The sequence below is a fragment of the Comamonas sp. genome, assembly GCF_009360615.1.
Classification (GTDB): Bacteria; Pseudomonadota; Gammaproteobacteria; order Burkholderiales; family Burkholderiaceae_C; genus Comamonas.
Window position 1 is genome coordinate 1 of sequence record NZ_SPEY01000025.1, and the last position, 56622, is coordinate 56622.

Consider the following 56622-nt stretch of genomic DNA (forward strand, 5'->3'; position numbering starts at 1 on the left):
ATCAAGTATTACTGGGCAAGCCATAGCCGTCGCTGGTGGCGAAGTCATGTGACCCGGATTTTTGGAGGCAGACATGAGCGAATATGCAATCGATCCAGCCCTGCAAGCTGGCAATCACAAGCTGCTGGCGGGCTATCGGGCCACGCATTTCCAGTGGCAGGTGCAGGATGGCGTGGCAACCATCACTCTCAATCGTCCGGAGCGCAAGAATCCGCTGACGTTTGATTCCTATGCCGAGCTGCGCGACCTGTTTCACCAGCTCAAGTGGGCGCAGGATGTGAAGGCCGTGGTGCTGGTCGGCGCCGGCGGCAACTTCTGCTCGGGTGGCGATGTGCATGAAATCATCGGTCCGCTGGTCGCGCTCAAGGCCCCCGAGCTTTTGATGTTCACCCGCATGACGGGCGAGCTGGTCAAGACCATGCGTGCCTGCCCTCAGCCCATCATTGCTGCAATCGATGGCGTATGTGCGGGGGCTGGGGCCATCATGGCCATGGCCTCGGACATGCGCCTGGGCACTGCGCGCAGCAAGACCGCATTCCTGTTCAACCGCGTGGGGCTGGCGGGTTGCGACATGGGCGCCTGCGCCATGCTGCCGCGCATCATCGGTCAGGGGCGTGCGAGCGAGCTGCTCTATACGGGACGCAGCCTGGGTGGCGAGGAGGGCGAGCGCTGGGGTTTCTTCAACCGTCTGAGCGAACCTGAGAGCGTGCTGGCCGAGGCGCAGAAGCTGGCCGCCGATCTGGCTGCCGGTCCCAGCTTTGCCAACGGCATTACCAAGACCATGCTGCACCAGGAATGGGCCATGACCATAGAGCAGGCCATCGAAGCCGAAGCCCAGGCCCAGGCCCTGTGCATGCTGACCGGGGATTTCTCGCGTGCCTATCACGCGTTCGTGGCCAAGCAAAAGCCGGTCTTTGAAGGAAACTGATATGGCGGACACCAGCTATCTGAAGTGGCCTTTCTTTGAAGCCCATCACGCCCGTCTGGCGCAATCGCTGGATGCCTGGGCCCGGCAGAACATCACGCAAGCCCACGGCCCCGACGTGGATGCCGAATGCCGGCAACTGGTCAAGTCCCTGGGCGAGGCCGGCTGGCTGCGGCATGCGGTTGCGGGAGAGGTCCATGGCGGCGCAGGAGAGCAGATCGACACCAGAGCCATCTGCCTGATCCGGGAGACGCTGGCGCGTCACAGCGGTCTGGCCGACTTTGCGTTTGCCATGCAGGGTCTGGGCTCGGGGGCGATCTCCCTGGCGGGTAGCGACGAGCAGAAACAGCGCTATCTGAGCCGGGTGGCCAGGGGGGAGGCGATTTCGGCCTTTGCACTGTCCGAGCCCGATGCCGGCTCGGACGTGGCTGCCATGGCCTGCGAGGCCAGACTCGAAGGTGATCACTATGTGATCAACGGCGAGAAGACCTGGATCTCCAACGGCGGCATCGCCGACTTCTATGTTGTTTTTGTGCGCACCGGCGAGGCTCCGGGGTCGCGTGGCCTGTCGGCGCTGATTGTGGATGCCGACACACCGGGCTTTGAAGTGGCCGAGCGCATCGACGTCATCGCACCGCACCCGTTGGCGCGCCTGAAGTTCTCCAACTGCCGCGTGTCTGCAGCGCAGCGCGTGGGCGCGGCCGGCGAAGGCTTCAAGGTCGCCATGCGCACGCTCGATGTATTCCGAACCTCGGTGGCTGCCGCATCGCTGGGCTTTGCGCGCCGTGCCATGGACGAGGCCTTGCAGCGTGCCACCAGCCGCAGGATGTTCGGCGGGGTGCTGGCCGACTTCCAGCTCACCCAGGCCAAGCTGGCGCAGATGGCCACGCAGATCGACAGCGCAGCGCTGCTGACCTACCGCGCAGCCTGGCTGCGCGACCAGGGCGAGAGCGTGACGCGCGAAGCGGCCATGGCCAAGATGACGGCGACGGAAAACGCCCAGCAGGTGATCGATGCCGCCGTGCAGATCTGGGGCGGTCTGGGCGTGGTCAGCGAGCAGCCCGTGGAGCGGCTCTACAGGGAGATCCGGGCCCTGCGCATCTACGAAGGTGCGACCGAGGTGCAGCAGCTCATCATCGGGCGCGACCTCATCAAAAACCATTGCTGAAAGCAGCATCCGCCTGTCTGGGTCGGAAGGAGTGTGAGCCATGTCGTACACCGCGCATATCGATACCTTTGCCGCTGACAATCTGCCGCCCGCCGAGCTGCAGCCCGAATTCCTCTTCGAGCTGCCCGAGCTGCAGTTCCCGCAGCGCCTGAACTGCGCCATGGAGCTGCTCGACAGGCATGTGGCGCAAGGGCGGGGCGATCGCCTGTGCATTCAGGCCGAGGGAGTGCGCTGGACCTATGCCGAGCTGCAGGGCCAAGCCAACCGCATTGCCAACGTGCTGACCCGGCAGCTTGGCCTGGTGCCCGGCAACCGCGTCCTGTTGTGCGCGCCCAATAATCCGATGATGGTGGCCTGCTGGTTTGGTGTCGTCAAGGCTGGCGGGATCGCGGTGGCGGCCATGCCGCTGCTGCGCGCCAAGGAGCTGTCGGCGATTGTCGAGATTGCGCAGATCAGCCATGCGCTGTGCGACGAGGCCTTGCGCAGCGAGGTGCAGGGGGCTCAGGAAAAAGCCGAGCGGCTGCAGAAGGTTCTGTTCTTCAACGGCCAAGGCGATGCTGCGGATGCACTGGAGCCGCTCATGCGGGCGGCGTCCGCCAGCTTCACGGCCGTGGATACTGCGGCCACGGACACCTGTCTGCTGGGCTTTACCTCGGGCACCACGGGCGTGCCCAAGGCCACCATGCATTTCCATCGCGACGTGATGGCGGTCTGCGCCTGCTGGCCTGTGCACATGCTGCGCGCCAACGCCGACGATGTGTTCATCGGCAGCCCGCCCCTGGCATTCACGTTCGGGCTGGGCGGACAGGTGCTGTTTCCCATGTCCATCGGTGCCAGCATGGCCTTGCTGGAGAAGGCCGGCCCCGCGCAGCTCGTGGACGGCATTGAAAGATTCGGCGCCACCGTGGTGTTCACCGCGCCGACCTCCTATCGCGTGATGGCCCAGCAGGGCGAGCGTGTTCGCCGCACCCGGTTGCGCAAATGCGTGTCGGCAGGCGAGGCTTTGACCGCCTCCACGCGGGCGCTGTGGAAGGATGCGACCGGCATCGAGATCATCGACGGCATTGGCTCCACCGAGATGCTGCACATCTTCATCTCGCACCGTGAAGAGGATGCGCGACCCGGTGCCACCGGCAAGGCCGTTCCCGGCTACCGTGCCAAGGTGGTGGACGAAGAGGGCCGGGAGGTCGCGCCGGGGACCGTGGGCAAGCTGGCCGTGCAGGGCCCGACGGGTTGCCGCTATCTCAACGACAGCCGTCAGGCCCAGTATGTGAGCCAGGGCTGGAATCTGACGGGCGATGCCTATCTGATGGATGCGGATGGCTATTTTGTCTATCAGGCGCGTACCGACGACATGATCATCTCCTCCGGCTACAACATTGCCTCGCCCGAAGTCGAGGAGGCCCTGATGCAGCACGCTGCCGTGGCCGAATGCGCGGTGATCGGCGTGGCCGACAGCGAGCGTGGCCAGATCGTCAAGGCCTTCGTGGTGCTGCGCGCCGGCCATGTGGCCAGCGATGCCCTGGTCATGGAGCTGCAGGACTTTGTGAAGCGCCAGGTCGCCCCCTACAAGTATCCACGGGCGGTGCAGTTCGTCGATCAGCTGCCGCGCACGGCCACAGGCAAGTTGCAGCGCTTTCGTCTGCATGAAGCCTGATGGATCTGTTTTTGAGCAGCCCGTGCCTGGGCGACGGGCGTTTCTGGCACTTTCCGTTGAAAGAGCAGCTTGGGTATGAATGAAGTGCCAATGGTTTCAGAACGCTTTGTGACGCAGGTGCCGATCCGTTTTGCGCACTGCGACCCGGCGGGCATCATCTTCTTTCCGCAGTACCTGGTGCTGTTCAACGGACTGGTGGAAGACTGGTTCAACAATGCACTTGGCCTGAGCTATGCGGACATGCTGCAAAAGGACAGGGTGGGCCTGCCCATCGTGCACCTGGAGTGCGATTTCCGCGCCATTACCCGCATGGGGGAAACCGTGGCCTTGGGCCTTTCGGTCGCCAGCCTGGGCAATCGTTCGCTCACACTCGACGTCGATTGCACCGGCCCAGAAGGACAACTGCGCGTGACGGCGCGCAAGGTGCTGGTCTTCACCAGTCTTCAGACCCATCAGGCGATTACCGCGCCATCACCGATTCGCCGCGCCATCGAACGCTGGCTGAGTTCATCCAATCCAACAGAAAACAGGAGTTGAACATGCAAGTACTGCTGCCGCCGGGCTGGCCCCGGCCCAAGGGATATGCGAATGGCGTGTCGGTGAGCGGCCGCCAGATCTATGTCGCAGGAATGATTGGCTGGGACGCCGAGGGGCGCTTTCATAGCGACGACCTCGCACAGCAGGCCAGACAGGCGCTGCAAAACATTGTCGAGGTGCTGCGGGCTGGTGGTGCCAGGCCAGAACATATCGTGCGCATGACCTGGTACATCACCGACAAGAAAGAGTACCTGGCGCAGCAGGTCGAGATCGGCAAGGCCTATCGAGAGCTGATCGGTTCATTCAGCGTGGCCATGACGGCCGTGCAGGTGGCGGCCCTGATCGAGGATCGAGCCAAGGTGGAGATCGAGGTCACGGCCGTGGTGCCCGAGTGACTTTGATTGGAAGGCTGCCAGTGCTTGCGCTCATTGAATTCCAGCCTCTCAAGGGCTTGACGTCGACAGGGCGCAGGCGCTGCGGGCTATGAAAGATGAGAGCTCCGCCATGGATGCCTGCGATCGATAGAGCCGGCCTGCCGCAAGCCTGGCGGCACCGGGCAAGGTCGGCGATGCAGCGACGGACACGTTCCGTGGCCCGTTGCCCCGGGGCAGGCGCGGAGCTGCCCGGGCGGGGTCCCGAGGAGGCGCTCAGAAGTCCAGCAGGCTCAGGCCCACGCTGAGTACCGTGCGCTTGTTGTTGTAGTCGACCAGGCTGTCGCCATAGCCGCTGAACAGTTGCACATGCAGGCGCAGATTGCTCTTGCCGCCGTTCCATCCTTCGCCCAGGGTGCGCAGCCACTCGATGCGTCCGGAACCCTTGCCCTGGCCCAGCGAGCCGCGTGCGGTCAGGCCCAGGTAGTTCTGCTCGTTGACGTTCCAGCCCAGCTTGACTTCACCGCGGCCAATGTAGTCCTGGATGCGGGGGTTGTCGTCTTCAAGCGCACTTTCCTTCATGCGTTGCCAGGCTTTCAGATGCAGCTGCCACCGGTTGCCCAGCTCGGCGCCGGTCATCAGATACCATCGGTTCCAGCTGCGCGACAGCGGGTTGCTCTGGCCGTTCGATTGGTGCGCGATGCCGATGCCCGAGTAGCGCCAACGCCAGCCGAGCGGCAGCTGGGCGTCCGTCGGGTAGACGTAGAAGACCTCGGGCTCGTGGTCGGTGGTGCGGAAGGGGCGCGAGATATCGCCGTTGAACAACTGCCAGTAGGACTGCTGGGTGTAACCGAACCACAGCGAATCCTTGCCCGACGAGGTGGGGCCGGTCAGCAGGCCGGAAGCAATCTTGGTGCGTGCCGAGAGCTGCAGTCGCATCTCGTGCTTCTGGTAAGGCTGCTCGGTCGCCAGGCCGCGGCTGGGCGAATAGGGTTGCTGATTGACCTCGTTGCCCACGACCACGGAGACCGACATCGGACGATAGCCACGGAAGTTGAAGGTGCCGCAGTCCGTGCCAGGCTCCAGCTCGTAGTAGCGCGAAACCTCGGTGTAGCGCGGGTCGCGGCAGCCGCCGTTGGTGGGCGAGAGGCCCAGGCCGCTGTCGGCTACTGCGACCGTGCTGGCGGGCAAGGTGCCGCTTGCCGACCCGGAGGTCGATGCCGCCTGTGCGCCTGCCGCTGGCGCGCTCCATCCTGTGGCAGGTGGAGCCGTGGCCGGGCGTTGCTGCAGCGCCCAGGCATCAAAGCAGGCCAGTCGGTCGGAGTTGCTGGTGGTGGCAGCGCATTGTTGCCAGCTTTCGGGGGGCGGCAATTCCGCGCTGCCTGCGGCGGCTGGCTTCAGGCCGCCGACCAGCGTCAGGCCTATGCTCAGGCTCAGGGGGAGCGGGGTGAATAAGCGGATACTCATGGGATCAATCGATGCGCAGGCAGCCTGCGGTTGGCAAGGCCCAGCCCTGTTCAGGGCCGGGCCTTGCGCATGATGAACGCGCGTGGCGGAGCATTTTCGCCCTCCTGGTAATTGCCGTGAATTTCTGTACCGCAGCTGCCATCGACCACCTCGCCCAGCCAGGTTCCGGTGATGCGTGAGCCGTCTGCGCTTTCTTCGAGCGTGACCGTGCCCTCGTTCACGTCGCCTACCATGGGATGGCTGCTGCCCGGGCGGCTGATGCGGCCCTTGACATTGCCTTCCCAGTCCGGATGCGGGCCCAGCACCATGCGGGCGGTTTCCTCGCCGCCGGCCACGGAGGCTGTCCACTCCCCTTGCAGCTGCCGGTCGCTCATCTGCCAATCTGGCGGGCAGGTGCTGGCCGATCTCGAGTCGATCTGGGCAAACGCGTTGAAGCAAAAAGCGCTTGCTGCGATGAAAATAAGAGTTCTTGAAGTCATCTCGGGTCTTCAGTGAGCGGCGCCCGGCGCCGCCTGGTTCTTGCGTGCGGCAAATTCCTCGCGCAGCTTGCGCAGCTTCTCGCGCGGGTCTTCCCTGGCCGTGGCCGCATCGAGGCCCATCTCCTTGATGAAACGGCTGGGCTGGCAGGCCACCATTTCGCGGCCTTTTTTGCGGCGCTTGGTCCAGCTCACGGCCAGCGTGCGCTGGGCACGGGTGATGCCCACATACATCAGGCGGCGCTCTTCCTGCAGCCGCGCTGCCGTTTCATCGCTGACCTTTTGCTGTTTGCCGTCGTCATCGTCGAGCTTGAACGGCAGCATGCCCTCGGTCACGCCGACCTGCATGACATGGGGCCATTCCAGTCCCTTGGAGGCATGCAGTGTGGAGAGCACGACCATGTCCTGCTCCTTCTCCCGCTCGCTGATGGTGGAGAGCAGGGCGATGTTCTGCGAGACCTCCAGCAGGCTCTTGACCTCGGTCTGGGTGCCGGTGCCGGCACCTGCGGCATCTTCGATCTGGCCGCCGGCACGCTGGGCCATCCAGTCGCAGAACTCCAGCACATTGCTCCAGCGCGCGGCGGCGACGGATTCGCTGTCTTCGCTGTCATAGAGATACTGTTCGTAGCCAATTTCCTGGAGCCAGTCGATCAGAAAGCTGCGCGAGGCTTCAAAGCCCAGGGTGTGGCGGGCGCGGTATTCCAGGTCGTTGATGTAGCGGCCGAATTCCAGCAGGCTTTCGAAGGCCTTGCGCGGCAGCGCCTCCGGGAGCATCGCATTGAACAGCGAGCCGAACATGCTGAGCTTGTGCGCAGCGGAGAACTCCCCGAGCTTGCCCAGCGTGGTGTGACCGATGCCGCGCCTGGGCGTGCCGATGGAGCGCAGAAAGGCCGGATCGTCGTCGTTGTTGATCCAGAGGCGGAACCAGGCGCAGAGGTCCTTGATCTCGGCGCGGTCGAAAAAGCTGGTACCGCCGGAGACCTTGTAGGGGATGTTGGCCTTGCGCAGGGCCTTTTCGAAAGGCTTGGCCTGGTGGTTGGCGCGATAGAGGATGGCAAAGTCCTTCCACGCGGGCTGCGGGTTCAGGGTGGCGCGCAGACTCTGGATGCGGGCCACGGCACGCTCGGCCTCGTGTTCTTCGGTATCGCAGTCGACGATGCGCACGGGTTCGCCCTCGCCGAGCTCCGAAAACAGCGTCTTGGGAAACAGCTTGGGGTTGGGTCCGATCACATTGTTGGCGGCGCGCAAGATGGCGCTGGTGGAGCGGTAGTTCTGCTCCAGTTTGATGACCTTGAGCTGCGGAAAGTCCACGGGCAGCTTTCTGAGATTGTCCAGCGTGGCACCGCGCCAGCCGTAGATCGACTGATCGTCGTCTCCTACGGCCGTGAAGTGGGCGCGCTCGCCCACCAGGAATTTCAGCAGCTCGTATTGCGTGGCATTGGTGTCCTGGTACTCGTCCACCAGCACGTGGCCCAGCAGGCGTTGCCATTTCTCACGCACTTCGGGGTGGCCGCGCAGCAGGCGCATGGGCATGCCGATCAAGTCGTCGAAGTCCACGCTCTGGTAGGCGGTCAGCCGCTCTTCATAGCGCTGCATGATGAGAGCGATGCTGCGCTCGTTGTCATCCTGTGCCATGGCCAGGGCCTTGCGGCTGTCCCAGCCCTGGTTCTTCCAGCCGCTGATGGTCCATTGCCACTGGCGGGCCGTCGCCACATCGGTGGTGCCACCCGCGCAGTCCTTGAGGATGCCGGTGACGTCGTCGGTATCCAGAATGCTGAACTGGGGCTTGAGCCCCAGAATGTGGCCGTCCTCGCGCACCATGCGCACGCCCAGCGAGTGGAAGGTACAGATCAGCACGTCCTTGGCCTGGCGGCCTATCAGGCCTGCGGCGCGCTCGCGCATTTCGGCGGCGGCCTTGTTGGTGAAGGTGATGGCGGCAATGCGGCGTGGTGCCAGACCGGTTTCGATCAGGCGGCCTATCTTGTGCGTAATCACGCGGGTCTTGCCCGAGCCGGCACCTGCCAGAACAAGGCATGGACCGTCGGTGTAATGCACGGCCTGGAGCTGAGCGAGGTTGAGACCAGCAGACATGACGCAGAGTGACCCATCATCAAAAACAAGGACTGGGAGCATACCGCTTCACTGTGAAGAACCCCGAGGACAGTCCTCACAACTGACAAAAAACAGGGATTCCGTGAGCGTTTCGCCTACACGTGTGCGTCTGGGTTGCCTGAATAATTAATGTAAGAAGGTGTTAGTTGTGTAGCGCGAAGATTGCATCAACTCCGGCCCTGATCCCGATAGCGCCAGCGAATTCTCGATGGCAGAAGGGATTCATTGCCTTTCCTCAACCGTCAGGGTGCTGTGCATGGCGAGAACCATCGGTGAAGTGAGCCTGGCCGCAGAGCTTTGCACGCCTGCCGTGCAGCAGCGCTTCGAGGCGCTTTTCGCCGTGGCGGCGCGGCAGTCACTTTCCGCATGGCGACAGGTTCCATGCCACGCGGCCGAAGTGCTGGTGATCGAAGGACTGGAGACCTTGCTTGCCGGAGCAGAGGCGAGAGCCCCTTGCGTGGTCTATCTCGGCGGCGAGCCGGCCATGCAGCCGCTGGGACGCTCTTCCCAGGGCTGGGCCGTACATCTGGACGCGGAATTCACCCTGTCCGACCTCATCGACATGCTCGATCGCGCAGCGGTCTTTCTCATGGACTGGAGAGCCAGGCACAGGACCGATGCGCCTCTGTCGCTGCAGCGTGCCCTTCAGGAGCTTCAGCAGCAGGGGGTGGACTGTCCGCACCGCTTTCAGATCAAGTCCTGGGTCGCCTTGCCTGGCAGCGCCAACAGCGCACAGAACCTGCGCGTGCTGGCGCTGCTCGCGCGCGGGCCGATCGACGCCAGATCGCTGGCGGAGCACGCCGGCATCGAGATGCCGCAGCTATCGACCCTGCTGTCCCTGCCTCAGCTTCAGCCCGTCCTGCGCTGCAGTCTGCCTGGCGCCGGGGAGCTGGCTGGCACTCGGAAATCAAGCACCGCCAGGCAGCCCGCCGCTTCGGTGACCCTGCAATGGGTCAGCAGACTGACGGGCTGGATCAGCCGGGGAGGACGCACATGACATCTTTCGTGCCCATGCAGCCCGGCAGGGGGCTGCTGAGGGTGAGTCTGCTGGGGCCGATGGGCATCGGCAAGACCACGGCGCTGCGCAGCCTGTGCGGGCAGTTCATGGCAGGCAGCGATGTGCGCAACCTGGACAGGGCGGCGCACGGCAAGGAGTTCACCACGGTCGGGGCGGAGTTCGGCGAGATCGATCTGGGTTCGGGCGAGCGGCTGCAACTGGTCGGCAGTCCCGGCCAGGACCGTTTCGATTTCGTGCGCCGCTGGGTGCTCTCGGCATCGGTGGGCGTGCTGCTGATGGTGGACGTCAACGATGCGGGCGCGGCGGATTACGCCAGCGAGATGCTGACCGGGATAGAGACGCTGGACCAGGCTCCTGTGGTGGTGATTCTCAGCTGTCGCAGCGCCAGCGTAGCAGGGCTGGAGGCATTCAGCTCGGCGCTGGTTGCCAAAGGCCATGGCATCACCCCGCTGGTCGACGCCGATCCCCGTGATCGCCAGCAGATGCTGGATGCCCTGAGCGTGCTGGCATCGCTGCTGTCCTTGCAAAGTCAGACCCTATGAATACCCACACCTCCCTCGTGATTCCGGCCCATGCGGTACAGGCAGGCCAGGAAATCCTGGCGCGCGTGGTTGCTCCGGTTCCAGGCGTCCACATTGCCTTGCTCTGTACCCCTGATGGCTTCGAGATTGCTGCGCTGCGCATTCGCAGCGAGTTGCCGACCGAGCGGCTGTCGGCCATGGCGGGCTCGCTGATGGCCATGGCCAGGGCCGTGGCCAACGAAATCGGTCACCGGGATTGCAGGCGCCTGACCTTCGAGACGGAGTCAGGCACGGTGGTCTTCCAGGCGGTGAATGGCACCTTTCCGGCCGTTCTCTGTCTGGTGGTCGATCAGAACGCCTTGCTGGGTCGCGCGCTCTGGGCGGCCGGCGAGGTTGCCACAGGGTACCTGCCGCCTTGACCGCAGGTGGGCAGGCGTTCTGAGTCCGAGCGAGTGCGCCTGCGGGCGCACGGGTTCCTTGTCTTGTTCTTTCAAAAAGGTGGATTTATGGCCTCTATCCAGGATTGTCTGAATGCTTTGATGACCACCGACGGCGCCGTCTGTGGCGCTCTGGTGGACAGCGCCAGCGGCATGCTGATGGGCAGCGCCGGAGGTGGCGTGGATATGGAGCTGGCTGCGGCCGGCAACACCGAGGTCGTGCGCGCCAAGGTCAAGACCATGCGCATGCTCAATCTCAACGACCAGATCGACGATATCCTGATCACCCTGGGCAAGCAATATCACATCATCCGTCCTGTGGCCGCCAATGACGGCGTGTTTTTCTACCTGGTGCTGGACAAGGCCCGCGCCAACCTGGCGCTGGCGCGCCGCAAGACTGCCGATGTGGAAAAGGAGCTCAAGCTCTGAGGTGCTGTCCTGGCACCTGTCCCCGGAGCCTGCCTTGCGCAGGCTTTGTTTTCGGGCAGGTCTGCACTGAAAAACTTTCATCGAAGGCCCCGAGAGGGGAACGGCGTGGCGCTGTCACAATTTGTCGGTGCTGTCCGTTTTACTCATCACCTTTCCCTTCTTTGCACTGGTGGCTTGCGGCTTTGCCGCCACCTGGCGCGGCATTCTGCCCCAGTCGGCGATTGCGGGCCTCAATGCGTTCGTACTGTACTTCGCGCTGCCCTGCATGTTGTACCGCTTCGGCGCGCAGACACCGATTCATCAGCTGCTCGACATCAACGTCTCTGTGGTCTATCTGGTCTGTGCGGCGGTGATGGTGGGCGTGACCGTGCTGTTGACGCGCCGACGCCTGGGCTGGAGCGATGCCGCGTTCGGCGCCCTGGTGGCCGCATTTCCCAACACCGGCTTCATGGGCGTGCCCATGCTGGCGGCACTGCTGGGCGCACACAGCGCCGGGCCGGTGATCGTGACCATGGCCATCGACATGGTCGTCACCACCTCGGCCTGCATTGCGCTGTCCCGGCTCGATCCGGCGGGGGGGCAAGGCGTCTGGCCGGCGGTGCGCAATTCGCTCAGGGGCATGGCTGCCAATCCCATGCCCTGGTCGATTCTGCTGGGCGGTCTGGCGTCGGCCATGGGCTGGGTATTGCCCGGCCCCGTGGACAAGACCGTGGCCATGCTGGCCGCAGCGGCTTCGCCGGTGGCCCTGTTCACCATCGGGGCCGTGCTGGCGCGCTCGCAGATGAACAGCCACGAACGCGTGGCTGCGAGGGACTATGTGCCGATCGCACTGGCCAAGCTGGTCGTCCATCCGCTGCTGGTCTGGTCCGTCGGACTGGCGGCGATCGCCATGGGCTTACCGCTCCGGCACGAAACCCTGGTGGTGCTGGTGCTGCTGGCAGCCCTGCCTTCCGCCAGCAATGTCTCGCTGCTGACCGAGCGCTACGGCGCCCACAGCGGTCGCATCGCCAGAATCATTCTGGTCTCCACCAGTCTGGCTTTCCTGACCTTCTCTGCCGCTGTGGCCCTGATGACCTAGCGAAAACAAGAGCGGCTTGCGCAAGACCAGTCAGCGCAAGCCGCTGTTTCGGCTCAAAGCCGCCAATCAGGCACACCCCAACAAGGAGACACCGAGGAAGGGGCGTCCCGCACCTAGGGGGCCGTCCCCCTTCCGAAGGGAGAGGGGGACGGCGCGAAGCGCCTCAGGGGGCGTGTTCAATACTCCCAGAACATCCGCTGCAAATCCTTGGTGTTGGCGCCCTTGGTCAGCGCCAGCATGGTCAGCAGGCGTGCTTTTTCGGGGCGCATGTCGTGGGCGACCACCCAGTCGTACTTGTCGTCGGGTTGCTCGGCGTTGCGCAGCACAAAGCCGTACGGCACGCGTGCAGAACGCACGATGAGCACGCCCTTGCCACGTGCATCCTGCAGCGGCTTGACCATGCGGTCTGCGACCGAGCCATTGCCGGTGCCGGCATGGATGATGGCCTTTGCGCCGGCATCCACCAGGGCGTTCACGGCCGTGGGCTGGACGCTGCCATAGGCATAGACGATGTCTACCTGAGGCAGCTTGTCGATGTTGTCGATATTGAACTCGGAGTTCATGGTGTGGCGCTTGACGGGGGCGCGGAACCAGTAGTTCTTGCCCTCGACCACCATGCCCAGCGGACCCCACTGGCTCTTGAAGGCAGCGGTCTGGATGTTGATGTCCTTGTTCACATCGCGGGCGGTGTTGATCTCGTCATTCATGGTGACGAAGACGCCCTTGCCCCTGGCGTCCTTGGAGCCCGCCACACTGACGGCGTTGACCAGGTTCAGCGCGCCATCGGCGGACAGGGCCGTGCCCGGTCGCATGCTGCCGACCACGGCAATGGGCTTGTCGGTGTGCACGGTCAGGCTCAGGAAGTAGGCGGTCTCGGCCAGCGTGTCCGTGCCGTGCGTGATGACGATGCCATCCACATCCGACTGCTTGGACAGTTGCGAGACGCGCTTGGCCAGGGTCAGCAGGTTGTCGTTGGTGAAGCTCTCGGAAGCGATCTGGAACACCTGCTCGCCGCGCACGTTGGCGATCTGGGTCAGCTCGGGCAGGCCGGCCAGGAGCTTGTCCACAGGGACCTTGGCGGCCGTGTAGGTGGCGCTGTTGACGGTCGAGGCACCTGCACCCGCTATCGTGCCGCCCGTGGCCAGCACCACCACATTGGGCTTGGCCGTCTGAGCCTGGGCCGCCTGGGCGGCCGCCGGCGACGCATCCTGCGCCAGGGCTGCGCCGGGGGCGGAGAAAATGCCCAGAACGGCGATGGTGGCGGCCAGCAAGGACTGGCGGAAGACTTGTTTTTGCATGAAGTAGTGCTCCGTGATTGAATGAAACGGCCTCTTGTGGAGCCGAGCCTCACACCATGCAATAGCCATGCCGTTTTGCCCATTCGCGCAAATCCCGATGGATTTGCCAGGCAGCTGCGGTTTATATAAATTGATAGCTGTCAGCGCTTATGGGTAAAGGGTTGAAGACTTAAAACCCTTATGCTTCTGACGGCTTTAGATGCTGAGCGGATCCACATCCACCAGCCAGCGCACCAGCGGCCTGTGTTCAGGCAGACCGCGCAGCCAGTGCAGGTACTGTTGCCAGGCATTCAGAAAGCGCAGCAACGCGCTGCGGTTGCCGGCTTCCAGCAGCATCTGCGCACGCTCCACATTGGCCACGCGCTGCACCGCCATGGGGATGGGCGGATAGATGAATACCTCGTCCAGGTAAGGCAGGCGGGCCTCTCTGGCGACCTGGGTGGCGGCACTCAGAAAGGCCTGGGCGGCCTCCTGGGTGCGCGCATCGGCCCGGACGATGGCCTGGAAGGCGTAGGGCGGCATGCCGGCGTCCAGGCGTTCCTTGAGCTGCTGTCTGGCAAACGCCGGGTAGTCATGCTTGCGCAGTGCGGCATAGACGGCATTTTGAGGGTCGTGGGTCTGGATCCACATCTCCGGGTGGCTGCCCTGCGCCTTTACATATTGCGCATCCCGCCCGGCGCGTCCGGCGGCCTGCATCAGCAGGCAGAACAGCCGTTCCGGAGCGCGGTAGTCGCTGGAGTAGAGCGCGCTGTCGGGTTGTACGGCGGCCACCAGCGTGATGCGCCGAAAGTCATGGCCCTTGGCCACCATCTGGGTACCGACCAGCACATCCACATCGCCGGCATGTACCTGGGCCAGTTGCTCCTCGAGGCTGCCCTTGGCCTTGGTGGTGTCGGCGTCGATGCGCGCCACGCGGGCGGGATTGCCGTCGGGGCGCTGCACATTGCGCAGCAGTCGCTCCAGCTCTTCCTGCAGCTGCTCCGTGCCCTTGCCCAGGGGCAGGATGTCGGGGTTGCCGCAGCTGGGGCAGGCAAACGGCACACGCTGGGTAAAGCCGCAGTGGTGGCAGCGCAGCGTGCGGTCGGCCTTGTGAAAGACCTGGTGGGCGCTGCAGTGGGGGCAGTCGCTTTTCCAGCTGCAGTCGGCGCAGAACAGCACGGGAGCAAAGCCGCGGCGGTTGAGCAGTATCAGGCTTTGCTCGCCGCGCTTGATGCGCCCGGTAATGGCCTCGATCAGCGGTGGCGAGAACACGGCGCGCCTGGGTTGCTGGCCCATGTCTACCAGTCTCACCCTGGGCTGACCGGCTGCTCCTGTGCCGTCCACCCCGATGCGGCTGGGCATGTGCAGGCGCAGGTATCGGCCGACTCCGGGGTCGGAGGCATGCCAGCTCTCCAGCGATGGCGTGGCGCTGCCCAGAATGACCTTGGCCCCGGCATCGCGGCCGCGCCAGATGGCCAGATCGCGTGCCGAGTAGCGCGCGCCCTCCTGCTGCTTGTAGCTGGCATCGTGCTCTTCATCGACCACGATCAGTGCCAGCTGCGGCACGCTGGCAAAAATGGCCATGCGCGTACCGAGCACGATGCGGGCGCGTCCCGTGTGCGCGGCCAGCCAGCTCTTGAGCCGCTGCGGGTTGGTCATGCCGCTGTGCATGCTGACCACGGCCTCCTTGCCATACCGGGGGGCGAAACGGGCGATGAAGCGCTCTTCCAGCTGTGGCGTGAGATTGATCTCTGGCACCATCACCAGGGCTTGCGCCTCGGGTCTGGCATCCAGCATGGCTTGCACGGCGCGCAGATAGACCTCGGTCTTGCCGCTGCCGGTACTGCCATAGAGCAGGAACGGGCCGGGGTTTTGCGCAATCTGCCCGAAAACCGAGGACTGCTCGGTGCTGAGTGCGACCAAGGGCGTCTCGCCGTCGATGCCGTGCGGGCGAGCCACCGTCTCGGTGCACGCCGGTGCTGCCTCAGCGGCCTGCGACTTCTTGCGCCTTCCGGTCGGTGTCTTGGGCGGAGCCAGCCGCCGTGCCAACTGCTCGGGCGACATCTCCCGCAGCTGGGGAGGCAGTGCGGCGACGGCGATCTCGCCCAGGCTGCGCTGGTAATAGTAAGCGGCAAAGGCCACCAGTCGTCGCCAGGCCGGGTTCATCGGCGCTATGCCTTGCAGCAGCCCTGCAATGCTTCGCAGTTCCACCCCGTCGGGAATGGCGGCGGGGGCGCTGGGCGTGTCCCAGACCACGCCCAGCAATTCCCTTTTTCCCAGAGGAACACGTACCAGCGTGCCAGGCTCCAGCGATGTGGCGCTGCCGTAGCTCAACAGGTCACCTACGGCGCTATGGGCAGGTGTCTGGACGGCAACGTAAACGATATGGGACATGGGGTGGAGTGAGGGAAGGCGCTGCCGGGTCAGCAGTTCCTCAGAGCTATAGCAGATTTTGAGGCCTGCCAAGGCTTTGCGCTCTGTGGATAACTTTGTGAGGAAAAATATGCGCCAATGCTGCAGGCCGGTCCGGTTCATATCCGGAAGTCTTCAGGAACCCTGGAGGTTGGGGTAATTAATATATGGAAAACAAATACTTATAGGAGATCTTGGCGCTTCGGGAGGATCGGCCGGCAGGGATGTGCCGGCGGAGTCTGCTTCGCCAGATCTGTGCATAAATCAGGTGATGAGGCACTGTCAACCGAGAAGCTCCCTAAACTTAACTGCGCGCAAACCATGGTGCAAAGTCCTTAACTTCTCAAAAAAATAGCAGTAATGCAAGCAGCCGCGAGACCTGATGCCTCCTCGGATCATCCACATGTGGATAACTTCCTTCAATCGAGGTCGGCGCCAGTGAAAAAATAAAAAAGCGCCAAACACGGTTGGCGCCATATTTTGGGGTTTTTGCCGCTTATTGCTTATGAATCAATGACTTGCTACGATTCTTGTGGGTCGCGAGCCAAGGATTGTCGTCGAATAACCACTTGATCTGCTTGGGCGATACGGCCTCTTGGTGCGGCAGCAATGCCCAGGAAGGCGATTGCTGCCGCTGGTATCAGCCCTGCGCGCGCTGCAGGCGCGAGTGCGTGTGCACTGCCTCGACCAAGGCGGCCACATGTTCGGGCGGGGTGAACTGGCTGATGCCATGCCCCAGATTGAAGATGTGGGTGGGGCCTGTGGTGCCGGTGTCGGTATGCGGCTTGCCGAAACTGTCCAGAACGGCACGGGCCTGGGCGGCGACCTGTTCTGGCGCGGCAAACAGCACATTGGGGTCGATATTGCCCTGCAGCGCCTTGCCGGGGCCGCCGACCTCGCCGCCCACGATGGCACGAGCCTTGCCCAGATTGGCCGTCCAGTCCAGACCCAGTACTTCGCAGTCGATGTCCTTCATGTCGGCCAGCCAGATGCCCCCGCCCTTGGTGAAGACGATGCGGGGCACATCGGTGCCGTCCACACCGGTGCGCTTGAGCCGTGACAGCACGCGCCTGGTATAGGCCAGGCTGAACTCCTGGAAGGCGCCGTCGGCCAGCACACCGCCCCAGCTGTCGAAAATCATCACGGCCTGGGCGCCGGCATCGATCTGGGCGTTCAGGTAGGCGGCCACGCTGTCGGCGTTGACCTCCAGGATGCGGTGCATCAGGTCGGGGCGCGAGTACATCAGCGACTTGACGGTACGGTAGTCGTCGCTGCCCTTGCCCTCGGTCATGTAGCAGGCCAGTGTCCAGGGGCTGCCCGAGAAGCCGATCAGGGGCACTCGGCCCCTGAGCTCCTTGCGGATATTGGTGACCGCGTCAAACACATAGCGCAGCTTGTCCATGTCGGGTACGGCCAGCTCGGCCACGGCGGCTTCGTCGCGCACCACCTTGGCGAAGCGCGGGCCTTCGCCTTCGGCGAACGACAGTCCCAGGCCCATGGCGTCGGGCACGGTCAGGATGTCGCTGAACAGGATGGCGGCGTCCAGAGGGAAGCGATCCAGCGGCTGCAGGGTCACCTCGGTGGCGTAGTCCACGTTGGTCGCCAGACCCATGAAGCTGCCGGCCTTGGCACGGGTGGCCTTGTATTCAGGCAGGTAGCGTCCCGCCTGGCGCATCAGCCACAGGGGCGTGTAGTCAGTAGCCTGGCGACGGCATGCGCGCAGGAAGGTGTCATTGGTCAGGGGGGCGAAACTCATGCGCTGATTGTCGCCCACTCCGGCTTTCCCATTCACCACAATCCCGAGCAGCAATTCAGCTCTCTGTGCAGGGATGGCGGCTGCCACGACATGTCATGCAACCGTCATCCAAGTGTCGCGCCGGATTCATCTGCGTTTTCCACAATGACGGCACGCAGACACACCGCGTGGCACAGGCAGGCCGCCAACTGCGTCCAACACCGAGAGGAAAGCAGACATGAGGCATCCCGAGATTCTTGATGCGCTGAAGGGCCAGAGCATCGCGACGACACCGTCATCGGCTCCCTCGCTTTCCCATCGCCCCGCCAGTCCCGCACACGCTGCAGCGCCCGCCTTGCGCCTGCAGGTGCGCTGGGCCCGTCATCTGGACGAGGTCAGACAGGCTCAGCGCCTGCGCTACCAGATCTTTGCCGAGGAAATGGGGGCCGTGCTGCAGACGCCCGTGGCGGGTCACGACATCGACGCCTTTGACGACTTCTGCGAGCATCTGATGGTCTGCGATGAAGAACAGAACAAGGTGATTGGCACCTATCGCTTGCTGACCCCTGCCCAGGCCCGGCGTGCCGGCGGGCTGTACAGCGATCAGGAGTTCGATCTCTCGCCCATCAATGCCTGGCGTTCGCGGATGGTCGAGCTGGGGCGCAGCTGCGTGCATGCAGAGCATCGCCAGGGCGGAGTGATCCTCGCGCTCTGGGGCGCACTGGCCGAATTCATGCAGCGCAACCAGCTGGAGGCCATGGTGGGCTGCGCCAGCATTCCCATGCAGTACCCTGGTCTGGCCCATGGCGAAGGCCCGGCACGCATCTGGCAGCAGCTGCGCCAGAGCCATCTGGCAGAGTCCGAGTTGCAGGTGCGCCCGCGGGTGGCCTTGCCCGAGGAGCTGGCATGCATCAGCAATGTCTCGGCGGATGCGCTGAAGGTCGAGCCGCCGGCGCTGATCCAGGGCTACCTGCGTGCCGGCGCCAAGGTGCTGGGAGCTCCGGCCTGGGACAGTGACTTCAATACTGCCGATCTGCCCATCATGATGCGCATGCAGGACCTGCCTTCTCGCTATCGCCGGCTGTTCGGACGCATGAAGGCCTGAGGCGGGAGCAGGCAGCAAAAAGCCTGCGGCCGGTGTCGCAGGCTTTTTGCATGGCCGCGCTGGCTACGCGGCGTGGCTGGGCTCATCTTCCAGGCCTTCGGCAAACAGGCCCAGCGCCGTGACCATCAGGCCCAGCATGAGGAAGGCGTAGGCCGCAATGGACAGCACCAGGCTCATGCTGTAGCCCCACTGGAGAACCGAGCAGGCCCATTCCCAGGATACATAGACAGCGGAACACTGGTTGCTGGCAGGCATGTGCACATACCAGGTGACGGCGATCCACATCAGGACCAGCATCACCACCGTGGTGCGCAGCTTGTGCGAAGGTGTCTGGTCCATGTTCTTGAGCAGGACCAGCGGGATGGCTCCGCCCCAGACGAACATCATCAGCCAGCTGAAGGCCGGCACCTGCGCCAGGACCTGTTGCAGCCAGTGCATCTTGGGCATGCTGTTGATGCTGGCCAGGACGTCCCAGGCAAAGGGCAGGGCCAGGCCGGCGATGGCCAGGCTGGCCAGCGCCAGTGCACGCCACAGGCAAAGGCGTTTGTGAGACGGCTGGTGGATAAGGTTGGCATGCATGGCTCACCTCCTGTGCAGTTCAGGCTGTCCGCAGCAGTCAACGGGGCAAGGCTGGCAAAGGCTGGAAACTGCGGTTGCGCCTGGCTTGTGGGCAGTTCCAGTCTAGAGCGTTTGTCCGCTTTGTGCCATAGGTGCTGGGCTCCTGCTTGGAGTCGCGTTCCAGCGCGAATCGAAGCCAGACCAGAACCCGCCGGTTTGACAGGGCAAGGCCGGTGTGTGCCGAGTCGTAAAGTTGATTGCGCCAGGTTCATGAAACCCGCCGACTCTGGCTTCTGCCGGCCCCCGGGACTAAGCTTGGTCTGCTCGACTCGGGGCACTGGGCAAAGGAGTTCTTATGCTGAGCCAATCTGCTGTGACGACGATGCTGCCGGTCATGGATCTGGCGCGGGCTCGCGCTTTCTACGAGGAATGCCTGGGTCTGCAGCCCGGTGAGTTGCGACCCGACGGGAAATTTGTCTATCGGGTGGGCGGCAGCGCCCTGGCCCTGTTTCCCAGACCAGGCGGCACCAAGGCCGAGCACACGGCCATCAGCTTCCAGGTGTCCGATATCGCCGCGAGCATTCGGGAACTGAAAAACCGGGGCGTGGTGTTTGAAGACTATGACTTTCCCGATTTCAAGACCGTCGACCATGTCTGCGTGCTGGGGGCCGAGAAAGCCGCCTGGTTCAAGGACACGGAAGGCAATTACCTCTGCCTGCATGAGGATCTGCAACAGGCATGAGGGGGCGCAGCGCCCGGCACACAGGGGCGGCCTAGATCTGTTGGAGCGCGTCCAGCACTTCGCTCTTGGAGAGCAGCTCGCTCATCACCACCGGCGGCTTGCCGGGCAGGTAAAGCACATAGACGGGGACGCCGCTGCGTCCCAGTGATTGCAGTGCCTGGGTGATGGCCGGATCCTGGCGCGTCCAGTCGGCGCGCAGCAGCTGCACCTTGTGCTGCTCGAAAGCTGCCAGCACCTCGGCATTGCTCAGCGTGGTGCGCTTGTTGACCTGGCAGGTCACGCACCAGGCGGCCGTGAAGTCCACAAACACCGGCTGGCCCGAGGTCTGGGCAGACTGAACCTTGTCTGCCGACCAGGGTTGCCAGCGTTCGCCGGCCTGTGCCCTGACCTGATCCACAGGCTCGGCCTTGATCAGCGGCAGTGCGTAGCAGGCCACGCCAATGGCCAGCAGCAAGGCGATGGCACCGAGGCTCATGCGGCTCTTGCCGCGCAGGCCCAGGGCCCAGATCAGCGCGGCCAGCACCAGCAGCAGGGCCAGCAGTGCCGCGGCGGCATCCATGCCGCCCTGGTGGCCCAATACCCAGACCAGCCAGACCACAGTGGCAAACATGGGGAAGGCCATGGCGTGGCGGAAGGTCTGCATCCAGGGGCCGGGGCGGGGCAGCCAGCCCACGACGGCGGGCACGAAGCTGGCCAGCAGGTAGGGCAGGGCCATGCCCGTGCCGAGCGCTGCAAACACCGTCAGCGCCTGCGCCGCAGGCATATCGATGGCAAAGCCCAGCGAGGCCCCCATGAAGGGGGCCGTGCACGGCGAGGCAATGGCCACGGCCAGCACGCCGGAGAGAAAGGAGTCCAGAATCGGGTTGCGCGCCTGGGCGCTGGCAATGCGGCTGGGCAGCAGACTGCCGAACTCGAACAGCCCGGCCAGATTCAGTCCCAGCACGGTGAACAGCGCCGCCAGCAGCGAGACCACCACGGGCGACTGCAGCTGGAAGCCCCAGCCCAGCTGCTGGCCGGCTGCGCGCAGGCCCAGCAGCAGTGCGCCGAGTGCCACAAAGGACAGCACCACGCCCGCCGTGTAGGCCAGTCCCCCCAGTTTCCGGGCATGGCGGCTCTGGCCATGACCTGAAAACCCCAGTACCTTGATGGCCAGCACGGGAAACACGCAGGGCATGAGGTTGAGGATCAGGCCGCCGATCAGGCCGCCCAGCAGGGCCGCCCAGAGGCTGCCTGCACTGGCCGTATTGCCCGCAGGTACGGTCTGTGAAGCGGTCTTGTTGGCTTCCAGCGCTGCGGCCAGGGCCGGAGAAACGCCTGCGAGCGCGGGAGCGCGCCAGCGGCCCTGCACGGCCAGCTCGCTGCGCCAGCCAGCGCTTTCACCCCGCTCCAGCGCAGCGGTGCGCTCGGCGGTCGGGAGGGCCAGCACCACGGCCAGCTGCGTCGCGGTGTCGCCGCGCATATCGGACAGCGGCATGTTCTCGCCCACCCAGACATCGCCGTCCCAGCGCTGTGTCCAGTCCTTGCCCGACGCCGCCGCATGCTTGAAGGTGTCGGAATTCTCGGGATAGAACTCCAGTGTCTTGCCCCTGAGGCCGGCGGGCAGTCCGGGGATACGCAGCGTCACGCGGTCGTCGGGCAGGCTGGCACCTTCGACCTTGCCTTCCACCACAATGGCCTGTCCGCCCTGGCTCAGCGCCCATGGCTGGCCGGCCTGGGCCAGCGCAAAGGCCTGGCTGTGGGGGGCTGTGCTGCCCTGCACGGGAATCTTCAGGCGGAAGTTGCCTGATTCGGGAATGCATTCCACGCGGCAGACCAGCCACTCGGCCGTCAGTGCCACCTCCACCATGCCCGACGCCGGGGCCTTGAAGTCGGGGCTGACCTTGACGGGCACGGGCAGCAGCACCGTGTCCTCATAGCCATAGTTGACCAGGGGCCCTACGCGCAGTGCATGAGGCAGCGGCCAGGCGATGGGGCCAGCCTCCAGGCCCGGGGGCAGCTGCCACTGCAGCACCGTGGGCAGGCCCGAATCGCCGGCATTTTTCCAGTAGGTATGCCATTCGGGCTGGTGGGTGATCTTCAACCCCAGCCAGAAGACCTGCCCGGCGGCGATGCCCTCGGGGGCCTGGGCCACCAGCTCGGCCTGCACGCGCGGCGTCTGCACGGTGGCGCCACCCGAAGCCGCATTCTTGAGCAGGATCTGCGCGCCGGCACCGGTGGAGAAGGCACAGGCCCAGACGGCGAGCGCTAGCATCAGCCAGAGTGATAGACGCTGCGAGAGGCTGTGGGGTCCGGCGGTCGGGGAATGGGCTTGAGAAGACATGGCGGACGGTGGGAGTCTGTGGCGGTGTTTTGGTTCCCTGCGCGGGGGCGGCCGATTGGCAAAACCAATGCTTGCATAGGCGCATGGTATTGGACAGCCGGCGCAGGCGGACTCCATCATGGCCCGGCCGACAAGGCTCAAACAGCCCGCTAGCCGGTCGCAGGAGTCCGTTACCGGGCAATCACAGGAGACAAGCATTATGGTGAATACTTCGCGCCGCCGCTTTCTTGCCACCTCGGCGGCCTGTGCGGCCACCGCGCTGCCCTGGCATGCGGACGCTGCGCCCGGCTATCCGGACAAGTCGGTTCGGGTCATCGTGCCGTTTCCGGCCGGAGGCACCACGGACGTGGTGGCGAGGCTGGCCCTGCAAAAGCTCGGCGAAATCACGGGCCAGTCCTTTGTGGTGGACAACAAGGGGGGGCCAACGGTGTCATTGGCACCGAGCTGGCGGCCCGCGCCGCCCCCGACGGCTATACCCTGCTGCTGAACACCGCCGGAGCGCAGACCCTCAGCCCCGTGCTCTACAGGACCGGCTACGAGGCGCTGGCCAGCTTCGAGCCCATCAGTCATCTGTGCGATGTGGGCTTTGTGGTGATTGCGCGCAAGGACCTGCCCGTCAACAGCATGCAGGAGCTGATCGCCATGGCGAAGCAGGGCCGGCCGCTGAGCGCCTCCTCGGGCAGCAGCATGATCTCGCTGATCACCGAGCAGTTCAAGAAGGTGGTCGAGGTGCCCGGCATCGTCAATGCCCAGTACAAGGGCACGGGCGCGCAGATGCAGGCCGTGGTGGCGGGCGAGGTGGACTTCTCGTTCGATTCCTTCACCTCGGTGGAAATGATTCGCGCCGGCAAGGTCAAGGCCCTGGCCGTGCTGCTGCCCCAGCGTGCCCCGGCCTTTGTGCAGGTACCCACGCTGCGCGAGCTGGGCGTCATGGGCATGGACTTCAGCTCCTGGTCGGGTCTTCTGGCACCCAGGGGCACACCGCAGGAGATCGTGGGCTATCTGGCCCAGCAGATGGACAGGATCATGCAGATGCCGGATGTCCTGGCCAGGCTCGCCGGCTACAACTACCTGCCGCGACGCAGCACGCCCCAGGAGTTCGGGCGGCTTATTGCCGCCGACCACGAGCGCTGGAAGCGCGTCGTCAAGGAAACGGGCATCACCCTGGGTTAGCGCCGCGCGGTGCCACCCCTGCATCCGTGGCCAGGGTGGCCACATTGCTGGGCGGCTGGCCCCCCACTTCGGCCGGGATGGCGATGCGCTCGCAGGGGTCGGCCCGGGCCATCAGCGCATCGCTGTCCATGGGGTGCCGGGTTTCCTGCTCCTCGGCAGCTGGCGTTTGCTCCCGAGTCCCTGCGGGCTGTGCCGGGGGCTGGGCGGCGACCGGCAGCATGCGCGCCTTGCGCCAGTTGCCCCAGCGGTAGTAGGCCAGCATCATCAGCATGGAGCAGACGGAGCTGATGGGAAAGCTCCACCAGATGGCATCCACGCCCATCACGGGTTGCAGCCAGCGTGCCACGGGAACGCGTATCCCCCACATCGCAATTGCCAGAATGAGCACCGGTGCCACCACGGCCCCCGTGGAGCGCACCACGCCGGCCAGGACAAAGGTCACCCCGAAAAAGAGGAAGGAGCCGATGGCGATGTGGTTGAGGTGGCGGGCCACCTCCAGCGAGGGGCTGCCGCCGGGCAGAAACCAGCCCAGGACATGGCGGTCCAGAAGCACGATGAGCGCGATCAGGCTGCCGGTCAGCAGAAGATTGCCCAGCATGCCCGCATAGGCCGTGGCCCCAACGCGCCTCCAGAGCCCTGCGCCCACGTTCTGCGCGGCCATGGATGAACAGGCGGCACCTATGGCCATGGCCGGCATCTGCACATAGGTCCACAGCTGCAGCGCGGCGCTATAGGCGGATGCCGTCTGCACGCCGTGCTCGTTGACCATGGAGATCATGGCGATCATGGCCAGAGAGATCATCACGATCTGCACGCCCATGGGCAGGCCCTTGACCACCAGAGTGCGCACAATCGTCAGATCGGGCCTGAACAGCCCCATCTGCCGGCGACCGATCCACAAGGGATGGCGGCGCAGACGCAACCAGCCCAGCAGGGCCGCAAAGCTCACGCCATTGGCCACCAGCGTGGCGACCGCCGAGCCCTGGATACCCATGCGTGGCACGGGGCCCCAGCCAAAGATCAGCAGCGGGTTGAGGGCCATGTCCAGCACCACGACGACGAGCAGAAACCAGAACGGCGTTCGGGTGTCTCCCGCGCCGCGCAGGGCCGCCGTCACAAAGCTGAACATGAACAGCAGCGGAATGGCCAGGAAGATGATCTTGAGATAGGCCTCGGCCAGCGGCAAAGCCGCCTCGGGCGTGCTCATCCATTGCATGAGATGGCGCGACAGCGGCCAGCCGAGCACGGCGATCAGCAGCGAAACGACGCCAAAAAACGTCGCGCTGGTGCCAAGTACGCGTTTGGCCTGCGCGATGTTTTTCGCGCCCATGCTCTGGGCGATCAGGATATTGGTCGCCATGCTGATGCCGAACACCGCGCCGATCAGGGCGAACATCACATTGTTGGCATTGGCGGTGGCGGTCAGCGCCGCCTCGCCCAGGTGACCACCGACCCAGATGGCATTCACCGAGCCGTTGAGCGACTGCAGCACATTTCCGGCGAGGATCGGCAGCGCAAAGACCAGCAAGGTGCTGGCAATCGGGCCCTGGGTCAGGTCGCGGGTCTGGGGCTTGGAGTTGGCGGTGCGCGCACTCTGGCGCGGCCCGCTGGCGGAGGCTTCAGGCATCGGCCCATTGTGGGGCATGTCGGCTGGTTGCGGTTGACGGGCGGTGGCCCCGGAATCCTGGGCATATGGTGGTTTCGGGGCGCTGGCGCAGCTACGATGATGGCCATGAGCAATACCCAGACCACTCCCGCAAGCGCGCTTCCCCGCTGGCCGTCACGCTTCTGGGCCCAGGCCTCGGCCCATGACTTTGCCCAGGCCCAGAACAATGGCCTGGCCGCAGACACCGTGGCCGTGCTGCCCGTGGCGGCGGTGGAGCAGCATGGGCCGCATCTGCCGCTGTCGGTGGATGCCTGCCTGATAGAGGGCGTCATCGATGCCGCTCTGGCCCAACTGCCAGCCGAGCTGCCGGTGCTGTTTCTGCCGCCGCAGAACATCGGCTTTTCGGTCGAGCATACGAACTATGCGGGCACCTTGAGCCTGCAGCCGGCCACGCTGATTGCACTGTGGACGGAGCTGGGCGCCTGCGTGGCGCGCGCCGGCATCAGGAAGCTGCTGCTGCTCAACGGTCATGGCGGCCAGGTCAGCGTGATGGACATCGTTGCGCGCGAGCTGCGCATCCGGCATGGCCTGCTGGTCTACAGCGCCAGCTGGTTCGGGCTGGTGGACGATGCGGCCAACCAGCAGTTCTGCGCGCATGAGCATCGCTTCGGCATTCACGGCGGCGAAGTGGAGACCTCGATGCTGCTGCACCTGGCGCCCGAGACCGTGCATATGGAGCGTGCGCAGAACTTTGCCTCCAGCTCGGAGCTGCGGGCCGGCAAATACCACTTCATCGGCAATGGCCGCAGCGCCAAGCTGGGCTGGGCCATCGAGGACTACAACCCGGCCGGAGCCGTGGGCAACTCCGCCGCCGCGACGGCCGAGCGTGGCGCGGCCATGGTGCGTTCATCGGCGCAGGGCCTGGTGAGGTTGCTGGGCGAAATTCATGACCTTCCCCTGAGTACGGTGGGAAATCAGCCACAGCCGCTTTGAATTCAGGAGCTTATTTCGCAATATCAGTATGCATTTACGATTCATTTTGTATTGAAAATAAATGCTGTAAAGCGATATAAGCTACTTTAAAGATAGCAAAAAACAGAAAGGCCCTGAAAGGCCACTGCAAAAATCTGTTTCATCGCGAGCCTCGCTCAACGCAAGCCGCCAAAAACTGGCGTGCTCCATGCGCGTGACAGCGAGCAAGACCTGGGCGGCCCTCGCCGCCGCGCAGCGAGGCTGTCGTCCCCTTCCGGTGCGAAGCAACAGAGAGGGGGAAGGCGCGCCAGCGCCATAGATCTGCTCGCAGACACCGTAGGGCAGCGGCCGCAGCCTCTGTCAACGCCCTGAAAAACTGGCGCGGTCCGCAAAGAGACAGCGAGCAAGCGCCGCCGCGCAGCGAGGCTGTCGTCCCCTTCCGGTGCGAAGCACCAGAGAGGGGGAAGGCGCGCCAGCGCCACAGGGGGAGCTTACTGTTTAGCAATCTTGGCCGTGGTGATGACATCGCCCCAGCGCTTGATTTCCGACTGCAGCAGCTTGGCGGTCTGCTCGGGCGTGCTGGCCTGGGCCTGCACATTCAGTTCGCGCAGCTTTTTGGCGACCTCGGGGTTGTTGACGGCGGCGTTGATTTCCTTGTTCAGGCGCGCGATCACGGGGGCGGGCGTCTTGGAGGGGGCTGCCAGCGCATTCCAGGACGAGGCCACAAAGCCCTTGACGCCGGATTCCTGGGCCGTGGGCACATTGGGCAGCAGCGGCGAGCGCTTCTCGCCCGTCACCGCGAGCAGGTTCACGGCCTTGGAATTGATCTGGCCCATGATGGGCGTGAGAATTTCCACGGCTGCATCGATCTGCCTGCCGCGCAGCGCGGTCACCACGGCGGGCGTGCCGTTGAAGGGCACGATCTGCGCATCGATGCCGGCCGTGGTCTTGAACAGCTCGGCCGCCAGGTGCTGGGTGCTGCCCACGTTGATGCTGCCCAGATTCAGCTTGCCGGGATGGGCCTTGGCATAGCTCACGAGCTCGCCCAAATTCTTGAAGGGCGATTTGGCATCGGTGATGACGCCGATGTCAAAGTAGCCCAGCGTGGAGATGGGCGTCAGGTCCTTGACCATGTCGAAGGGCAGATCGTTGAACAGATTCACCGTGACGGCGCTGCCGTTGGACATGAGAAACAGCGTATGGCCGTCGGGCACCGCCTTGGCCACGGTGTCGGCCGCCACGATACCGCCCGCGCTGGGCTTGTTGTCGATGACCACGGGCTGGCCGAGCTGGGTGGACAACTGTTGGGCTACGACACGGGCCGTCACATCGGCCACGCCGCCGGCGCCAAAGGGAACGACGATGCGGATGGGGCGGTTGGACAGGCCTTCGGCCTGGGCGGTGGCGGCAAATCCGCTCAGCAGGACAGCCCCCGCTGCGGCGCTGATCAGGGATTGGGTAAAACTGCGGCGTTTCATGCTTGTCCTTCTGTCTGAAACTTTTATCCCGAGAGTGTGCCGCCGAAAGATGCCCGGAGGCAGCCGCAAAGCGTTCTGTCTGCTATGCCGCACAGGTATGGCTAGTTACCGCTTGCTTGCAGGGTATCCAGTCCCCAGTGATGCATGGCCTCGCGCACGATCAGCAGGGCGGCTGCTTGCTCGGGGGTCTGCGGCAGCTGCGGATCGGCATGGCCCGGCTTCTGGGCCTGGCGCGCCAGCAGCTCGAACAGGTTCTCGATGGCATCGCGTGAGGCCTGTGTGGCTTGCGGGTCGGCCGTGGCACCATGGATCAGTTGCCGCAGCAGCGGGTCTGTCGTTTGCAGCAGGCTGGCGCCTGCAGGCAGCCAGCGCCCGGCCGGCATGACGGCATCCTCCACATCGGCAATCGCGTTTTCCAGCATCAGCGCATTGGGCATGCGCTGGGCAAAGGCCTTGGCCAGGGTGGCGGTGCCGATGGGCAGCCGGTGAGCCGGTGCTGCTGTGCGCCTATTTCAAGTGTCAGCGCCGTATCGCCAAGACTGAGAAAGATGGAGTCCATTGCGGCTTTGTAGCACTTTGCGTTGGCTGGCTCCTGGCATGAGGGGGATCAGGCGCTGGTGATCCAGCTTCTGTATTCGGCGCTATCGAGATGGTTGAGCGTGTTGAAGCTTTGCAGCATCAGGCGCTTGGGACTGATGCTGAACTCGGTCACGGCAATGTTGCGCAGCCGCATATTGAGGGCGATGGTCACTTCGGGCGCGGTGCCAAGCACCTGGCCCACGGCGGCGGAGATGGGGCCGCCGCTGCTGACCAGCAGCACGTTCTGGCCGCTGTGTCGATGGCGTATTTCCTCGAGCACCTGGTGCACGCCGTCCGAAAAACCGTTCCAGTCGGGCATGCCCTCAGGGCTGATGGTGCCTCCCATCCATTGACCCAGCGCGTCGCACAGCAGGCGGAAATGATGGCGGTACAGTTCCGGCGTATCGGGCCTGGGCAGAGGGCCCGGATGGATGGCGCGCAGCAGGGCTTCGCTGTCGTACTCGTTGAGCCCCGGCCGGCTTTGTGCATCGAGGCGGTATGCGTTGCCCAGGCCCTGGACAATGCCGGCCAGCGTCTGCTGGTGCCGTTTGAGCGTGCCGGCATAGACCGCGTCGAACGTCAGGCCTCGCTCACGCCAGTATTCACCCAGGCGCACGGCCTGTTCCTGGCCGCGCGGGCTGAGCTGGTCGTAATCTTCCGCGCCAAACGAGGCCTGGCCATGGCGCACAAGGTAGAGGGTTCCCATGGCGCGGATGTTGGGCCTTGCCCGCTTGTGGCGCTGTCATGCCTGCGACCTGCTGGCGCTTCGGTGACAGCGCCGGGGCGCCTATTTCCGCCACCGCGGTCCGGATTGAAGCCCGGCCAGGGCAAGCCTCTCGGTTAAGATAGTTGAGAGCTATTCTCAAAAACATCAGAAAACGCTCCGCTTTCCAGACGGGTTGACGGCTCTCCTGCACATGGCTGGCAGGAGGCTTTTCGGTTGAGAGGCGGGGCGTGTTTCTGAAGCCTGTTCACCCCCTGGAGCCCCTCATGTTTCGACGACCCCTGTTTGCACTGGCCGCCGTTGCCAGCCTGTGCGCCCCTGCGCTGTCCGCCCACGCCGAGGACATCACGCTCTACACCACCCGTGAACCGGCACTGATCCAGCCCTTGCTGGCGGCCTTCACGGCCCAGACCCAAATCGGTGTGAAGACGGTCTTCGTCAAGGACGGTCTGCTGGAGCGCGTCAAGGCCGAGGGTCAGCGCTCGCCTGCCGACGTGCTGATGACGGTGGACATCGGCAATCTGCTGGATCTGGTGGACGGTGGCGTGACCCAGCCCGTCAAGTCCGGCGTGCTGGAGGCGGCCATTCCGGCCCCGCTGCGCGCCGCAGACAACCAGTGGTTTGCGCTGTCCATGCGGGCCCGCGTGCTGTATGCGGAAAAGGACATGAAGATCGGTGCCTTCCGCTATGAAGACCTGGCAAAGCCCCAGTTCAAGGGCAAGGTCTGCAGCCGTGCCGGCCAGCACCCCTACAACACGGCGCTGATTGCCGCCATGATTGCCCATGACGGCGAAGCCAAGACCGAGCAGTGGCTCAAGGGCGTCAAGGCCAATCTGGCACGCAAGGCCACGGGCGGCGACCGTGACGTGGCGCGTGACATCCTGGGGGGGATTTGCGATGTGGGCCTGGCCAACACCTATTACGTGGGCCATATGAAGGCGGCCAAGGAAGGCACGGACGCACGCAAGTGGGGCGATGCCATCAAGGTCGTCAAGCCCGGCTTCAACGATCCCAAGAGCGGCACGCATATCAATATCAGCGGTGCCTCGGTGGCCAAGCATGCGCCCCACCGGGAGCAGGCCGTGAAGCTGCTGGAGTTCCTGGTCTCCGAGCCGGCTCAGAATATGTACGCCCAGGCCAATTACGAGCACCCGGTGCGCAAGGGCGTGGCGCTGGACCCCGTGGTGGCCCAGAGCATTGGCGAGATCAGGATCGATCCGCTGCCGCTGACCGAGATCGCCAAGCACCGCAAGGCGGCCAGCGTGCTGGTCGACAAGGTGGGATTCGACAAGTAAACATCCCTGAGCGGCCCCGCCGCTTCCCCTCGCTTTTCGCGCTGCGCGCTAGGGGAGGGGACGACAGCATCGCAGCGGGGCGCCCCTTGCTTGCTGTCCCTTGCCTAGGTGCATGCTTGTTCTAGCATTGCGCTCCTGTTTGAGCCGCTTTGCCGGGGCAAGTCTGTTTCTGGGCGTTGGTCTTGCCGTGATCGTTTTGTCTTGATGTTGTCTTTTCTTCGTTCAGGGCTGCGGCCCGTCGGGCCGGTATGGCAGGGTGCAAGCTGGTCGATTGCGCTGGGGGTGTTTGCGCCCATTGCCTCGCTGGCCTGGCTGGCGCTGGGGGCAGACTGGGCGCACTGGCAGGATCTGCTGCGTTATGTGCTGCCCGATGCCGCCGCCAATACGGTCTGGTTGCTGGGTGGGGTCGGCCTGGTGGTGCTGCTGGTGGGCACGGGCTGTGCGTGGCTGGTGACGGCCTGTGATTTCCCGGGACGGCGCTGGCTGCACTGGGCGCTGCTGCTGCCGCTGGCCATGCCGGCCTATATCGTGGCCTTTGCCTATCTGGATCTGCTGCACCCCATAGGCCCGGTGCAGGGGGCGCTGCGCTGGCTGCTGGGCTACGACAGCCCGCGTCAGTGGCGCCTGCCCGATCTGCGCTCCATGGGCGGTGCGATCTTCGTGCTGGGCTTCACGCTCTACCCCTATGTGTATATGACGGCCCGGGCCATGTTCATGACCCAGCCGGCGCATCTGATGGAAGCGGCCCGTTCTCTGGGGGAAACCCGCTGGGGCGCTTTCTGGCGCGTGGCCCTGCCCATGGCGCGGCCGGCGCTGGCCGTGGGCCTGAGCCTGTCGCTGCTGGAGACGCTCAACGATATCGGTGCGTCCGAGTTTCTGGGGGTGCACACGCTCACGGTGTCGATCTACACCACCTGGGTCACGCGCTCCGATCTGGCCGGTGCCGCGCAGATTGCCTGCTCCATGCTGCTGGCCGTGGTGGCCCTGGTCTGGCTGGAGCGACAGGGTCGCAGTCGCCAGCGTTTTGGTTCGGCCCAGCGTATGCGTGCCATCGCGCCGCATCGCCTGCCCGCAGGCACGGCCTGGCTGGCCACGCTGGCCTGCAGCCTGCCGGTGCTGATCGGCTTCGCCGCACCTGCAGCCTATCTGGCCTGGGAAAGCGGCAAGCGTCTGGTGCACGGCTCGGGCGTGTCCGACGGGCTGATATCCAGCCTGCTCAACACACTGGGGCTGGCGCTGGGCGTGACCGTGATCGCGGTGGCTGCGGGTCTTGTCGTGGCCTGGGCCACGCGCACCGGCATCAGCACGCGGGCGCCGTCACGCTGGCCGGCGCAGCTGGCGGCGCTGGGCTACGCCGTGCCGGGCACGGTGCTGGCCATCGGCCTGTTGACGCCGGCACTGGCCTTTGACGCCGGTCTGGCCCAGCTGTTTGGAATGGACGGTCTGCCGCTGATGGGGCAGGGCATTGTGCTGGTGGCTGCCTGCGTGATTCGCTTTCTGGTCATGCCCGTGGGCGGTATCGAGGCCGGACTGGCGCGTATTCCGCCGACGCTGGAGCAGGCCTCGCGCCTGCTGGGCGAAAGCCGCCTGGGCACGCTGCGCCGCATACACCTGCCGCTGCTACGGCCTGCCATGGCCACCAGTGCCATGCTGGTGTTTGTCGACGCCATGAAGGAGCTGCCCGCCACCTTGCTGCTGCGCCCGGCCGATTTCGATACCCTGGCCACCTGGCTCTATGCCGAAGCCGCGCGCGGCACCTATGAGGAGGGCGCGATCGCCGCATTGTGCATTGTGGTCGCGGGGCTGATTCCCGTGCTGCTGCTGGCACGCACGCAGCACTCGGGTGGACAGCGATGAACAGGCGTGAAAATCGGCTGAAGCGCTTATTGTTATTGCGCAGGCAGCTATTGAATGTGAATAAGATGAACAGGACTTGCGCAAACAAGAACGCCGCAACGGTCTGCCTGCTGAGGCCGTCGTCTCGCCTGAACCCGTTTTGCGCAAGTCGTGATGAAGTGACTGCATGACCGCCTCTCTACAAATTGCGCAGCTGCGACTGGGCTATGAAACGCCTACGGGTCTGCACACCGTGCTGCAGGACTTTGATCTGCATGTGCCGGCCGGTCATATCGCCAGCCTGCTGGGCCCCTCGGGCTGCGGCAAGACCTCGGTGCTGCGAGCGATCGCGGGCTTCGAGCCGGTACGCGCGGGCGGCATTCACCTGGGCAAGGTGCTGCTCTCGGGTCCCGGCACGCATCTGCCTCCCGAGCAGCGCCATGTGGGCATGATGTTTCAGGAGTATGGCCTGTTCCCACATCTGACGGCCGCACAGAACGTGGGCTTCGGCCTGCGCCGCAGCAGCAGGCCCGAGCGTGATCGGCGTGTCCAGGAGCTGTTGGCGGTGGTGGGTCTGGCGGATGCGGGCGGCAAGTTTCCGCACGAGCTGTCCGGTGGGCAGCAGCAGCGCGTGGCGCTGGCCCGTGCCCTGGCGCCGGAACCGGCCCTGCTGCTGCTCGATGAGCCGTTTTCGAATCTCGATGCCGCCACGCGCGAGCGGCTGACGCTGGAGGTGCGCGACATCCTGCGGTCTGCCGGGCAGACGGCGATTCTGGTCACGCACAATGCGCAGGAGGCCGAAACCATGGCCGACCAGATCTGCCGGATGACCCCGGCGCAGTCCTGAGCGAGGCCTGTGGTCTACAGCAGGACCCGGCCTGAGGTGACGGTCACCGTGTGGCCGCCCACCCAGAGCTTGCCGTTGGCGGCGGTCTGCACATGGACCTGTCCGTCACGGCCGACGCAAACACCTTGCGCCGCGATATAGGGCGTCTGCAGCAGACCTTCGCCTGTCAGCCATTGGGCCAGCGCAGCATTCAGGCTGCCGGTGACGGGGTCTTCGCTGGCGGTTTCTCCGATCAGGGCGCGTACTTCCAGGCGCGGCTGCGCAGAGGTCCCCCGTTCCTGGGCAGCTTCTGACGCCTGCTTGGCAAAAGCGCGGGCTTCACGGCTGGAGCGGCCGATCAGCAGGGGCGCATCGTCCGGCCCGTGGAGGGCCGCCAGGCCTGCCTTGGCGTCCAGCCTCCTGAGCGCTGCAAAATCGGGTTCCACGCCCAGCACGGTGTCCGGGTGATCAAGCAGCAGGCCCAGCCAGGGCGATCCGTTATCGAGGCTGCGTGCCATCAGCACCTGCTCGCGCCGCAGGCCCAGGGCCTGCAGCACGGGGGCCAGCTCCTGCTCGGGAACCGCTTGGGATTCGAGGGAGGGTGCTTCGAAGAACAGTGCGCCTTTCGCATCGCAGCCAATGGCGACCAGGCCTTTCTTGCACTCCTGCAGCACCTGTTCGGGGTCGCGCGGCCGTCCGCCCTGGGCCAGCCAGGCATGGCAGCTGCCCAGTGTGGGGTGGCCGGCGAAAGCCAGCTCGCCGGCGGGCGTGAAGATGCGCAGCCGATAGTCGGCGCCAGCGGCCTGTGCCTGTGCGCTGGGCTGCAGCACAAAGGTGGTTTCCGACAGATTGGTCCAGCGCGCAAAGGCCTGCATCTGCGCATCGTCCAGGCCATCGGCTCCCAGCACCACGGCCACGGGGTTGCCGAGCAGTGCGGTGGATGTGAATACGTCCACGGTCATGTAGGGGCGGGACAGAGCGGCAAGGGAGGCAGGGGCAGACATGGGCAGCGATTGTCGGCAAAAAGAAAAACCGGCGCTGCACGGTGGTTCGTGTCAGGCCGGTTGATAAGGCGCCACATATGCCAAGCGGTGTCAGGGACACCGAGGAAGCGCCGCCGCGCACCGAGGGGGCGGCCCCTTCCCGCGAAGCGAAAGAGGGTGAAGGCGGGGCCGCCTGGGCGCGGAGCGCCCTGGGTGGGACCTTTCAGATCAGAGGCTGGCCCTGATGGCCTCGGCCAGGGACTTGATGCCGGCCTGGATCTGTTCGGCAGACACCGTCACATAGGACAGGCGCAGCGTGTTGGTCTGTGCATCGCCGGCGTAGAAGGGGGCGCCGGGCACGAAAGCCATGTTGCGTTCCACGGCCTTGGCCAGCAGGGCCTGGGCATCCATGCCTGCAGGCAGCCTGACCCAGAGGAACATGCCGCCCACGGGACGTGTCCACTTCACATCGAGGCCGGCCATCTCGCGCTCCAGGGCCATCAGCATCACATCGCGCTGGGCTTTGTACATGGCGCGGATGGTGGGCACATGGCGCTCCAGGAAGCCGTCCTTGATGACTTCGGCCACCACGCGCTGGTTGAAGCTGGGGGTGTGCAGGTCGGCAGCCTGCTTGGCCTGGGTCAGCTTGCCGTACACGGACCTGGGTGCGACGATGAAGCCGATGCGCAGGCCGGGAGCCAGCACCTTGGAGAACGAGCCCATGTAGATCACGCCCTCGGGGTTGCGTGCAGCCAGGGGCAGGGGCGGCTCCTGCTCGTACCAGAGGTCGCCGTAGGGATTGTCCTCGATCAGGGGGATGTCCCGTTCCCGGGCCATCTCCACGAGGGCCTGACGGCGGGCATCGCTCATGGTGCGGCCGGTGGGATTCTGGAAGTTGGGCAGCACATAGGCCAGACGCGCCTTGTCGGCACCGCTGCCGATCTGCCGGGAGAAGTCCTCGATCAGCATGCCTTCGTCATCGCTGTCCACGCCGACGGCCACGGGCTCCATGGGGGTGAAGGCCTGCAACGCGCCGAGGTAGGTGGGCTTCTCGACCAGCAGACGGCTGCCCTTGTCCAGGAACACCTTGCCGATCAGGTCCAGCGCCTGCTGGCTGCCGGTGGTGATCAGGATCTGCTCGGGATCGACGTTCCAGGGCAGGAAGTCGGCAATTGCCTGGCGCAGCGGGGCAAAGCCTTCGGTGGTCGAGTACTGCAGGGCTGCGGCGCCGTCGCGCTGCATCACGGCCTGGCAGGCTTCGGTGAACGCGTCCAGGGGGAAGGCCTTGGGGGAGGGCAGGCCGCCAGCCATGCTGATGATGCCGGGGCGGTCGGTCAGCTTGAGGATCTCGCGGATGGCGGAGGAGTTCATCTTGGCAGCACGTTCTGCCAGCGTCCAGGTTGTCATAAAACAGTACTCGATCTTCTACGTTGCCAGCCCGGGCAGGGGCTGGGCGGTGTGCATTCTCACGCCCTTGTCGGGCATGCGCCGGCCAGAGCGAGGGCTCGGGATGCAACACTGCGGCGAGGCGAGCGCTGCAGCCCTGCTCCGGCAGGTGGGCTTATTGTGTCGCTGCCGGTTTGCCTGTGTGGGCTGGCGGGCAATTGCGACGATGTGGTCTTCAGCCGGTGCGGCCGCAGACCGTGACCAAAGCCCTGTGTGGAGGGCGGCCAAGCGATATGGATGGACTCAATATACGCGTGAGACCATTACAGTACCTATACAGACAGTCTTACAAGAATGGCTTCTGTATTGGTAATCGCTTCGATACAGTTCACTGCACGTCATCATGTCCATCTCTCTGTCCCGCCAGGCCGCGCTGACCCTGACCCAGCAACTCGCCGAGCGCCTGGCCGAGCGCATACGCACGCGGCTGCTGCCAGCCGGTGCGCGCTTGCCTTCGGTGCGTGAATGCGCGCGTCAGCAAGGCGTGAGCCCCTACACGGTAGTGGCCGCCTACGATCTGCTGCAGGCCCAGGGACTGGTCGAAGCGCGGCCGCAGCGGGGCTTTTATGTGCGAGATATTGTGCAAAACCCGCTCCAGACGCCTGATGGAGAATCGCATTTTGCGATTCATGAAGGAGCAATCAATACCCCGGTAGGCATTCCGCCGGGTACGCGCATCAACGCCACCATGCTGATTCGCGGCATGTTTGTCGAGAGCGTGGCCGGCAAACCCCAGCCCGGTGCCGGTGTGCTTCCCGCCGAATGGCTGGATGCGGGCTTTCTGGTGGCGGCCATGCGCAAGGTCACCAGCGGGCAGGCACTGCGCGAATCGCTGGTGCGCTATGGAGAACCGATGGGCGACAGCCGACTGCGCGAGGCGCTGGCGCGGCGCCTGCAGCGCATAGGCATCGCGGCCGGACCGGGCCAGATCATCACCACCCTGGGTGCGACCCAGGCGCTGGACATTGTGAGCCGGGCCCTGCTGCAGCCCGGCGATCCGGTGATGGTGGAAGAACCGGGCTGGGCCGTGGAATATGCGCGCCTGGCCGCCATGGGCATGCGCGTGCTGCCGGTGCCGCGCGGGCCCGAGGGGCCGGACATGGCCGTGATGCAGCGCTATTGCGAGACCATGGCCCCCAAGCTCTATGTGAGTGTCAGCGTGCTGCACAACCCCACGGGCTACAGCCTGAGCGCTGCCAGTGCCCACGAAGTGCTGCAGATGGCGCAGCGTCATGGCTTCTATGTGGTGGAGGACGACAGCTACTGCCACATCGCGCCCGACCACGCACCCCGCGTGTCGGTGCTGGACCGGCTGCAGCGCAGCATCTACATCAGCGGCTTTGCCAAGGTGCTGGTGCCCAACTGGCGCCTGGGCTATCTGGCAGCGCCGCCCGAGCTGGTCGAGAGACTGCTGGACACCAAGCTGCTGTCCACCCTGTCCACTCCGACCCCGATGGAGCAGGCCCTGGCCCTGTGCATGGAGCAAGGCCAGCTGCGCCGCCACGCCGAGCGGCTGCGCCAGCATCTGGCCCAGGCGCGCACGCGCAGCGTGGCGCTGGCCCAGGCAGCCGGGTGTCGTTTTGTCGCCGACCCTGCGGGCATGTTCGGCTGGGTGGATACCGGCGTGGATACCGAGGCGCTGACCCAGCTGCTGCTGGATGAGGGCTACATGATTGCGCCGGGCGCCATGTTCCATGCCAGCCGGGGATCCAGCACCTGCATGCGTATCAATTTCGCGACCACGCAGGACGCAGCCTTCTGGCGGGTCTTCGAACGCGTGGTGACCCGGATGCGGGCACAGGCACCGAGGTCCTAGCGCCTGCTCATTCCCTCAGCTCCGTGTGACGGGACCTTGATGGACATGGCAGCCGGTGCGCTGCAGCAGCGCCTCAAAGGCGTCGGACATCAGAAATTCGAACTCCACGGGGCGCTGGCTGCCGATGGCGTCACCTGCCACCACACCGCTGGCCGGGTGGCACATCAGCAGGCCGCCATCCGCCATATGCGGCAGCCAGCCGGCCATCTGCCTGCCGTAGCTGTCGGCGTCGGGTGCGTCAAATCCATAGACGCCGCCAAAACCATGGTTCGTGGGAATGTCGGCGCGGCGCAGCCGCCGAGTGGTGGCCCAGCCGCCCAGCAAGGCAATGAGGGCCGCCTTGGGGCTGCGCCACAGGCCTGCGGCAGGCGCCGTGGAACGCACCCAGGGCATCTCTCGTCCGGCATAGCGCGCCTGGAGCTCCTGCAGCATGGCCGTGCGCAGCCCGGGCAACTGGTGCACATGCTGGTGGCCGTCGATGAAGTCAGGGGGGGTGCCCATCACCCGCTCGAAAGCATCGAGCTGTTCGCGCCAGGCCTGGCGCATCAGAGCCTGCGGCAACTGGCGGGTATAGGCCCGGCGCAGCACCTCTGTCAGCTCCCGGGCGGCATGCCGCCCGCCATGGCTCTCTGTGAGGTTGAAGTGCAGGCCCACCGAAAGCCGGGGTCGCAAGTCCCGCAAGGCCACTGCGGCTTGCGGCCAGAGGGGGGAAGTGGTCATGCAGCTGGTGGCCGAGAGACGGCCGGCCGCCGTGAGCTGCTGCACGGCGTCGTCCACCAGCGGATGCAAGGCGTAATCATCGGCGCACAGCAGGAGGGCGCGTGAGGTCTTCATGGGAATCATAGGGTGCTGCGCGCCTTGAAGGCCCAGAACTTGCTCATGACGAACGTGCCGGTGGCCACCAGTACCAGCACGGCGGCCAGACTCCAGAAGTAATGCCAGTGCAGCCAGTTCAGGGCAACGTAGTACAGCGCCTCGTTGGCGACAAAGGAAAGGCACGCCACGGCGAAGAATTTCGCCACCACCGGCCAACCCCTGGCCCGCGCCTCCGAAAAAGTGAGCAGGGCGTGACCGTTGTAGCTGACCGCGAAAGCCACCAGAAACGCCAGCACATTGGCCCCGAGCGGCGGCAGGCCCAGGAGTGACACCAGCAGACCGACCACCGCCAGGTGCGTGGCAGCGGCCGTGCCGCCGACCAGCACGAACTGGAGCAGCTGTGGCAGGCGGCGCAGTCTTTGCAGCAGGCCCACGATCACGATGGATCGCGCAGCGGGCTGCGGTCTTCGTCATGGGCCACGAGGTAGATGGGGCGGCGCTTGACCTCTTCGTAGATGCGGCCGATGTACTCGCCCAGAATACCGATGGACAGCAACTGCACGCCCGAGAACAGCATGATGCTGGCGGCCAGCGTGGGCCAGCCGCGCAAAGGGTTGCCGAAGAACAGGGCTTCGGCTGCAATCCACAGGCCATAGGCCAGAGCCACGAGGGAAATTCCGGCGCCCACCATGCTCCAGACGCGAAGGGGCAGTGTGGTGAAGGAGGTCAGCCCCAGAAGCGCCAGCGATCCCAGGCGGCGCAGATTGAAGCTGGAGTGGCCGGCAGCACGGTCCCTGGGGACAAAGGGCAGGGCCACGGTCTTGAATCCGACCCAGGCGTACAGGCCCTTCATGAAGCGATTGTTTTCCGGCAAGGCCTTGAGGGCATCGACGACCTTGCGGTCCATCCAGCGGAAGTCACCTGCGTTCGGCGGCATCTTCACCGTGCTGCCTGCGTTCATCACACGGTAGAACAGTCGGGTGCCCATGCGTTTGGCGCCACTTTCAGCACCGCGGTCGGCAATCACGCCATAGACCATCTCGTAACCCGATTGCCACAGCCCGTGCATTTCGGCCAGCATCTCCAGGGGGTGCTGGAAGTCGGCGTCGATCAGCACCACGGCGTTGCCCCGGGCGTGGTCTATGCCGGCTGACAGTGCGGCTTCCTTGCCGAAGTTGCGCGACAGGGCCAGATAGCGCAGGGGCAGGTCCTGCGCCAGGCGCAGGCTCAGCGCATGCGTGGCGTCGCGGCTGCCGTCGTTGACCACCACGATCTCGAAATCGGGGGTCAAGGCCTTCACCGTCTCGGCCAGTGAACGCAGAAACCCCTCGATATTGGCTTGTTCGTTATAGGCCGGCACCACGCAGCTCAGTCGCAGCGGCTGGCGCGGCAACTGGGCGGGCGGGGCTGCGGGGGCATATTCGGCGTGAAGATCGGTCATGGTGCAGGATTTTCGCGCAAGTCTGTCACTGCTTGCTGGGGCAGTCACGGTTTGCACGACTTCAAAAAGGCCGTCGTTATACTCACGCCCCTATTGCCCCTGCTTCTTTCATTGATCGTCCGATGACCGCTGTTCAACGCGAATCCCTTGTTCTGGGCGGCCGCGCCGTTGCCGCCCTGCTCGCCGTCTACGGCGTGGTCTGGCTGGCCATTCACTGGGTGACAGCCCTGGCGGCACCCGGTGACAACGTGGAACAGCTGATCTGGATTCGTTCGCTGGAGCTGGGCTATTTCAAGCATCCACCGATGCCGACATGGATCATGGCCGCCTCTGCGGCCGTCGTGGGACCGTCCATAGGACTGACCTATGTGCTGGGCGGCGTTCTGACCCTGGGCTCTTTGGCGATTTTCTGGAAGCTGCTGTGCGATATGCGGGGCCGGGCCTATGCGACCGTAGGTCTTCTGGCGGCGCTGAGCATCACCTTCTATTGCGGGCGGCTCTATTACTACAACCACAACGTCGTGATGATGCTGTGGATATCGATGGCCGTCGCGCTGACCTGGCAGATCACGCAGAAGCCGTCCCTGGCGGGCTGGGCCGGGCTGGGTCTGGTCTCGGGCCTGGGCATGCTCAGCAAATATCAGTATGTGCTGGCGCTGGGGGTGATCGGTCTGTGGTGGCTGCGCATCGGTGCCTGGAAGAACCCGGTGCATGTCAAAGGGGCTGCGCTGGCTGCCGTGGTCGGCCTGCTGGTGCTGTCTCCCCACCTGTACTGGCTGACAAGCCATGACTGGATGCCCATGCACTACGCCGAGCGTACGTCCCTGGGCCTGCACCTGGATACGGCCGCGCGCATCAAGATGTCCTGGACCTTTGCGGTGGACTGGATCTTCAACCGCTGCATGCCGGCGTGGATCGTGCTGGGTGTGGCTCTGTGGTGGGGGCGTCGCAGGGCAGGCAAGACTGGAGCGCAGACTGCGCCCGTAAAGGAGCTGCCAGTCGACGCGGACCGGATGCTGCGCGAGTTCTGGCTGCTCTGGGGCCTGGTGCCGCTGCTGGCCATGCTGGTGCTGTGCCTGTTTACGGGCTCCTATCTGCACCTGCAATGGGGTACGGCCTTCATGTTCCTGTGTGTGCCGGCCGTCATGGAGTGGGCGCGCTCGCCACGGAGCTGGGGTGCCGCCGGGGACTTGCGTGCCGCCTGGCTGACGTTCGGGATTTTGCAGGCGCTGCTGCTGCTGCAGTTCTGGCTGGCGTCGCCCATGGGGCTGTCGGGCTACAAGAGCTCCCATCAGAACCATATCCCCGTGGACAGGATCGTGGCCGGTCTGGCGCCGGCAGCGCATCAGGCACTGGGGGGGCCTGTCGACATCATCATCGGCCCGCAGGCTCTGGCCGGGCGGATTGCCATGGAGCTGCCCGAGCGTCCGCGCGTCTACGTGGAGCGCAATCTGCAGTACAGCCCGTGGATTCGCGAGGAAGAGTTGCCGAATGCCCGCATCATCGAGGTGCTGGTGGCCGCAGACCCATTGCCTGAGGGGGTGACGCGTGCCTATGGTGTCTGGGCCTGGAGGCCGGTGAAGATCGCCAAGGGCGAGCACTGAGTGCCGCATGCCGGCAAAGTCAAAGGCGGGCATCGCGGCCCGCCTTCTTGATGGAGATGGCCGAGACGGCCTGACTCAGCTGGCGGCGTGGTAAATGCGTGCACGCCCTGTCTGCGAAGCGCCGCGCAGGCTGCTCTCGTAGGTGCTGTCTTCGGCCGCCGGCACCAGTGCCTTGGTGCGGCGCTGGTTGAGCACGGAAAGCCGTGCCAGCTGGTCTCGCACCAGTGAGATTTCGCGGTCCAGGTTCTGTGCACGCGCGCGCAGCGCAGGCGTCCAGTCATCGGCCGAAAAGCGTTTGACGAGCTGGGAAAACGCCACCATGGCGTCACGAAGGCGGGTGCTGGACTGTTCCAGCGCGGATGCGTCCGGTGACTGCAGCGATGCCGAAACGGTCTGAATCACCGCATCCAGCGAATCGAGCATTTCCTGCAAGGTCATCGGTTCAGCCTCTGTTCGGGAGTTCAGGCTCGGGCGCGTCAGCCGCGGGCATGAACCAGGAATTCTTCGGTATTGGCCAGCAGCTTGTCTGCAACGGCCTCGGCATTGACGCGGAAGCTGCCATTGGCAATGGCTTCGCGCATGGCCTTGACGCGATCGGCGTCAAAGTCGGTATTGGTGCGGCTTTGGCTGTCCAGGGCGCGGGCCGAGGACGAAAAGGACACGGGCACGCCGGCGGCGCGCTCGGACAAGCCTTTGGTCGATTCTTCGGTGGCAACCGTGGTCGCGGATTTCGGGGTCTGCTTGGCGGCTGCAGCGGTCTGCTGCAGGTCCGGCTTATTGCCTATCTTCATGCGGGTTCTCCAATCGCCCTGTATCGGCGTAGGGCGCTGTAGCCTTGCTTTCGACAAGGGCGTGTAAAACTTGAGGAATATTTGGCATGGTTTTTAAAGTGAGCATGCACTCTCTTTTATTGAACCAGAACCACGCCGCTGGCATTGACCGTTCCCGTGACGAGGCGACCATTATCCATGCGAACCCGTACCTGCTGCCCTTCTCCGGCTGCTGCCATGGCCTTGCCCGAGCCGGCCACGCTGAAGCCGCCACCGTTGATCATCACCTGCACGGGCGATCCTGCCGTGAACAGGGCCGGCGGGCGCACCATGTTCTGGCGCAGGGCCTGGCCGGATGCCAGCGGGCGGGCTGCGACCATGCCGATGAAGTCCTGGGCATTGGCGAAGACGGCGGCGCTGTCCTCGGCCCAGTCCACCTCCGCAGGCACTGCGTCTTCCGCGCTCAGCGTCTTGCCGGCGGGAATATTGCCCTGCGCCACCCAGGCCGGGCCATAGGCGCGCACGGTGATGGGCAGGAACACGTTCCAGGGCACGCTGCCCTGCACGCAGCGCAGGCCCAGCCGGGTGCGCCCCCAGAGGCGGCTGCCCGCAGGCAGATAGGGTTCGACCTTGGCACAGGCCGCCAGACGCAGGCGTGAGTCCAGCTGGCCCATCTGGACCTCCATGCGCAAAGCCATGCCGTTGCCGGCTTGCGGCGTCTCGGCCGATGGCTGGTGCAGTGCCGCATCGACAAAGCGCTGGCCGATCTGGCTGAGCTGCGCCGCGCCGTCCTGGGCCTGAGCGCCAGGTGCCAGCAGCAGCGCACCCAGACCCCATGCCGCAGCCAGGCCTTGAGAGGGGCGAAGGCGCAGAAACAGGGAAAAGCGGCCAGACATGCATCAATCCTTTGAAGTATCCGCAGGCACAGGGCTGCAGACGATGGCTGCAAATATAGGCGCGACTCGGCTTGCCCAATGGCTTGAAGTGCCAGCGCAATACCGCTTTCTTCGCGCTTTAGTTCGCGCTGCCGATTTTGATAATCCTCGCATGCCGCAGTCCGTGGGCTCCGGCGTCCCGAATTCTGAAAGCGAGGCCGCAATGCTGAACAAAATGACCGAACGTCTGGACTTCCAAAGCGAGGCGCTGCTGCTGCGCGCCGAGCGCCAGCGTGCGATTGCCAGCAATATCGCCAATGCGGACACCCCTGGCTACGTGGCACGCGACTTCAACTTTCGCGAGGCCTTGCTGGCCGCGACCAGTGGACCCAGGCCTTTGGCCCAGGCCAGCGTCACGGCGGCAGGCCACATTCCGCTGCAGGCGCAGATGTCGGACGAGGCGCTCAAGGCCAGGCTCGGTTATTCGGTCAATTCCCAGCCCAGCCTGGACAACAACACCGTGGATCTGGATCGCGAGCGCGCCAACTTTGTCGACAACTCCGTGCGCTACGAAGCCACGCTGCGCTTCATCAACGGCCAGGCCAAGACCATGCTCAGCGCCATTCAAGGCCAGTAAGCCCAGGAGCTCAACCATGTCCATGTTTTCCATCTTCAATATCTCGGGCAGTGCGGTCAGCGCCCAGTCCCAGCGTCTGAACGTGGTGGCCTCCAATCTGGCCAACGTCGATGCCGTGGCCGGGCCCGATGGCAGCGTCTACAAGGCGCGCCAGGTCGTGTTCCAGACCGTTCCCATGGGCCACGACGGCAGCGCAGGCGTCAAGGTCAATGCCATCAGCGAGGACAACACGCCTGGACGCCGCATCCATGATCCCAGCAATCCGCTGGCCGATGGTGACGGCTATGTCACCCATTCCAACGTGAGCGCCGTGGACGAGATGGTCAACATGATCTCGGCCTCGCGCTCCTACCAGAACAACGTGGAAGTCATGAACACGGCCAAGACGCTGCTGCTCAAGACTCTGCAAATGGGCCAGTAAGCCCGGGAACACGCACATGATCTACGGCGCAAACAGCGTGGACGGCACCACGACCACCTCCACCAGCAACACCAAGAATGCGGTGACCGATCCCAACGAGGCGCAGGACCGCTTCCTCAAGCTGCTGGTGGCGCAGCTCAACAACCAGGACCCCATGAATCCCATGGACAACGCGCAGATGACCTCGCAGATGGCGCAGATCAATACCGTGACCGGGATTCAGCAACTGAACCAGACCATGGCTTCCATGTCCAGCCAGTTCACGGCCATGCAGGTGCTGCAAGGCACTTCCATGATCGGCCGTACCGTGCTGACCGAGGGCAACACCCTGGGCGTGGCGGCCGATGGCACGCATACCGCCGCCTTCGATCTGGACAGCCAGGCTGCCAGCGTCAAGATCCAGATCACCACGGCCGGCGGCGAGCTGGTGGACACCATCGATCTCGGTGCCGGTGCTGCCGGACGCAACTACTTCACCTGGGACGGCAAGGCCAAGTACAGCGGCGATGCTTCGCAACTGCGCTACAGCGTGGTGGCCACCAATGGCACGACCGCCGTGGCATCGACCCCGTTGGCACAGCATGCCGTGATCGCCACCAGCTCGGCCAACGGTGCGCTGTCTCTGGAGCTCGACAACGGCAGCAGCGTGGCTTATTCCGGCGTCAAGGCCGTTTACTGATTGAGGAACACATCATGGGTTTTCAACAAGGTCTCTCCGGTCTGAACGCGGCCAGCAAGAATCTGGACGTCATCGGCCACAACATTGCCAACTCCAACACCACGGGCTTCAAGGCTTCGCGTGCCGACTTTGCCGAAATGATCGCCAGTGCCATCGGCTCGGCCAGCGGCCAGAGCAGCGGCATCGGTGTCAACGTGGCCTCCGTGTCCCAGCAGTTCCGGCAGGGCTCCATCACTTCGACAGGCAACAACCTGGACATTGCCATCAACGGCAACGGCTTTTTCGTCGTCAAGCAAAGCGATGGCAGCATCGCCTATACGCGTGCCGGCAACTTCGGTCTGGACAAGGAGGGCAACCTCAAGACCGTGGACAACGACAATGTCATGGGCTACGTGGTGGATCCTTCGACCGGCAAGATCCAGTCGGGTGCCACGCCCGTGCCGATGAGCTTTCCCACGGGGCAGCCGATTCCTGCCAAGCAGACGTCCAAGGTGAATGTGGAGCTGAACCTGGATGCGCGCGCCACGGCGGCCGCCGGCGACGCGACGGCCACGCCGCCGGTTGCCGCCACGCCGCGTGCCACCTACGGCACCTCGCTCAATGTCTATGACACGCAGGGCACGGCGATTCCCGTCAACCTGTACTTCGAGAAAGACGCCACCGGCAACACCTGGAACATCTTCAACTCGCTCGATGCCACGGCCACCCCCATCGGCAAGGCCGTGTTCGATGCCAGCGGCAAGCTCACCAGCGTCACTCCCAATGCGCCAACCACGGGGTCGGGCTCCACGCTGAACCTGAGCATCAGCGGCGGTTCGGCCAATCCCAACGGACTGCCTGCGTTCGGCGTGGCCTTCGATTTCGGCGGCCTGACCCAGTTCGGCACCAAGTTTGCCGTCAGCAGCCTCAAGCAGGACGGCTATACCTCGGGGGCACTGACGGGCATCAATGTGGGGCGCGACGGCTCCATCGTGGCTTCGTATTCCAACGGCGTCACGCGCACCGAAGGCCAGATCGCTCTGGCGGCCTTCACCAATACCCAGGGCCTGGGCTCCATCGGCAACAACAAATGGGTGGCCACCTCCGATTCGGGTCCTGCGCTCAACGGTTCGGCCCAGACCGGCACCTTCGGCTCGCTGCAGTCCGGCGCTCTGGAGGAGTCCAACGTGGATCTGACCGCGGAGCTGGTCAACATGATGACGGCTCAGCGCTCCTATCAGGCCAATGCCCAGACCATCAAGACGCAGGACCAGGTGTTCTCCACCCTGGTGAATCTGCGTTAACGGATAAGCCCCCGAGACGCTTTGCGCTCTCCCGCCCCGAAGGGGAAGCCGCCAAGGCGATTGATTTGACAGAAGGAAGGTCAGCATGGACAGAATCATTTATACGTCGATGACCGGCGCCAATGCGGCTGCCCAGCGTCAGGCCGTGCTGGCCCACAACCTGGCGAATGCGGGCACGAACGGCTTTCGCGCCGAGATGTCCGCGTTCCGCTCGGTACCGCTGCAGGGCTCCGGTGCCGGCACGCGTGTGTTTGCGCTGGAAGCTACCTCCGGCTATCAGGAGACTGCAGGTCCAGCCCAGCGCACTGGCAGGGCGCTGGACGCCATGGCCATGGGCCGCGCCTGGTTTGCCGTGCAGGGGCTCGATGGCCAGGAGGCATACACCCGCAACGGCGTCTTCGAGATCTCGCCCGAAGGGCAGCTGGTCAACAGCAACGGGCAGGCCGTGCTCTCCGATGGAGGCGCTCCCATCGACATCCCGCCCGAGTCCACGATCTCGCTGGGCTCGGACGGCACGCTGACGGCCAAGACGGGCAATCAGCTGCCCGTGGCCGTGGGGCGCATCAAGCTGGTGACCCCGCCCGTCGATGAGCCGCTGGTGCGCGGCGATGACGGCTTTTTTCGCGCGGCCCAGGGCGATGCGCTGCCCAATGACGAAACGGCACGATTGCTGTCGGGCTCGATCGAGGGCTCGAACGTCAACTCCGTCGAAACCATGGTCGGCATGATCGCTGCCTCGCGCCAGTTCGAGCAGCAGATGAAGTTGCTGCAGACCGCTGAAACCAACGATAAATCCGCCAGCCAGCTGCTGAGCCTGAACGGCTGATAGCCAAAGGAATACGCCATGATCAATTCGCTGTTCATTGCCAAGACCGGCATGGAAGCCCAGCAGACGCAGCTGGACGTGATTTCGCACAATCTCGCCAATGTCTCCACGACCGGCTACAAGCGTGCGAATGCGGTTTTCGAGGATCTGATCTATCAGAATCTGCGTCAGTCCGGATCGCAGACGACCGAGCAGAATCAGCTGCCCACCGGCCTGCATCTGGGGCTGGGTGTGCGCACCGTGGCCACCAGCCGCAACTTTCTGCAGGGCAGTCTGCAGCAATCGAGCAATGCGCTGGATGTGGCCATCAACGGCAACGGTTTCTTCGAGGTCAACATGCCGGACGGCACGATTGCCTATACCCGCGATGGTTCGTTCGAGGTCAATGCCCAGGGCCAGCTGGTGACGTCCAGCGGCCTTCCCGTGGCCAACGGCATCACCATCCCGCAGGGCGCGACCAAGGTGTCGATCAGCCATGACGGCGTGGTCAGCGTCACCATGCCCGGCCAGGCCGCTCCGCAGCAGGTGGGCAATATCGCCATGAGCCAGTTCATCAATCCCGCCGGTCTGGAGCCGCGCGGCCAGAACCTCTACGTCGAGACCGCCTCCTCGGGTCAGCCCCAGCAGGGCACGCCTGGCACCAACGGCCTGGGCACGATTCAGCAGGGCTACCTCGAAGCGTCGAACGTGAACGTGGTCCAGGAGCTGGTGACGATGATCCAGACGCAGCGCGCCTACGAAATGAATTCCAAGGCGATCCAGACCTCCGACCAGATGTTGGCCAAGCTGGCGCAGCTCTGATTGATCACTATGCACTGAGGAGCTGCTTGCGCTTGACAGATATGTGTTTCAGATGAAATACCTATCGAATTCATCGTCGAGAAAGCGCTAGAAGCTACTGTTTAGATAGCGTGCGTTGCGCACGCAAGGCACAAGGGGCGAAGCGCCTGACTGCCAAGGACTTGCCGCCATGTTCAAAGCCATTGTTTCCCATTGCCCGTCGGTCTGTGCCCTCACTGCGGCCTTGCTGGTTTCGGGGTGCGTCACGCTCAATCCGCCGCCGCCCGTGGACATGCCTTCGACCGCACCTCCGGTGCTGCAGCCGCGCGAGCAGACAGCCCAGGCTCCCACCGGCAGCCTGTTCAACGCCAGCCGTTATCGGCCCATGTTCGAGGATCAGCGCGCCCGCATGGTGGGAGATGCCGTGACGGTGCAGATCGTCGAGCGCGTTTCGGCCAGCCAGAGCACGGACTCCAAGGTCGGGCGTGCCAACGAGCTGAGCACGGGCATCACCTCGCTGCCGCTGCTCAGGGGGGGCGCGGAGAAGACGGTCGCCGATGCTCTTACCCTGGGGGCCGAGAGCAAGAACGACTTCAAGGGTTCGGGCGCGACCAGCAGCAACAACACCTTCACGGGCTCGATTGCCACGACCGTGGTCGACGTGCTGCCCAACGGGCATCTGGTGATTGCCGGCGAGAAACAGATCGGCGTGAACCACAACGTCGATGTGCTGCGCTTCACGGGGACGGTGGACCCGCGCTCGCTGCGTCCGGGCAGCACCGTGGCGTCCACCCAGGTGGCCAATCTGCGGGTCGAGTCGCGCAGCCGTGGCCAGGCCGGTGAAGCCCAGTCAATTGGCTGGTTGTCCCGGTTCTTTTTGAACGTTATGCCGTTCTGATTCTTCCGAGAATGGGCAGTATGAAAGTACTGTCCACGCTCCTGTCACTGCGCCCTGTGCACACCACCTTGCTGGTGGTCGCAGCCCTTGGCGCCAGCGGGCTCACCCTGCCTGCGCATGCCACACGCATCAAGGAGGTTGCCGCCATTCAGGGTGTGCGCAGCAACCAGCTGACAGGCTACGGCCTGGTGGTCGGCCTTGACGGCACGGGCGACCAGACCACGCAGATGCCCTACACCAAGCAGGCGCTGGCCAACTACCTGGAGCAGATGGGCATTGCCTTGCCGGCCACGGGCAATGCGGCCCAGCTGCAACTCAAGAATGTGGCGGCGGTGATCATCACCGCAGAGCTTCCGGCCTTTGCACAGCCCGGCCAGGCGATCGACATCAATGTCTCCTCCATGGGCAACGCCAAATCGCTCAAGGGCGGTACGCTGGTGGCGACACCGCTGCGCGGCGCGGATGGCGAGATCTACGCCCTGGCCCAGGGCAATGTGGTGGTCGGCGGAGCCGGGGCTGCGGCCGGCGGCTCCAAGGTGCAGGTCAATCACCTGAACGCGGGTCGCGTGCCCCAGGGCGCGCAGGTGGAGCGTGCAGTGCCCACCCCCGTCAACCAGGGCAACACGATCACGCTGGGCCTGAACCAGACCGACTTCCAGACTGCCGACAAGATGGTGCGCGCCATCAACCAGCGTATGGGAGCGGGCACGGCCATGGCCTTGGACGGGCGCACGGTGCAGGTCAATGCCCCCGTCGATCCGGGCTCGCGCGTGCGCATGATCGCCGAGATCCAGGAGATGCCCATCGAGACCTCCAAGCCGGCGGCCAAGGTGGTCATCAATGCACGCACCGGCTCCATCGTGCTCAATCAGGCCGTGACCCTGGGCCCCTGCGCGATTGCACACGGCAATCTGTCCATCACCATCAGCACCACGCCGGTGATCAGCCAGCCCGCACCGTTCTCGCAGGGACAGACCGTGGTGGCGCAGAAGTCGGATATCCAGGTCAAGCAGGAACCCGGCAAGGTCATCAACATGCCCAATTCGCCCCAGCTCACCGATGTGGTGCGGGCGCTGAATTCACTGGGCGCCACGCCTCAGGACCTGCTGGCCATCCTGCAGGCCATCAAGGCAGCAGGCGCCATGGACGCCGAGCTGGAGGTGATATGAGCACGTCATTGTCCCATTCTTCATCCCTGGCGGCCAGCAATGCTCTGGCCGTCGATGCCCGCTCGCTCAATGCGCTCAAGACGGCCGCTGGCGAGAACAGCCCGCAGGCCGCGCGCGAGACCGCCAAGCAGCTCGAGTCCTTGTTCATGCGCGAGATGATCAAGAGCATGCGCGAGGCGACCATGAAGTCCGGCCTGCTCGACAGCGCGCAGGGCAATCTCAGCACCGATCTGCTGGACCAGCAGCTTTCGGTGGCCATGGCGGGCCAGCCCGGCGGCCTCACGGATGCCATCAGCAAGCAACTGGCGCGCAGCATGGGCGTTGAGGCTGCCGAGGATGCCGAAATTGCCGTGCCCTCGACACTGAGTCTGAGCCGCAATGCGTGGCGCAATGTGGGCAGCAACGGTGCCTGGAGCGGCAGCCGCAGCCAGGCTGTGCAATCGATCAATGCCTATGCCCCGGCCCCCAAGGGGCGCGACAACTTCGTGACGGCACACACCGGCGCGGCCCAGCGTGTGGCCAGCGAGAGCGGCATTCCGGCCCACTACATGATCGGTCAGGCCGGGCATGAGACGGGCTGGGGCCGGAGCGAGATCCGCAACAAGGACGGCAGCAACTCGTTCAACCTGTTCGGCATCAAGGCCGGTGGCAGCTGGACGGGCAAGGTCGCCGAAGTCACGACCACTGAATACATCAATGGCGCGCCCAGGAAGGTGACGGCCAAGTTCCGCGCCTATGACTCCTACGAGGAGTCCTTCCGCGACTACGCACGTCTGATCGGCAGCAATCCGCGCTACGAAAAAGCCATGGCCCAGACCGGCTCTGCCCAGGCCTATGCCAGCGAGCTGCAAAAGGCCGGCTACGCCACCGATCCGGCCTATGCGCAAAAGCTCAGCCGCGCCATCCAGAGCGTGGCCCAGGTCACCGTCGCCAACGCCGGCAACAACAGCGCCAATGTCGCAAGCCGTCTGGGTGCCAGCGCCCGTGCCGCCCAGATCAACAAGATCACCGAGAACCAGTCATGAGTCTTCTGAACGTGGGCGCGCGCGCCCTGATGGCCAACCAGATCGCCCTGCAAACCACGGGGCACAACATCGCCAACGTCAACACCGCGGGCTATTCGCGCCAGAGCGTGGCTTTCCAGACCTCGGCGGGCCAGAACATCGGCAATGGCTATATCGGCAATGGCGCCGATGTGGCGACCATCCTGCGCAACTTCAGCGAGTTGCTCAATCGCCAGGCGACGGCGGCCACCGCCGCAAGTGCCGCTGACTCCGCGCGCTCGAATTCGCTCAACCAGCTGCAGGAGGTGTTCTCCGGCGGAAGCAACGGCCTGGGCGCGGCCATCAACGACATGATGAATGCGTTTGCCGATGTGAGCAGCGCGCCTACCGACTCTTCGGCCCGCCAGGTGGTATTGACGCGCATGAGCGAGCTGGCTGCACGCTTCCGCTCTGCGTCGGCCCAGCTTGACGAGATGGATTACAGCACGCGTCAGCAGATGACGAACGACGTGAACGTGGTCAACAGCCTGTCCGAACAGGTGGCGGCGCTCAATGGCCAGATCAGCCGCGCCGTCGCCACCGGCCACACGCCCAACGATCTGCTCGATCAGCGTGACCAGCTGGTGCGTGACATCAACAAGTACGTGCAGACCTCTCAGGTGGATGCCGGTGACGGCTCCATCAGCCTGTTCGTGGGCGGCAGCCAGCCGCTGGTGCTGGGACAGAGCGCAGCCAAGCTCAACCTGCAGGAGTCCACGCAGTACCCTGGCAGTGGCAAGATGAGCCTGTATTTCCAGCAGCAGGGCGGTCAGCCCGTGGAGCTGACTCCAGCCATGGCCGGTGGCGGCGAGATCGCCGGGTTGCTGCAGTTTCAGAACAACGATCTGGGCGAGGGACGCAACCTGCTGGGGCGCATGGTGATCTCGATCGGCGATACGCTCAATACGCAGAACCAGCTGGGTCTGACCTTGTCGGGTCAGAAAGGCGGGGCGCTGTTCAATATTCCGATGACGACCACGGGCTCCACCACGGGAGCTCAATGGGGACAGCCCGATACGCCCACGGTCACGGTCAAGGACTCGAGCGCGCTCAAGGCTTCGGACTACAAGGTCGTTTTCGGCAACGATGCGCCCAAGGGCAAGGTGGTGCGCCTGTCGGATGGCCAGACCACGGCCTTCAACGATCTGACGGATCTGCGCGGCATGACGATCGACGGTCTGCAGTTCGATCTCAAAAACGATGGCCAGGCCGGCCAGTCCGTGCTGTTCAGCCCCGTGGCATCGGCGGCGCACGATATTCAGACGATGGTGCATTCCGGCAACGACCTGGCGGTGGCCAACCCGGTCTCGGCCAAGATCAACTCTCTGGGCGATGCTGCCGTCCGCATGTCCAGCCTGAAAGTGGAGAAAGGCTTCGATGCCTCTGCCTTCCCTGCCGGCACCACCTTGTCCTTCGCTCCGGACGGGGCGGGCGGCATGACCTATACCATCACTCCGGCTCCCAGCGGCGTGGCGGCGACAGGTGCCTATATCTCCGGGAAGGCGATCGAGCTGGCTCCGGGTCTCAAGGTGACGCTCACCGGGACGCCAGCGGTGAATGGCGGCACCAGCGATACCGTCAGCTTCGGACCCAACAGCTTCTACAGCTCGGATACCGGCAATGCCAGCTCCTTCCTGTCGCTGCGCGACGCCGTGATCTTCGATGGCGCAACCACGCTCAGCGACGGTTTTTCCACCGCCATGGCGCAGATCGGTACGCGCACGCAAAGCGCAGCCTACGCGGCCAAGCTGTCCGACTCGATTGCCAAGAATCTGGAGGGCGATCGCACCGCAGTGTCCGGCGTCAATCTGGACGAGGAAGCGGCCAAGCTGCTGCAGTACCAGCAGTCCTACCAGGCCTCGGCCAAGATGCTGCAGGTGGCCCAGGGCATTTTTGACAGCGTGATCCAGGCCGTCGGCCGTTAACCCCCTTCCGCCGGAGAACAGGCATGAGCATCAACCGCATTGGCACGGCCAATATGTATGACAGCACCATCAACAACCTGGGCTCTCGCCAGAGCAGCCTGGTGGATCTGATGGAGAAGACCACGGCGGGCAAGCGCGTGCTGCGCGCCAGCGACGATCCGGTTGCTGCGGCCCAGGCCGAGCGCGCACGTACCCGCATCACCCGCTCCGAAAATGACCAGCGCGTGCTCGGAGCCCAGCGCGATGTGATTGCCCAGGGCGAGTCCGAGCTGGGCAAGGCCCACGATGCTCTGCTGGATTTTCGCGATCTGCTGCTTCAGGCCGGCAATGGCTCGTATGACCAGGTGGCACGCGACTCTCTGGTCCAGCAGATGCAGAGCCTGCGCGAGCAGATCCTCGGCTATGCCAACGCCAAGGATTCCAACGGACTGCCCATTTTCCGCGGGCTGGGCAGTCCCGATACGCCGCTGCAAAGCACGCCTCCGGGCTCGACCAGCCAGCTCAATCCCGGCCAGAACACCGGCAGCGACAACGGCCTGCCCATCTCTCTGGACGGTCATGCAGCCTGGCTGAACGTGCCTACCGGCAACGGAGTGTTTGAAGTCAACGGCGCAGCCTCCAACTCCGGCAAGGCCTGGGCGGATGTGGGTTCGGTCACCAATCCGAGTCAGGTCACGGGTGACAGCTACACCCTGGTGTTCACCAAGGATCCGACCACCGGCGAGGTCCGTTACGAGATCAACTCCAGCTCGGCCACGGCGACCAATCCCGTCGTTGCGGCAACCCCCTACAAGGACGGGCAGGCCATTGCCGTCGGCGGCCAGCAGATCAGCATCAAGGGAGCTCCGGCCGACGGCGACCGTTTCACCCTGTCTCCCAGCACGCGTACGGATATCTTCAGCGTCCTCGATCAGGCCATTGCCACGGTCAAGGGCGGCACTGCTGGATCGGCCGCACTGCAGCAGGGGCTGGGGCGCGCACTGAGCGAGCTGGATTCGGGCATGAACCGGGTACAGGCCATGCGCAGCTATGCGGGCGACCAGCTCAACCGGGCAGACCGTCTGGAGTCCGACATGAAGGATCAGGCACTGACGCAGGAAGGAGCCCGTTCGCGTGCCGAAGATATCGATATGATCACGGCGCTGTCGCAGGTGGAGACTCAGAAGGTGGGCTTGCAGGCCGCCCTGCAGTCCTATGCGCAGATGCAGAAGCTTTCGCTGTTCAACTACATCGGCTGACTCCAGCGGGCTCTGCCCGTCTTGATGTCTCGTCGTTTACCTGTCCAAATCCTCCATGACCCAGTCTGCCCTCAGCTCCTTGACTCTTGGTTATCGGCCGCTCTGGGGACGCACGCGACGCCTGGCAGGGATTCAGCTTTATGTGCACGAGGATTCGGGCTCCTCTGCCGACATGGCGCATTTCCTGCGCACGGTGGATGAGATCTGGAGCCGTCAGGCGCCGCCGCTGCTGATATCGCCGCAATCCCGCCAGGTTCTGTGCAATCTTCTGGAGCATGCGCCTCAGGGCAGTCCCTGGATCGAGGTGCGCGGCGACTGGCTGCAGCAGGATGAAGGGATCTACGAGCTGGTGCAGAAGGCCCAGGCACGCGGGCTGATGCTGGTCTGGGGCGGATCGCTGGCCGATGTGCCCGATGCCGACGCGGCGCGCTGCTTTGCGAGCAGCCTGCTGAGCCTGCCGCCGGAAGGCGCCGCAGGCTTGCCCAATGCCGTGCGTTCCAGCCATCCGGCCAAGGATGCGGACAAGGAGGCTGCCTCGGGCTTTTTTGCTTCCCAGCCCCTGAGCCTGCTCGACGGCCAGATGTACCAGAGCCTGCAAAGCCTGGAGCTGGCGCGCTCCTGTCTCGATGAGCACGAAGCGGCCGCGGTGGCCGGCTGGCCCGTAGCGGACACCATGCAGGCGTTTCGGCTGCAGCAGCCCCAGCCCTCGCGCGATGCGCTCTTCAGGCTCATGAAGGCCATCGACAAGGAGCAGTCGCTGGATGTGATGGAAGAGATACTGGGTTCGGACCCGGTGCTGGCCTATCGCTTTTTGCTCTATACCAACTCGGCTGCACTGGGCCTGCGCCGCGGCGTGGACTCGCTGAGACGCGGGCTGGTGATGCTGGGGTTGGGCACGCTGGAGCGCTGGCTGGCCGACCAGCTGCCCCATGCCTGCACCGAACCGGACCTGGTGCCCCTGCGCACGCAGGTCGTGCTGCGCGCCAGGCTGGCCGAGCAGCTGATCGAGGCCGGGGTGAGTCTGGACCTGCAGCGCGAGATGTATCTGTGCAGCCTGTTCTCGCAGCTGGACCTGCTGCTGCATGAGCCGGTGGCCACCATCTTGCGGCGTACACCGCTGAACGAGCGCATCTTCGATGCCATCGTCACGCGCACCGGTCCCTATGCCGCCGTGCTGCAGATGAGCCAGGCTCTGGAGAGCCGTGACCCTGCGCCCATCCGGCAACTGCGCGAGCAGGAGGAGTGGGAGGCCGAGGACCTCAACCGAATGCTGCTGCGCATGCTCAGCGAACTCAAGCTGGGCATGCCGCAAGCCCAGGCCTGAGTGTCTGGGCGAGAGGGAGGTCGCCGGAAACAGCCTTCCACCCCTGGCTGGCGAGCGCAGAAGTCCATCAAGTTGATCGGTGTCCATAGGGCAGAGTCGTGCATAAGCAGGGCTTGGCTGCCGCTTATCCACGCATTGCCGGGGCGCCGGATTCGGACAATCGGGCTATCCAATCCGTCCGTGCGCCATGTCCGAATCCCAAGACAAAAACCTGCCCGCCACCGAACGCAAGCTGCAGAAGACGCGTGAAGAAGGTCAGGGTGCGCGTTCGCGCGATCTGTCGCATCTGGCCATCCTGGGGACGGGCGCCTTGCTGATGCTGATGGGCACCCAGCCCATGATCAACCATCTGAGAGAGGCCATGGCCCATCAGCTGGTGTTCAATGCGGCGGCGGCCAAGACTCCGGCGCTGATGCTGGAGCGCTTCCAGTCCATGCTGATGCTGGGTCTTGGAATATCCTTGATCTTTGCGCTGGTGACCACCTCGGCCTCGGTGCTGTCCGGCGTGGCGGCAGGTGGCTGGATCTTCAGCTTCAAGCCCATTCAACCGCGCTTTGGCAAGCTCAGCCCCTTGTCGGGTCTCAAAAACCTGTTCTCCAAGCAGCAACTGACCACGGTGGTCAAGATGGTGTTCATGACCGCCGTGCTGGGCTTTGTGGCCTGGAAGTACATGAGTGCCAATATTGCAGAGATTGCCTCGGTGTCGGCCCAGCCATCGCCCATGGCACTCGCCATGGTCGGCTCCTGGCTGACCACGGGCGTGACCCTGCTGCTGATCGTAGTGCTGCTGGTGGCCCTGATCGACGTGCCGCTGCAGGCCTTTCTCTTCAAGTCGCGCCTCAAGATGAGCCATGAGGAAGTGAAGCAGGAGCACAAGGAGTCCGAAGGCAATCCGCAGCTCAAGGGCAAGATCCGCCAGAAGCAGCGCGAGATCGCCGACCGGGCCAGCGTCTCGGCCGTGCCGAAAGCCGACTTCGTGGTCACCAACCCGACCCACTATGCCGTGGCGCTGCGTTATGACGACGCCACCATGGCCGCGCCCCAGGTGATCGCCAAAGGCACCGATCTGGTGGCGCTCAAGATTCGCGAAATCGCGGGCGCGCACCAGATCCCGGTGCTGGAGTCGCCCATGCTGGCACGCGCACTCTACGCGCATGCCGATCTCGACCAGGCCATCCCCGCCGCGCTCTACACCGCCGTGGCCCAGGTGCTGGCCTATGTCTATCGTCTCAAGGCTGCCTTGGGCGGACAGGGGCCCATGCCCGATGCCCTGGGCGAGCCCCCCGTGCCCGTGGAGCTGGATCCGCACCGTGGCCGAACCCAGCCTGCGGCGGTCGATGCTGCCGCGCAGCAAGAAGGTAATCTGTGATGTCGTCGAATCCTCTGCAACTGTTCCAGAAGTGGTCTGGCTCGAACGCCGGTGCCCTGCAAGGGATGACTGCTCCCATACTGGTGGTGGCCATTCTGGGGCTGATGGTGTTGCCCGTGCCGCCCTGGCTGCTGGACACCTTCTTCACCCTCAATATCGCCGTGGCGCTGATGGTGATGATGGTGGCGGCCTACATGATCAAGCCGCTGGATTTTGCGGCCTTCCCTTCGGTGCTGCTGCTGACCACACTGATGCGTCTGTCGCTCAACGTGGCGTCGACGCGTGTCGTGCTGATGGAAGGCCACACCGGCCCCGGCGCAGCAGGCGCAGTGATCGAGGCGTTTGGCCACTTCCTGATCGGCGGCAACTTTGCCGTGGGTCTGATCGTGTTCAGCATTCTGGTGGTCATCAACTTCGTGGTGATTACCAAGGGCGCAGAGCGTAT

At 64.6% G+C, this 56622-nt stretch carries 52 protein-coding genes and 1 pseudogene (1 of these 53 only partly in view); 33 read left to right on the plus strand and 20 right to left on the minus strand.

Features of this window, described 5'->3' with window-relative positions:
- Positions 1-73: 73 nt before the first annotated feature.
- The 5 genes from E2583_RS09080 (at position 74) to E2583_RS09100 (ending at position 4682) form a co-directional block, all read left to right on the plus strand.
- The gene (locus E2583_RS09080) at positions 74-928 is read left to right on the plus strand and encodes an enoyl-CoA hydratase family protein (RefSeq protein ID WP_291595051.1); all 855 of its coding nucleotides are present in this window, start codon (positions 74-76) and stop codon (positions 926-928) included.
- A 1-nt stretch (position 929) separates the two neighbouring features.
- Entirely contained in the window at positions 930-2093 is a 1164-nt protein-coding gene (locus E2583_RS09085; RefSeq protein ID WP_291595053.1) for an acyl-CoA dehydrogenase family protein, read from the plus strand.
- A 40-nt stretch (positions 2094-2133) separates the two neighbouring features.
- Positions 2134-3750, plus strand: coding sequence for a benzoate-CoA ligase family protein (locus E2583_RS09090; RefSeq protein WP_291595054.1), 1617 nt, complete (start codon positions 2134-2136; stop codon positions 3748-3750).
- A 75-nt stretch (positions 3751-3825) separates the two neighbouring features.
- Positions 3826-4287 (plus strand): thioesterase family protein, encoded by a 462-nt coding sequence (locus E2583_RS09095; RefSeq protein WP_291595056.1) that lies wholly within the window; start codon positions 3826-3828, stop codon positions 4285-4287.
- Between the two features lie 2 nt (positions 4288-4289).
- On the plus strand, positions 4290-4682 hold the full coding sequence (locus E2583_RS09100; RefSeq protein WP_291595058.1) for a RidA family protein: 393 nt from the start codon (positions 4290-4292) through the stop codon (positions 4680-4682).
- Between the two features lie 252 nt (positions 4683-4934).
- Here E2583_RS09100 and E2583_RS09105 read toward each other — a convergent pair whose 3' ends face one another.
- The 3 genes from E2583_RS09105 to E2583_RS09115 all read right to left on the minus strand — a co-directional run bounded on the left by E2583_RS09105 (position 4935) and on the right by E2583_RS09115 (position 8692).
- Positions 4935-6125, minus strand: coding sequence for a phospholipase A (locus tag E2583_RS09105; RefSeq protein WP_291595060.1), 1191 nt, complete (start codon positions 6123-6125; stop codon positions 4935-4937).
- Between the two features lie 50 nt (positions 6126-6175).
- Positions 6176-6499: a hypothetical protein gene (locus E2583_RS09110; protein WP_291595062.1), complete on the minus strand. Its 324-nt coding sequence runs from the start codon at positions 6497-6499 to the stop codon at positions 6176-6178.
- A gap of 114 nt (positions 6500-6613) precedes the next feature.
- Positions 6614-8692: an ATP-dependent helicase gene (locus E2583_RS09115; protein ID WP_291595064.1), complete on the minus strand. Its 2079-nt coding sequence runs from the start codon at positions 8690-8692 to the stop codon at positions 6614-6616.
- Between the two features lie 277 nt (positions 8693-8969).
- Here E2583_RS09115 and E2583_RS09120 point away from each other — a divergent pair, with 277 nt between their 5' ends.
- The 5 genes from E2583_RS09120 (at position 8970) to E2583_RS09140 (ending at position 12196) form a co-directional block, all read left to right on the plus strand.
- The gene (locus tag E2583_RS09120) at positions 8970-9710 is read left to right on the plus strand and encodes a hypothetical protein (RefSeq protein WP_291595066.1); all 741 of its coding nucleotides are present in this window, start codon (positions 8970-8972) and stop codon (positions 9708-9710) included.
- Entirely contained in the window at positions 9707-10273 is a 567-nt protein-coding gene (locus E2583_RS09125; RefSeq protein ID WP_291595068.1) for an ATP/GTP-binding protein, read from the plus strand. Before E2583_RS09120 ends, E2583_RS09125 begins: the two co-directional genes overlap by 4 nt.
- Positions 10270-10671, plus strand: coding sequence for a roadblock/LC7 domain-containing protein (locus E2583_RS09130; protein WP_291595070.1), 402 nt, complete (start codon positions 10270-10272; stop codon positions 10669-10671). The genes E2583_RS09125 and E2583_RS09130 overlap by 4 nt, the downstream gene beginning before the upstream one ends.
- Positions 10672-10758: 87 nt before the next feature.
- Entirely contained in the window at positions 10759-11118 is a 360-nt protein-coding gene (locus E2583_RS09135) for a hypothetical protein (protein ID WP_291595072.1), read from the plus strand.
- A 127-nt stretch (positions 11119-11245) separates the two neighbouring features.
- A complete protein-coding gene (locus E2583_RS09140; RefSeq protein WP_291595074.1) occupies positions 11246-12196 on the plus strand; it encodes an AEC family transporter in 951 nt (316 codons plus the stop codon).
- A gap of 176 nt (positions 12197-12372) precedes the next feature.
- Here the strand turns inward: E2583_RS09140 and E2583_RS09145 are convergent, their stop codons facing one another.
- The 3 genes from E2583_RS09145 to hemE form a co-directional block, all read right to left on the minus strand.
- Positions 12373-13494: an asparaginase gene (locus E2583_RS09145; protein ID WP_291595076.1), complete on the minus strand. Its 1122-nt coding sequence runs from the start codon at positions 13492-13494 to the stop codon at positions 12373-12375.
- A 195-nt stretch (positions 13495-13689) separates the two neighbouring features.
- Entirely contained in the window at positions 13690-15867 is a 2178-nt protein-coding gene (gene priA, locus E2583_RS09150; protein WP_291595078.1) for a primosomal protein N', read from the minus strand.
- 658 nt (positions 15868-16525) lie between these two features.
- The gene (gene hemE, locus E2583_RS09155) at positions 16526-17641 is read right to left on the minus strand and encodes a uroporphyrinogen decarboxylase (RefSeq protein WP_291595080.1); all 1116 of its coding nucleotides are present in this window, start codon (positions 17639-17641) and stop codon (positions 16526-16528) included.
- A 217-nt stretch (positions 17642-17858) separates the two neighbouring features.
- Here hemE and E2583_RS09160 point away from each other — a divergent pair, with 217 nt between their 5' ends.
- Complete coding sequence (locus E2583_RS09160; protein WP_291595082.1) at positions 17859-18725, plus strand: GNAT family N-acyltransferase; 867 nt, start codon at positions 17859-17861, stop codon at positions 18723-18725.
- Positions 18726-18788: 63 nt separating this feature from the next.
- Here the strand turns inward: E2583_RS09160 and E2583_RS09165 are convergent, their stop codons facing one another.
- Complete coding sequence (locus tag E2583_RS09165; RefSeq protein ID WP_291595084.1) at positions 18789-19304, minus strand: hypothetical protein; 516 nt, start codon at positions 19302-19304, stop codon at positions 18789-18791.
- A 334-nt stretch (positions 19305-19638) separates the two neighbouring features.
- Here E2583_RS09165 and E2583_RS09170 point away from each other — a divergent pair, with 334 nt between their 5' ends.
- Complete coding sequence (locus tag E2583_RS09170) at positions 19639-20025, plus strand: VOC family protein (protein ID WP_291595086.1); 387 nt, start codon at positions 19639-19641, stop codon at positions 20023-20025.
- A 31-nt stretch (positions 20026-20056) separates the two neighbouring features.
- Here the strand turns inward: E2583_RS09170 and E2583_RS09175 are convergent, their stop codons facing one another.
- Positions 20057-22276: a thioredoxin family protein gene (locus E2583_RS09175; RefSeq protein WP_291595088.1), complete on the minus strand. Its 2220-nt coding sequence runs from the start codon at positions 22274-22276 to the stop codon at positions 20057-20059.
- Positions 22277-22544: 268 nt separating this feature from the next.
- On the opposite strand from E2583_RS09175, the pseudogene E2583_RS09180 reads away from it, so the two are divergent.
- Positions 22545-23518, plus strand: a pseudogene (locus tag E2583_RS09180) (Bug family tripartite tricarboxylate transporter substrate binding protein).
- Here the strand turns inward: E2583_RS09180 and E2583_RS09185 are convergent.
- Positions 23505-25145 (minus strand): MATE family efflux transporter, encoded by a 1641-nt coding sequence (locus E2583_RS09185; protein ID WP_291595089.1) that lies wholly within the window; start codon positions 25143-25145, stop codon positions 23505-23507. The pseudogene E2583_RS09180 and the gene E2583_RS09185 sit on opposite strands and share 14 nt — an antisense overlap.
- Before the next feature lie 96 nt (positions 25146-25241).
- On the opposite strand from E2583_RS09185, the gene E2583_RS09190 reads away from it, so the two are divergent.
- Positions 25242-26117, plus strand: a complete 876-nt coding sequence (locus E2583_RS09190) for a creatininase family protein (protein WP_291595091.1) — start codon at positions 25242-25244, stop codon at positions 26115-26117.
- 470 nt (positions 26118-26587) lie between these two features.
- On the opposite strand, the gene E2583_RS09195 is transcribed toward E2583_RS09190, so the two are convergent.
- The 3 genes from E2583_RS09195 to E2583_RS09205 all read right to left on the minus strand — a co-directional run bounded on the left by E2583_RS09195 (position 26588) and on the right by E2583_RS09205 (position 28859).
- Complete coding sequence (locus E2583_RS09195) at positions 26588-27574, minus strand: tripartite tricarboxylate transporter substrate binding protein (RefSeq protein ID WP_291595093.1); 987 nt, start codon at positions 27572-27574, stop codon at positions 26588-26590.
- Between the two features lie 101 nt (positions 27575-27675).
- Complete coding sequence (locus E2583_RS09200) at positions 27676-28011, minus strand: hypothetical protein (protein WP_291595095.1); 336 nt, start codon at positions 28009-28011, stop codon at positions 27676-27678.
- Between the two features lie 170 nt (positions 28012-28181).
- Positions 28182-28859, minus strand: coding sequence for a histidine phosphatase family protein (locus tag E2583_RS09205; RefSeq protein ID WP_291595097.1), 678 nt, complete (start codon positions 28857-28859; stop codon positions 28182-28184).
- Positions 28860-29143: 284 nt separating this feature from the next.
- Here E2583_RS09205 and E2583_RS09210 point away from each other — a divergent pair, with 284 nt between their 5' ends.
- From E2583_RS09210 to E2583_RS09220, 3 genes are all read left to right on the plus strand, one after another.
- A complete protein-coding gene (locus tag E2583_RS09210; protein ID WP_291595099.1) occupies positions 29144-30172 on the plus strand; it encodes an extracellular solute-binding protein in 1029 nt (342 codons plus the stop codon).
- A 204-nt stretch (positions 30173-30376) separates the two neighbouring features.
- Positions 30377-32029 carry an iron ABC transporter permease gene (locus tag E2583_RS09215; RefSeq protein ID WP_291595101.1) on the plus strand — a complete coding sequence of 551 codons (1653 nt, stop codon included), beginning with the start codon at positions 30377-30379 and terminating at the stop codon, positions 32027-32029.
- Between the two features lie 166 nt (positions 32030-32195).
- Positions 32196-32855, plus strand: a complete 660-nt coding sequence (locus tag E2583_RS09220; RefSeq protein WP_291595104.1) for an ABC transporter ATP-binding protein — start codon at positions 32196-32198, stop codon at positions 32853-32855.
- Between the two features lie 14 nt (positions 32856-32869).
- Here the strand turns inward: E2583_RS09220 and E2583_RS09225 are convergent, their stop codons facing one another.
- Entirely contained in the window at positions 32870-33838 is a 969-nt protein-coding gene (locus E2583_RS09225) for a PhzF family phenazine biosynthesis protein (protein WP_291595105.1), read from the minus strand.
- A 207-nt stretch (positions 33839-34045) separates the two neighbouring features.
- A complete protein-coding gene (locus E2583_RS09230) occupies positions 34046-35224 on the minus strand; it encodes a PLP-dependent aminotransferase family protein (protein WP_291595107.1) in 1179 nt (392 codons plus the stop codon).
- Positions 35225-35606: 382 nt separating this feature from the next.
- On the opposite strand from E2583_RS09230, the gene E2583_RS09235 reads away from it, so the two are divergent.
- Entirely contained in the window at positions 35607-37079 is a 1473-nt protein-coding gene (locus tag E2583_RS09235) for a PLP-dependent aminotransferase family protein (protein ID WP_291595109.1), read from the plus strand.
- Positions 37080-37094: 15 nt separating this feature from the next.
- Here the strand turns inward: E2583_RS09235 and E2583_RS09240 are convergent, their stop codons facing one another.
- Genes E2583_RS09240 through E2583_RS09250 form a run of 3 tightly spaced genes read right to left on the minus strand, consistent with a single transcriptional unit; the run spans position 37095 to position 39336 of the window.
- The gene (locus E2583_RS09240; protein WP_291595111.1) at positions 37095-37922 is read right to left on the minus strand and encodes a ChbG/HpnK family deacetylase; all 828 of its coding nucleotides are present in this window, start codon (positions 37920-37922) and stop codon (positions 37095-37097) included.
- On the minus strand, positions 37919-38332 hold the full coding sequence (locus E2583_RS09245; RefSeq protein ID WP_291595178.1) for a GtrA family protein: 414 nt from the start codon (positions 38330-38332) through the stop codon (positions 37919-37921). The genes E2583_RS09240 and E2583_RS09245 overlap by 4 nt, the downstream gene beginning before the upstream one ends.
- On the minus strand, positions 38332-39336 hold the full coding sequence (locus E2583_RS09250; protein ID WP_291595113.1) for a glycosyltransferase family 2 protein: 1005 nt from the start codon (positions 39334-39336) through the stop codon (positions 38332-38334). Before E2583_RS09250 ends, E2583_RS09245 begins: the two co-directional genes overlap by 1 nt.
- A gap of 122 nt (positions 39337-39458) precedes the next feature.
- Between E2583_RS09250 and E2583_RS09255 the strand changes: the two genes are divergently transcribed.
- Positions 39459-40940 carry a glycosyltransferase family 39 protein gene (locus tag E2583_RS09255; RefSeq protein WP_291595115.1) on the plus strand — a complete coding sequence of 494 codons (1482 nt, stop codon included), beginning with the start codon at positions 39459-39461 and terminating at the stop codon, positions 40938-40940.
- Between the two features lie 75 nt (positions 40941-41015).
- Here E2583_RS09255 and E2583_RS09260 read toward each other — a convergent pair whose 3' ends face one another.
- From E2583_RS09260 to flgA, 3 genes are all read right to left on the minus strand, one after another.
- The gene (locus tag E2583_RS09260; protein WP_291595117.1) at positions 41016-41378 is read right to left on the minus strand and encodes a hypothetical protein; all 363 of its coding nucleotides are present in this window, start codon (positions 41376-41378) and stop codon (positions 41016-41018) included.
- Between the two features lie 38 nt (positions 41379-41416).
- Entirely contained in the window at positions 41417-41731 is a 315-nt protein-coding gene (flgM, locus tag E2583_RS09265; protein ID WP_291595119.1) for a flagellar biosynthesis anti-sigma factor FlgM, read from the minus strand.
- A gap of 116 nt (positions 41732-41847) precedes the next feature.
- The gene (flgA, locus tag E2583_RS09270; protein WP_291595120.1) at positions 41848-42606 is read right to left on the minus strand and encodes a flagellar basal body P-ring formation chaperone FlgA; all 759 of its coding nucleotides are present in this window, start codon (positions 42604-42606) and stop codon (positions 41848-41850) included.
- A gap of 202 nt (positions 42607-42808) precedes the next feature.
- Between flgA and flgB the strand changes: the two genes are divergently transcribed.
- The 14 genes from flgB to flhA form a co-directional block, all read left to right on the plus strand.
- Positions 42809-43222 carry a flagellar basal body rod protein FlgB gene (gene flgB, locus E2583_RS09275; RefSeq protein WP_291595121.1) on the plus strand — a complete coding sequence of 138 codons (414 nt, stop codon included), beginning with the start codon at positions 42809-42811 and terminating at the stop codon, positions 43220-43222.
- 16 nt (positions 43223-43238) lie between these two features.
- Entirely contained in the window at positions 43239-43643 is a 405-nt protein-coding gene (gene flgC / locus E2583_RS09280; RefSeq protein WP_291595122.1) for a flagellar basal body rod protein FlgC, read from the plus strand.
- Between the two features lie 16 nt (positions 43644-43659).
- Entirely contained in the window at positions 43660-44322 is a 663-nt protein-coding gene (locus E2583_RS09285; protein ID WP_291595124.1) for a flagellar hook capping FlgD N-terminal domain-containing protein, read from the plus strand.
- A 14-nt stretch (positions 44323-44336) separates the two neighbouring features.
- On the plus strand, positions 44337-45605 hold the full coding sequence (gene flgE / locus E2583_RS09290; protein WP_291595126.1) for a flagellar hook protein FlgE: 1269 nt from the start codon (positions 44337-44339) through the stop codon (positions 45603-45605).
- A gap of 85 nt (positions 45606-45690) precedes the next feature.
- A complete protein-coding gene (gene flgF / locus E2583_RS09295; protein WP_291595128.1) occupies positions 45691-46431 on the plus strand; it encodes a flagellar basal-body rod protein FlgF in 741 nt (246 codons plus the stop codon).
- An 18-nt stretch (positions 46432-46449) separates the two neighbouring features.
- The gene (gene flgG / locus E2583_RS09300) at positions 46450-47232 is read left to right on the plus strand and encodes a flagellar basal-body rod protein FlgG (protein ID WP_291595129.1); all 783 of its coding nucleotides are present in this window, start codon (positions 46450-46452) and stop codon (positions 47230-47232) included.
- 169 nt (positions 47233-47401) lie between these two features.
- Complete coding sequence (locus tag E2583_RS09305) at positions 47402-48109, plus strand: flagellar basal body L-ring protein FlgH (protein WP_291595130.1); 708 nt, start codon at positions 47402-47404, stop codon at positions 48107-48109.
- A 20-nt stretch (positions 48110-48129) separates the two neighbouring features.
- Positions 48130-49278: a flagellar basal body P-ring protein FlgI gene (locus E2583_RS09310; protein ID WP_291595132.1), complete on the plus strand. Its 1149-nt coding sequence runs from the start codon at positions 48130-48132 to the stop codon at positions 49276-49278.
- Positions 49275-50303, plus strand: coding sequence for a flagellar assembly peptidoglycan hydrolase FlgJ (gene flgJ / locus E2583_RS09315; RefSeq protein ID WP_291595134.1), 1029 nt, complete (start codon positions 49275-49277; stop codon positions 50301-50303). The genes E2583_RS09310 and flgJ overlap by 4 nt, the downstream gene beginning before the upstream one ends.
- A complete protein-coding gene (flgK, locus tag E2583_RS09320) occupies positions 50300-52246 on the plus strand; it encodes a flagellar hook-associated protein FlgK (RefSeq protein ID WP_291595136.1) in 1947 nt (648 codons plus the stop codon). The genes flgJ and flgK overlap by 4 nt, the downstream gene beginning before the upstream one ends.
- Before the next feature lie 23 nt (positions 52247-52269).
- Positions 52270-53484 (plus strand): flagellar hook-associated protein FlgL, encoded by a 1215-nt coding sequence (flgL, locus tag E2583_RS09325; RefSeq protein WP_291595138.1) that lies wholly within the window; start codon positions 52270-52272, stop codon positions 53482-53484.
- Between the two features lie 55 nt (positions 53485-53539).
- Positions 53540-54808 carry an HDOD domain-containing protein gene (locus E2583_RS09330; RefSeq protein WP_291595139.1) on the plus strand — a complete coding sequence of 423 codons (1269 nt, stop codon included), beginning with the start codon at positions 53540-53542 and terminating at the stop codon, positions 54806-54808.
- Between the two features lie 187 nt (positions 54809-54995).
- Entirely contained in the window at positions 54996-56177 is a 1182-nt protein-coding gene (locus E2583_RS09335; RefSeq protein ID WP_291595141.1) for an EscU/YscU/HrcU family type III secretion system export apparatus switch protein, read from the plus strand.
- Positions 56177-56622: the start of a flagellar biosynthesis protein FlhA gene (gene flhA / locus E2583_RS09340; RefSeq protein WP_291595143.1), read on the plus strand. The gene runs 1657 nt beyond the window's last position; 446 of the gene's 2103 nt are visible here — the first part of the coding sequence; it begins with the start codon at positions 56177-56179; the stop codon falls past the right edge of the window. The genes E2583_RS09335 and flhA overlap by 1 nt, the downstream gene beginning before the upstream one ends.

Coding starts and splice junctions, on each gene's coding strand:
- E2583_RS09080 (WP_291595051.1), top strand. CDS start 74: ATGAGCGAATATGCAATCGATCCAGCCCTGCAAGCTGGCAATCACAAG.
- E2583_RS09085 (WP_291595053.1), top strand. CDS start 930: ATGGCGGACACCAGCTATCTGAAGTGGCCTTTCTTTGAAGCCCATCAC.
- E2583_RS09090 (WP_291595054.1), top strand. CDS start 2,134: ATGTCGTACACCGCGCATATCGATACCTTTGCCGCTGACAATCTGCCG.
- E2583_RS09095 (WP_291595056.1), top strand. CDS start 3,826: ATGAATGAAGTGCCAATGGTTTCAGAACGCTTTGTGACGCAGGTGCCG.
- E2583_RS09100 (WP_291595058.1), top strand. CDS start 4,290: ATGCAAGTACTGCTGCCGCCGGGCTGGCCCCGGCCCAAGGGATATGCG.
- E2583_RS09105 (WP_291595060.1), bottom strand. CDS start 6,125: ATGAGTATCCGCTTATTCACCCCGCTCCCCCTGAGCCTGAGCATAGGC.
- E2583_RS09110 (WP_291595062.1), bottom strand. CDS start 6,499: ATGAGCGACCGGCAGCTGCAAGGGGAGTGGACAGCCTCCGTGGCCGGC.
- E2583_RS09115 (WP_291595064.1), bottom strand. CDS start 8,692: ATGTCTGCTGGTCTCAACCTCGCTCAGCTCCAGGCCGTGCATTACACC.
- E2583_RS09120 (WP_291595066.1), top strand. CDS start 8,970: ATGGCGAGAACCATCGGTGAAGTGAGCCTGGCCGCAGAGCTTTGCACG.
- E2583_RS09125 (WP_291595068.1), top strand. CDS start 9,707: ATGACATCTTTCGTGCCCATGCAGCCCGGCAGGGGGCTGCTGAGGGTG.
- E2583_RS09130 (WP_291595070.1), top strand. CDS start 10,270: ATGAATACCCACACCTCCCTCGTGATTCCGGCCCATGCGGTACAGGCA.
- E2583_RS09135 (WP_291595072.1), top strand. CDS start 10,759: ATGGCCTCTATCCAGGATTGTCTGAATGCTTTGATGACCACCGACGGC.
- E2583_RS09145 (WP_291595076.1), bottom strand. CDS start 13,494: ATGCAAAAACAAGTCTTCCGCCAGTCCTTGCTGGCCGCCACCATCGCC.
- priA (WP_291595078.1), bottom strand. CDS start 15,867: ATGTCCCATATCGTTTACGTTGCCGTCCAGACACCTGCCCATAGCGCC.
- hemE (WP_291595080.1), bottom strand. CDS start 17,641: ATGAGTTTCGCCCCCCTGACCAATGACACCTTCCTGCGCGCATGCCGT.
- E2583_RS09160 (WP_291595082.1), top strand. CDS start 17,859: ATGAGGCATCCCGAGATTCTTGATGCGCTGAAGGGCCAGAGCATCGCG.
- E2583_RS09165 (WP_291595084.1), bottom strand. CDS start 19,304: ATGCATGCCAACCTTATCCACCAGCCGTCTCACAAACGCCTTTGCCTG.
- E2583_RS09170 (WP_291595086.1), top strand. CDS start 19,639: ATGCTGAGCCAATCTGCTGTGACGACGATGCTGCCGGTCATGGATCTG.
- E2583_RS09175 (WP_291595088.1), bottom strand. CDS start 22,276: ATGCTAGCGCTCGCCGTCTGGGCCTGTGCCTTCTCCACCGGTGCCGGC.
- E2583_RS09185 (WP_291595089.1), bottom strand. CDS start 25,145: ATGCCTGAAGCCTCCGCCAGCGGGCCGCGCCAGAGTGCGCGCACCGCC.
- E2583_RS09190 (WP_291595091.1), top strand. CDS start 25,242: ATGATGGCCATGAGCAATACCCAGACCACTCCCGCAAGCGCGCTTCCC.
- E2583_RS09195 (WP_291595093.1), bottom strand. CDS start 27,574: ATGAAACGCCGCAGTTTTACCCAATCCCTGATCAGCGCCGCAGCGGGG.
- E2583_RS09200 (WP_291595095.1), bottom strand. CDS start 28,011: ATGCCCAATGCGCTGATGCTGGAAAACGCGATTGCCGATGTGGAGGAT.
- E2583_RS09205 (WP_291595097.1), bottom strand. CDS start 28,859: ATGGGAACCCTCTACCTTGTGCGCCATGGCCAGGCCTCGTTTGGCGCG.
- E2583_RS09210 (WP_291595099.1), top strand. CDS start 29,144: ATGTTTCGACGACCCCTGTTTGCACTGGCCGCCGTTGCCAGCCTGTGC.
- E2583_RS09215 (WP_291595101.1), top strand. CDS start 30,377: ATGTTGTCTTTTCTTCGTTCAGGGCTGCGGCCCGTCGGGCCGGTATGG.
- E2583_RS09220 (WP_291595104.1), top strand. CDS start 32,196: ATGACCGCCTCTCTACAAATTGCGCAGCTGCGACTGGGCTATGAAACG.
- E2583_RS09225 (WP_291595105.1), bottom strand. CDS start 33,838: ATGTCTGCCCCTGCCTCCCTTGCCGCTCTGTCCCGCCCCTACATGACC.
- E2583_RS09230 (WP_291595107.1), bottom strand. CDS start 35,224: ATGACAACCTGGACGCTGGCAGAACGTGCTGCCAAGATGAACTCCTCC.
- E2583_RS09235 (WP_291595109.1), top strand. CDS start 35,607: ATGTCCATCTCTCTGTCCCGCCAGGCCGCGCTGACCCTGACCCAGCAA.
- E2583_RS09240 (WP_291595111.1), bottom strand. CDS start 37,922: ATGATTCCCATGAAGACCTCACGCGCCCTCCTGCTGTGCGCCGATGAT.
- E2583_RS09250 (WP_291595113.1), bottom strand. CDS start 39,336: ATGACCGATCTTCACGCCGAATATGCCCCCGCAGCCCCGCCCGCCCAG.
- E2583_RS09255 (WP_291595115.1), top strand. CDS start 39,459: ATGACCGCTGTTCAACGCGAATCCCTTGTTCTGGGCGGCCGCGCCGTT.
- E2583_RS09260 (WP_291595117.1), bottom strand. CDS start 41,378: ATGACCTTGCAGGAAATGCTCGATTCGCTGGATGCGGTGATTCAGACC.
- flgM (WP_291595119.1), bottom strand. CDS start 41,731: ATGAAGATAGGCAATAAGCCGGACCTGCAGCAGACCGCTGCAGCCGCC.
- flgA (WP_291595120.1), bottom strand. CDS start 42,606: ATGTCTGGCCGCTTTTCCCTGTTTCTGCGCCTTCGCCCCTCTCAAGGC.
- flgB (WP_291595121.1), top strand. CDS start 42,809: ATGCTGAACAAAATGACCGAACGTCTGGACTTCCAAAGCGAGGCGCTG.
- flgC (WP_291595122.1), top strand. CDS start 43,239: ATGTCCATGTTTTCCATCTTCAATATCTCGGGCAGTGCGGTCAGCGCC.
- E2583_RS09285 (WP_291595124.1), top strand. CDS start 43,660: ATGATCTACGGCGCAAACAGCGTGGACGGCACCACGACCACCTCCACC.
- flgE (WP_291595126.1), top strand. CDS start 44,337: ATGGGTTTTCAACAAGGTCTCTCCGGTCTGAACGCGGCCAGCAAGAAT.
- flgF (WP_291595128.1), top strand. CDS start 45,691: ATGGACAGAATCATTTATACGTCGATGACCGGCGCCAATGCGGCTGCC.
- flgG (WP_291595129.1), top strand. CDS start 46,450: ATGATCAATTCGCTGTTCATTGCCAAGACCGGCATGGAAGCCCAGCAG.
- E2583_RS09305 (WP_291595130.1), top strand. CDS start 47,402: ATGTTCAAAGCCATTGTTTCCCATTGCCCGTCGGTCTGTGCCCTCACT.
- E2583_RS09310 (WP_291595132.1), top strand. CDS start 48,130: ATGAAAGTACTGTCCACGCTCCTGTCACTGCGCCCTGTGCACACCACC.
- flgJ (WP_291595134.1), top strand. CDS start 49,275: ATGAGCACGTCATTGTCCCATTCTTCATCCCTGGCGGCCAGCAATGCT.
- flgK (WP_291595136.1), top strand. CDS start 50,300: ATGAGTCTTCTGAACGTGGGCGCGCGCGCCCTGATGGCCAACCAGATC.
- flgL (WP_291595138.1), top strand. CDS start 52,270: ATGAGCATCAACCGCATTGGCACGGCCAATATGTATGACAGCACCATC.
- E2583_RS09330 (WP_291595139.1), top strand. CDS start 53,540: ATGACCCAGTCTGCCCTCAGCTCCTTGACTCTTGGTTATCGGCCGCTC.
- E2583_RS09335 (WP_291595141.1), top strand. CDS start 54,996: ATGTCCGAATCCCAAGACAAAAACCTGCCCGCCACCGAACGCAAGCTG.